The 46750-nt window shown below is 40.2% G+C and carries 37 protein-coding genes (1 of these 37 running past the window's edge); 16 read left to right on the forward strand and 21 right to left on the reverse strand.

The window, feature by feature from the left end:
• The 3 genes in view from HDE70_RS26550 to HDE70_RS26560 are tightly spaced (each overlapping or abutting the next) and all read right to left on the reverse strand, a layout consistent with a single transcriptional unit that may run on beyond the window.
• A protein-coding gene (locus HDE70_RS26550) for a DUF3419 family protein (RefSeq protein ID WP_183892339.1) crosses the window boundary here: on the reverse strand, positions 1-692 show its 5' portion. 418 nt of this gene lie to the left of the window's left edge; 692 of the gene's 1110 nt are visible here — the first part of the coding sequence; it begins with the start codon at positions 690-692; its stop codon lies beyond the left edge, outside the window.
• Complete coding sequence (locus tag HDE70_RS26555) at positions 673-2106, reverse strand: AMP-binding protein (protein WP_183892340.1); 1434 nt, start codon at positions 2104-2106, stop codon at positions 673-675. The genes HDE70_RS26550 and HDE70_RS26555 overlap by 20 nt, the downstream gene beginning before the upstream one ends.
• On the reverse strand, positions 2103-3287 hold the full coding sequence (locus tag HDE70_RS26560; protein WP_183892341.1) for an SDR family oxidoreductase: 1185 nt from the start codon (positions 3285-3287) through the stop codon (positions 2103-2105). The genes HDE70_RS26555 and HDE70_RS26560 overlap by 4 nt, the downstream gene beginning before the upstream one ends.
• 413 nt (positions 3288-3700) lie before the next feature.
• On the opposite strand from HDE70_RS26560, the gene HDE70_RS26565 reads away from it, so the two are divergent.
• The gene (locus HDE70_RS26565; protein ID WP_183867334.1) at positions 3701-4582 is read left to right on the forward strand and encodes a helix-turn-helix domain-containing protein; all 882 of its coding nucleotides are present in this window, start codon (positions 3701-3703) and stop codon (positions 4580-4582) included.
• Here the strand turns inward: HDE70_RS26565 and HDE70_RS26570 are convergent.
• Complete coding sequence (locus tag HDE70_RS26570) at positions 4579-5349, reverse strand: Ku protein (protein ID WP_183867335.1); 771 nt, start codon at positions 5347-5349, stop codon at positions 4579-4581. The two genes, HDE70_RS26565 and HDE70_RS26570, sit on opposite strands and share 4 nt — an antisense overlap.
• A 120-nt stretch (positions 5350-5469) precedes the next feature.
• Between HDE70_RS26570 and ligD the strand changes: the two genes are divergently transcribed.
• The gene (ligD, locus tag HDE70_RS26575) at positions 5470-8073 is read left to right on the forward strand and encodes a DNA ligase D (RefSeq protein WP_183892342.1); all 2604 of its coding nucleotides are present in this window, start codon (positions 5470-5472) and stop codon (positions 8071-8073) included.
• Between the two features lie 35 nt (positions 8074-8108).
• On the opposite strand, the gene HDE70_RS26580 is transcribed toward ligD, so the two are convergent.
• The 3 genes from HDE70_RS26580 to HDE70_RS26590 form a co-directional block, all read right to left on the reverse strand.
• Complete coding sequence (locus HDE70_RS26580) at positions 8109-8684, reverse strand: hypothetical protein (protein ID WP_183892343.1); 576 nt, start codon at positions 8682-8684, stop codon at positions 8109-8111.
• Positions 8685-8847: 163 nt separating this feature from the next.
• Positions 8848-11679: a lantibiotic dehydratase gene (locus tag HDE70_RS26585; RefSeq protein ID WP_183892344.1), complete on the reverse strand. Its 2832-nt coding sequence runs from the start codon at positions 11677-11679 to the stop codon at positions 8848-8850.
• 66 nt (positions 11680-11745) lie between these two features.
• A complete protein-coding gene (locus tag HDE70_RS26590; RefSeq protein ID WP_183892345.1) occupies positions 11746-12507 on the reverse strand; it encodes a sensor histidine kinase in 762 nt (253 codons plus the stop codon).
• A 370-nt stretch (positions 12508-12877) separates the two neighbouring features.
• Here HDE70_RS26590 and HDE70_RS26595 point away from each other — a divergent pair, with 370 nt between their 5' ends.
• Positions 12878-13024: a hypothetical protein gene (locus HDE70_RS26595; protein ID WP_183892346.1), complete on the forward strand. Its 147-nt coding sequence runs from the start codon at positions 12878-12880 to the stop codon at positions 13022-13024.
• Positions 13025-13106: 82 nt separating this feature from the next.
• On the opposite strand, the gene HDE70_RS26600 is transcribed toward HDE70_RS26595, so the two are convergent.
• A complete protein-coding gene (locus tag HDE70_RS26600; protein ID WP_183867340.1) occupies positions 13107-13832 on the reverse strand; it encodes a LytR/AlgR family response regulator transcription factor in 726 nt (241 codons plus the stop codon).
• A 361-nt stretch (positions 13833-14193) separates the two neighbouring features.
• Between HDE70_RS26600 and HDE70_RS26605 the strand changes: the two genes are divergently transcribed.
• Positions 14194-14778 (forward strand): TetR/AcrR family transcriptional regulator, encoded by a 585-nt coding sequence (locus HDE70_RS26605; protein ID WP_183892347.1) that lies wholly within the window; start codon positions 14194-14196, stop codon positions 14776-14778.
• Between the two features lie 93 nt (positions 14779-14871).
• Positions 14872-16245 carry a magnesium transporter gene (gene mgtE, locus HDE70_RS26610; RefSeq protein ID WP_183867342.1) on the forward strand — a complete coding sequence of 458 codons (1374 nt, stop codon included), beginning with the start codon at positions 14872-14874 and terminating at the stop codon, positions 16243-16245.
• Between the two features lie 544 nt (positions 16246-16789).
• Here mgtE and ychF read toward each other — a convergent pair.
• Complete coding sequence (gene ychF / locus HDE70_RS26615; protein ID WP_183867345.1) at positions 16790-17884, reverse strand: redox-regulated ATPase YchF; 1095 nt, start codon at positions 17882-17884, stop codon at positions 16790-16792.
• A 132-nt stretch (positions 17885-18016) separates the two neighbouring features.
• Between ychF and HDE70_RS26620 the strand changes: the two genes are divergently transcribed.
• Entirely contained in the window at positions 18017-18499 is a 483-nt protein-coding gene (locus HDE70_RS26620) for a DUF5362 family protein (RefSeq protein WP_183867346.1), read from the forward strand.
• Positions 18500-18526: 27 nt separating this feature from the next.
• On the opposite strand, the gene HDE70_RS26625 is transcribed toward HDE70_RS26620, so the two are convergent.
• The 8 genes from HDE70_RS26625 to tatA form a co-directional block, all read right to left on the reverse strand.
• Entirely contained in the window at positions 18527-19213 is a 687-nt protein-coding gene (locus HDE70_RS26625; protein ID WP_183892348.1) for a YgaP-like transmembrane domain, read from the reverse strand.
• Positions 19214-19215: 2 nt separating this feature from the next.
• Positions 19216-19461 carry a hypothetical protein gene (locus HDE70_RS26630; RefSeq protein ID WP_183867348.1) on the reverse strand — a complete coding sequence of 82 codons (246 nt, stop codon included), beginning with the start codon at positions 19459-19461 and terminating at the stop codon, positions 19216-19218.
• Between the two features lie 205 nt (positions 19462-19666).
• On the reverse strand, positions 19667-22816 hold the full coding sequence (locus HDE70_RS26635) for an efflux RND transporter permease subunit (RefSeq protein ID WP_183867349.1): 3150 nt from the start codon (positions 22814-22816) through the stop codon (positions 19667-19669).
• A 30-nt stretch (positions 22817-22846) separates the two neighbouring features.
• Positions 22847-23950, reverse strand: a complete 1104-nt coding sequence (locus tag HDE70_RS26640) for an efflux RND transporter periplasmic adaptor subunit (RefSeq protein ID WP_183867350.1) — start codon at positions 23948-23950, stop codon at positions 22847-22849.
• A gap of 7 nt (positions 23951-23957) precedes the next feature.
• The gene (locus HDE70_RS26645; protein ID WP_183892349.1) at positions 23958-25247 is read right to left on the reverse strand and encodes a TolC family protein; all 1290 of its coding nucleotides are present in this window, start codon (positions 25245-25247) and stop codon (positions 23958-23960) included.
• A 69-nt stretch (positions 25248-25316) separates the two neighbouring features.
• A complete protein-coding gene (locus HDE70_RS26650) occupies positions 25317-26681 on the reverse strand; it encodes a sensor histidine kinase (RefSeq protein ID WP_183892350.1) in 1365 nt (454 codons plus the stop codon).
• Between the two features lie 8 nt (positions 26682-26689).
• Positions 26690-27421, reverse strand: coding sequence for a response regulator transcription factor (locus HDE70_RS26655; protein ID WP_311676447.1), 732 nt, complete (start codon positions 27419-27421; stop codon positions 26690-26692).
• Complete coding sequence (gene tatA, locus HDE70_RS26660) at positions 27418-27579, reverse strand: twin-arginine translocase TatA/TatE family subunit (RefSeq protein ID WP_111634333.1); 162 nt, start codon at positions 27577-27579, stop codon at positions 27418-27420. Before tatA ends, HDE70_RS26655 begins: the two co-directional genes overlap by 4 nt.
• Before the next feature lie 219 nt (positions 27580-27798).
• Between tatA and HDE70_RS27380 the strand changes: the two genes are divergently transcribed.
• The 10 genes from HDE70_RS27380 to HDE70_RS26700 all read left to right on the forward strand — a co-directional run bounded on the left by HDE70_RS27380 (position 27799) and on the right by HDE70_RS26700 (position 36538).
• On the forward strand, positions 27799-28137 hold the full coding sequence (locus HDE70_RS27380) for a DUF1016 N-terminal domain-containing protein (protein ID WP_260162106.1): 339 nt from the start codon (positions 27799-27801) through the stop codon (positions 28135-28137).
• Positions 28127-28816 carry a YhcG family protein gene (locus HDE70_RS26665; protein ID WP_260162107.1) on the forward strand — a complete coding sequence of 230 codons (690 nt, stop codon included), beginning with the start codon at positions 28127-28129 and terminating at the stop codon, positions 28814-28816. The genes HDE70_RS27380 and HDE70_RS26665 overlap by 11 nt, the downstream gene beginning before the upstream one ends.
• A gap of 165 nt (positions 28817-28981) precedes the next feature.
• Positions 28982-29428: a KTSC domain-containing protein gene (locus HDE70_RS26670; RefSeq protein ID WP_183867354.1), complete on the forward strand. Its 447-nt coding sequence runs from the start codon at positions 28982-28984 to the stop codon at positions 29426-29428.
• 204 nt (positions 29429-29632) lie between these two features.
• Complete coding sequence (locus HDE70_RS26675) at positions 29633-30259, forward strand: alpha-ketoglutarate-dependent dioxygenase AlkB family protein (RefSeq protein ID WP_183892351.1); 627 nt, start codon at positions 29633-29635, stop codon at positions 30257-30259.
• 129 nt (positions 30260-30388) lie between these two features.
• A complete protein-coding gene (locus HDE70_RS26680; RefSeq protein ID WP_183867356.1) occupies positions 30389-30991 on the forward strand; it encodes a TetR/AcrR family transcriptional regulator in 603 nt (200 codons plus the stop codon).
• Positions 30992-31063: 72 nt separating this feature from the next.
• On the forward strand, positions 31064-31501 hold the full coding sequence (locus HDE70_RS26685; protein ID WP_183867357.1) for a DoxX family protein: 438 nt from the start codon (positions 31064-31066) through the stop codon (positions 31499-31501).
• Between the two features lie 54 nt (positions 31502-31555).
• The gene (locus HDE70_RS26690) at positions 31556-32158 is read left to right on the forward strand and encodes a hypothetical protein (protein ID WP_183867358.1); all 603 of its coding nucleotides are present in this window, start codon (positions 31556-31558) and stop codon (positions 32156-32158) included.
• A gap of 89 nt (positions 32159-32247) precedes the next feature.
• Positions 32248-34677, forward strand: a complete 2430-nt coding sequence (locus HDE70_RS26695; protein ID WP_183892352.1) for a PIG-L family deacetylase — start codon at positions 32248-32250, stop codon at positions 34675-34677.
• A gap of 11 nt (positions 34678-34688) precedes the next feature.
• Positions 34689-34820, forward strand: a complete 132-nt coding sequence (locus HDE70_RS27385) for a hypothetical protein (RefSeq protein ID WP_260162108.1) — start codon at positions 34689-34691, stop codon at positions 34818-34820.
• Complete coding sequence (locus tag HDE70_RS26700; RefSeq protein WP_183867360.1) at positions 34817-36538, forward strand: sodium:solute symporter; 1722 nt, start codon at positions 34817-34819, stop codon at positions 36536-36538. The genes HDE70_RS27385 and HDE70_RS26700 overlap by 4 nt, the downstream gene beginning before the upstream one ends.
• Here the strand turns inward: HDE70_RS26700 and HDE70_RS26705 are convergent.
• The 4 genes from HDE70_RS26705 to HDE70_RS26720 form a co-directional block, all read right to left on the reverse strand.
• The gene (locus tag HDE70_RS26705; protein WP_183892353.1) at positions 36507-38525 is read right to left on the reverse strand and encodes a tetratricopeptide repeat-containing sensor histidine kinase; all 2019 of its coding nucleotides are present in this window, start codon (positions 38523-38525) and stop codon (positions 36507-36509) included. The genes HDE70_RS26700 and HDE70_RS26705 overlap by 32 nt on opposite strands.
• A 151-nt stretch (positions 38526-38676) precedes the next feature.
• Positions 38677-39024, reverse strand: a complete 348-nt coding sequence (locus tag HDE70_RS26710; protein ID WP_183867362.1) for a hypothetical protein — start codon at positions 39022-39024, stop codon at positions 38677-38679.
• Between the two features lie 86 nt (positions 39025-39110).
• Positions 39111-40118 carry a type IX secretion system membrane protein PorP/SprF gene (locus HDE70_RS26715; RefSeq protein WP_260162109.1) on the reverse strand — a complete coding sequence of 336 codons (1008 nt, stop codon included), beginning with the start codon at positions 40116-40118 and terminating at the stop codon, positions 39111-39113.
• Positions 40119-40190: 72 nt separating this feature from the next.
• Positions 40191-46750: gliding motility-associated C-terminal domain-containing protein (locus HDE70_RS26720; RefSeq protein WP_183892354.1), on the reverse strand; the 6560-nt coding region annotated here is incomplete at its 5' end.

Below are 46750 nucleotides of genomic sequence, written 5' to 3' on the forward strand. Positions count from 1 at the left end.
CGGAAATAGAAGTTATCTTTTAATAAGCTTGAACTTGCCTGCAAAAGAAGGCGTTGATAAAAGACTATTCCACCCGATTCATCCACATGTTTTAATAATTTAGGATCTCTGCCATTGCTCAGGTTTTCATCGCTGTAATAAGTGATAAATGTTTGCTTGAAACTGCTTTTATCCAATTTTTCAACGAAGAATTTGTATTGTTCCTCAATTGTATCAAACGTAATTAGTTGATGAATCAGCTCTTGCTGCTCCTGGCTGAGCGACTGATGAAATCCCATCATGAATTTCTCCAGTTTTCCTGAAAGCAGCAGTCCTCCGGGATTTTCTTCCAGAAAAGCTGCCCAGAAAGCCTGATCTGCTGTGGGTAAAGTAGGTAAAATCCGTTGTTTCGCTTCTTTTACAGCTGTTTCTCCTGCTAACCCCAGTAAATCATGGTAAAGCTCATAATCGAAGTTCAGGATGATGTGCTGTTTGAGCAGCAGCAGCTTGTTTTGAACAGGATTTAAATCGGCAGCAGTAACACTTGCCGGATCCTTCAGCAGCATATTTAAAGCATTACAACCTGCCGAAGTAATGACCAGTAAATGATCATTTGTACTGATCTTAAGCGATCTGTAAAGTGTTTGACTATCTTCCCACACCAGCGAATAACGGATGCGGTCAAGGTCCAGGTTATAAAACTCTGAGTTCATTTATTTTGTGGTATAAAATTTTAGAATGATGTCTGTTATCAACCTGAATTTCGGTCTGAAACTGTACACTGTTAATTAACCCGGCAGGGAAGTTTTTGGCTAAAATCCGTTCTGCTTCTTCCTGCGTTATAGTACCCTGAATAAAAATATCAAAGCCATCCTCAGCAGCTATTGCAGCTACCTGGACAATCTGGTGATGCAGGGTAAGTAAATGTTCGATCTGGTAATGTTGTATACCCTGATGTGCTTTTTCATTTCCTATTCTGGCGGTGAGATAAAGTTCTTTATCGGCCGACAGATAACCGATATCACCTGTTCTGAGCCAGCCGTCCTGATGCGAAGTGGCTACATGCGCACCTTTGACCTCTATTTCGCCCGAATTAAATGATCCGGCAGCAGTATGTACCGTTGCAGCTTCATTAATCCTGAGTTCCAATGTTTCTACCGGCTTTCCTACACCATAGCCGTTAATTGGGTTTTTAGCTGTTCCGTTTATTTTTCTTACCGCGATAGGCTCTGCTTCGGAGGAACCATAAATAATATGAAATTCTGCTTCAGGAAAATAAAGACGGAGTTCGGGCAGAAGATTCTCAGGTACGGGAGAGCCTCCGGCACCAATTTGCATCACCTTTGGGAAAGATTGCGGATGTGCTTTCAAATAAGCAAGGATAGTCTTAAAATAAAACACATTGCCCATTAATGTCCCAATATGCTGAGCCGACAGTTGCCGGATGATGTTTTCAGCTTTTAACTGGCTCATTTGAAATCCCGGAATAGCAGGCACTACCGTAGTAATTCCTGCTGCAATATTATGCAGGATCACATTAGGAAATATGGGGAAATCACGCAGGTTTACTTGTGGTGGAAATACTTTTTTGAGAATCTGGTGTTGCGCAGCAATTACGCGGTGACTTCTGAGCACACTCTTTGGTTCTCCGGTTGTACCTGAACTAAAAGTAACCAGTGCAGGCTGATCCGGGTTTACTAAAACAGCTTCCCAATCAGTTTCTCTGTTGCTTTTCTGTTTTAGAAAAAGGCATTGAATACCCGCTGCTGCTAATTCAGTTCCCAATTGCTGGTGCATTTGCTCTTCCGCAATGATCACATTTATTTTTTGTGATTTCAATAGTTTAAACAGCGCAGGCAGATCTGATCTGGCAGGAGGCAGCACCGGGATTGCGCCAATACTTTGTATAGCCAGCAATGCGCTGATAGAAACAGGACTTACAGCGATAGCCAGTAAAACAGAATCACCGGGCAGCACATGCTGCTGTAGTAAATACCGGTAATTGGAGATATTTTGCAATAGCTCCTGATTGGTAATTGGCGGCTCCTGTGGATTAGCAGGGATAATTAGCTCCCGGTTTCCTGGTCTGGTGAGCGCGGTATGGATAACGTTGTAGAAATTGATCACAGGGCAGAGGTACTTAGTGAAAGTTCAGGGTTTTCGAAATTGTGCTGTAAAGCATAATCATACAGTTCTTCGAAAGTGTTTTGAATATCCGGTTCAGGAATATGCAGAATGAGCTTTCGCAGCGGAGCAGCATCAAAGTTATAAGAGGTCGTATTCAGATAACGTGAAAGCCATTTTCCGGCTCTTTTATAATACCATTCTTCCAGCAGGTTCATGTTTTCGGGAGTTGAATCCACGAGTTCACATTCAAGGCCCAGTCTGTGGATAGAATGTTTGATCAGATAGGCATTGCTCAGTGGTGCTGAATTTACAATACTGAGCTGTTTAACATCATCCCGGCGGAATACCGCTAAAATCGTTTTGGCAACATAATCAACCGGAACAATATTCAAAGTGCTTTTATGGTCACCCATGATCCGGATTTTTTTAATATCATGCTCTTTGTGGCGTTGTATGCCCTTATTGATAATTCTGCCTACTTCGTAAAATACATTGAACAGGGGCAGGTAGTATAAAGGTGCATCTAACAATCTGCCGCAAATCACCGAAGGACGCAGAATCTGCCAGGTGATCTGATTGTCTTCACAATGTTTAATAACCTGGTACTCGGCCATTGCCTTGTAAAACTCATAATGATTCCGGTAAGCGGACAGGCTGCTGAAAGGTAATAGCTCTCCGCCTGACCCAAAGCGACGGTAATTACTATCAATTAATCCAGTTTGTATACCACATGAAAATGCAGAACTGATAAAGATGAATTTGTGCGGTATATGTTTCAGCTGTTCCATTAACTCCAGCGTAGTTAAGTAGTTGAAATCATGGACGTCTTGTAAAGCTGAGTCGGCCGTATTTAAGTTGGTGATCGCTGCAATATGGATCACATGAAGATAGTCACCCAATTTTGACTTCAATAGCGGACTTTTCTTCAGGTCTCTTAAATCAGAATCAATAACCTCAATAAATGATAGCAACTCTTCTACAGGATAAACATCCAGATAGGCTGGTTTAAACGGATTTGATAATAAAGAACTGATCCGCTCACTGGCACTTTCTTTGGCACCAGACCTGACAACGAGAAATAACCTGCCATTTCTTGTCCCGCTGGCATATTCGGCTAATAATTCATACAGTACATGACGGCCAAGTATGCCGGTAACGCCAGTAATCAGTAAATTTTCCATAGATGATATTTGATAGATAGGTTGTAATTGTTCAATCGCTATTCAGTTAACTAGCTGCTATCCAAATTTATTTATCTAATACTGCTGGTAAATAGATGATTTGATATTTACTATGTACTTTTTGATTTTATTATGGGTGTAACACTTTCTTTAAAGAGATATTTTGTGTGATTTATATTCTTTTTCAGTTGAAATATGTAATCACATGCGGGTATGAGATTTATAGTGAAATTAGTTCTGTGATGATGAATTAAAGGAGTTAGAACATCTAATTCGATTTTACAGAAAAAATCTATTTTTTAGTAAAGATAACAGCGCATCCATTTTTGTTTAATTTAATATTTTTAATAAAACTTTCTAATCATAACCTAGTCCGTGGCCTTCATCAGGTACGTGCTGAATATCAAAGCCGCATGAAAAACGAATATTACAAATATTTGTGTGTGAGTGAGGAGGATGCTAACTGGGGCCTGTATGTTTTATACGTTGGCTATACCAGTGTCGCTGCCCATGCTCAATATCCACAGGAATATTATCCATCGCACCATTATTTTACCTGGAAATCAGGTCGTATACTCGATGAGTATCAAATTTTGTACATTACCCGTGGTGAGGGTTATTTTGAATCGGACAGCCATAAGCAAAAGGTAACCGCCGGCACAATAATAATTCTGTTCCCTGGCGAGAAACACCGGTATATACCTGATCCGGATATTGGATGGGATGAATACTGGATTGGGATCAGGGGCAGTATTATTGATAACCATGTACATCACAAGTTTTTTAACCGGGAGAACCCCTGTATCAATATAGGGGTCAATGAAAAGGTGGTCGATCTTTTTAATCTGATCATCGATAAAACCAGGGGTAAAAATAAAGAAGACCAGCCCATGATGTCGGGTGTTGCTTTACATCTGCTGGGAATACTTTATTATATGGTCAAACAGAAAAGTCAGGAAAGTGAACAGAAAGATTTGATTATTAACCAGGCGAGGGACTTGTTCAGTTCTAATATCTCCAAAGATTTTTCTCCTAAAATGGCTGCGGACCAATTGAAAATTGGGTACTCTTTATTCCGCAAACTCTTTAAGAATTATACCGGTTTATCACCTGGACAGTATTTTATCCAGGTAAAAATAGAAAAAGCTAAAAACCTGCTGGAAGATCAAAGTTTATCTATCAAAGAAATTGCCTATGACCTGAAATTCGACTCTTGTTTTTACTTCTCCAAATTATTCAAGCAGAAAACCGGCATGAGCCCAACCATCTATAGAAAGAAGGCAGATACCTGCTAAGCTCCTTTTCTGCCTTCCAGGCTTTGCATTAGCTGGCTGTACAGATCATCATTCGTATCTTCCCGGGGTTTCAATTTTTTTACAGTAGCTCTTTTGCCCCTGGCTTTCGCCTTGATAATTTTCAAAAGTTCTTTACTGTATTCATCTTTGAAACCCCTGATGTCGAATGCTGAACTATACTGTTTAATCAGTGCCATGCCCACTTCCAGCTCCTTTTTAGTGATAGTATCGGTTTCGGGGATCTTAAGTTCTTCGCCAGACCTGATTTCTTCAGCGAACCTGATTTTTGTGACTACCAGAATATCATTTAAAGGATGGATGATACATAAATTCTCCGTATTCCTCAATACAAACCGGGCCACGCCGGCTTTTTTAGATTTCACTAAAGCTTTCAATAATAAAGCATAAGCTTTTTTACCCTGTTTCTCTGGCTGGGCATAATAAGAAGTCTCATAATAGATAGGATTGATTTCCTGTAAATCCACAAAATTCTCCAGTGAGATCATCTTGCTTTTATCCGGAGCCGCATCTTCAAAATCCTGTTCATCGAGTACTACATAATTATCATTCAGCAGATAACCTTTTACAATTTTATCAAAAGGGACTTCTTTTCTTGTTTTTTCATTGATGCGCTGAAACTTGATCCTGGAATGATCTTTACTGTCCAGCATATCTAAATCAAGATGACTCTGCTGTACAGCAGAGAAAAGTTTAACCGGGATATTTACCAATCCAAATCCAATAGCTCCATTCCAAAGTGATCTCATCCTAAATGCTTTAATTGTTAATCTAACAACGCGCCATTTCTTTTGTTTTCTGTTCCTGAAAACTTTGAAACTTTCTTATTGTTATCATCCGGAATCAGGTCATCATTTAAAATTTTAGCGATGAGTTTAACAGCCTATAAAAAGAAACGGTCTTTCAAGCAGACACCCGAACCCAAAGGTGGTAAAGGAAGTGGAAAAGAATTGCGCTTTGTCATTCAGAAACATGATGCTTCACATCTTCATTATGATTTCAGATTGGAAATGGGCGGAGTATTGAAAAGCTGGGCTGTTCCCAAAGGGCCTTCCACTGATCCTGAAGTTAAACGGCTTGCGATGATGGTTGAAGATCATCCTTACGATTACAAAGATTTTGAAGGTAGTATTCCTAAAGGAGAGTACGGTGGGGGGACAGTTATTGTTTGGGATGAGGGGACTTATGAGCCTGAAGAGCCGGTAAATGGCACTATAGAAGACCAGGATAGAAACCTCAGACATCAGCTGCATAGCGGTAAAATCAGTTTTATTTTGCATGGCAAAAAGCTGAAAGGATCTTTTGCACTGGTCAAAACTCATGGAATGGGTGAAAATAGCTGGCTTTTGATCAAGCATAAAGATAAATATGCCAAAAGCGAAAATATCTTGCTGAAAGATAAATCGGTGATTTCCAGAAAGACGATTGAACAAATGGAAAAGAAACCAGTTCAGGTTTATGGAAAAAAGACGATTAAACCTAAAAAGCCTGAAACGGTTGAACCCAAGAAGATTAGAACTGTAAAAACTCCTTTTTACGATCAGGTAAAACCTATGCTGGCGACGTTGGTAAATAAGCCATTCGATGAAGAAGGATGGTTATATGAAGTTAAATGGGATGGTTACCGGGCGGTTGCCTTTATGAATAAAGGGACTGTAGCATTCCAGTCCCGGAACAATAAATCTTTTCAGGAGAAGTTTTATCCGATTTACCAGGCATTGGAAGAATGGAATATTAATGCAATTGTAGATGGTGAGGTTGTTGTCGTAGATCAAAAAGGAACAGCTAGTTTCGGAGCTTTACAGAATTGGCATAGTAACCAGGGCGGGGAGTTGTTGTACTATGTTTTTGATATTTTGTGGTATGATGGGTATGACCTTACAGTTTTACCTCTAACACAAAGAAAGGCGATACTGACTCAGCTGATCCCGGAAAACTCCCCGGTAAGGCTCAGTAAAGATTTTGAAACTTCAGGAATAGAATTTCTGGCAGCTGCAAAAAAAGCAGGGCTGGAAGGGATCGTTGCTAAAAGAAAAGACAGTTTGTACGTGGTTGGTGAACGCACCAGTGATTGGCTCAAAATTAAAGCTGCCAGACGTCAGGAAGTCGTGATTGGCGGGTATACAAAGAATGCGGATACCAGCAAACCATTCAGTTCCTTGCTGGTTGGTGTGTTTGATGACGGGAAATTTATTTATACCGGAAAGATTGGGACGGGATTTAGTGTGGAGATGCAGCAGCAATTGTTAACCCGGTTTGAACCTTTGCTGATTGCTAAACCAGCTTTTACAGACAAGCCCGATTTTAATAAAGCTAACCCGTTCAGAGCTGGTTCGGCAAAGGCGAAGGCATTCTGGTTAAAACCGGAGCTGATCTGTGAAGTCAATTTTACAGAAATGACCGCAGATGGTTTGATGCGGCACCCATCTTTTGCAGGCATGCGGGAAGATAAAAACGCTGAAGAAGTTGTTCTTGAAAAAGAAGCAGATACGCCGGCTGTTTTGACTGAAACTGATAAAGGTTTGACTAAGCTCAAAGGAATGAAAGAATTACTGAATCCAAAAGAAGAAACTCAGGTGAAAAAAGTAAACGGGCATGCACTGGAATTTACTAACCTGAATAAGTTATACTGGCCTGTTGAAAAAATAACGAAACGTGAGCTGATCAATTATTATGAGCAGATGGCGTCATTTATATTACCTTATATGAAAGACCGGCCTTTGTCTTTAAACCGTTATCCAAACGGAATTACAGCACAGAGTTTCTATCAGAAAGATGTGACCGGAAAAGTTCCTGACTGGATCAAAACTTATCTTTATCATGCCGAAGGAGATGATTCAGATAAGCATTTCATGGTAGGGGATGATAAAGCAACCTTATTGTACACGGCCGGGCTTGGGTGTATTGAAGTTCATCCCTGGAGCAGTACTATTAAAAAACCTAATTATCCCACCTGGTGTATTATTGATCTTGATCCGGGTAAAAATTCTTTTCAGCAGGTAATCGAAGCGGCGCAGGTCACTAAAACTATTCTGGATGATATGGGTGTCCCTTGTTATTGTAAAACCAGCGGTTCTACAGGTTTACATATCTATATTCCCTTAGGAAACAAATATACTTATGAACAGAGCAAGGAGTTTGCGCGGATTATTGTAACGCTGGTTAATCGCGAAATACCGTCATATACAAGTCTGGAACGTGCGGTTTCTAAACGGAGAGGAAAAATGTACCTGGATTTTTTACAGAACCGCCCTCAGGCTACCATAGCCGCTCCGTATTCGCTGCGTCCAAAGCCTGGCGCTACGGTTTCTATGCCATTACACTGGGAAGAAGTGAAAAAGGGATTGGAAATGAAAGATTTTACAATTTACAATGCGCTGTCAAGGGTTAAAGAAACCGGTGATATTTTTAAACCCGTACTAGGTAAAGGGATCGATCTTAAGAAAGTTATAACAGGAATGCAATTGAAATAACCAGGATATTCTTATGGAATATCCTGGTATTGTTTTTAAGATTGTTTACCCAGATTTCCTGTGATAGATAGAATCTCAAAAGTATAAGTAAGCTGTGTTTTATTTTTCTCGTAACATTGCAAAGCATCCCATAAGCTTTTAAACTTTATTGGCTTCAGATTATTCTTCACATCCCTGCAAAAAGCAATTACACCATGGTCTTTCCATTCGTTATTACTTGTCGAAAGTTCTACAAACGGATAAGATTCCCCTTTTGATAATAATGATATTTTGAAGCTATCCAGAATATCTTTAAGCAGCCTGAAAGAAGACTCGCTGTCTCTGTATAAATCAGGGTACAAACCATCTTTATGGATCTCATCAATGTTTTGTTCAAGGGCCATGACCTGTTTTAAAAAAGCTACCCTGATGTCGTCAGCAGATTCATCAGGAGCAGACAATTCATCTTGCAGTTCCTTTACTGTTTGCAGTGATTGCGCCATTGATTTTCTGGAGTCCTCCGTATTTTTTTTAAGAAAAACCTTGTGGGCGGATTGAAAGCTTTCGATTGCTTCGAGGCTTTTGATCAATACTGAAGGAGCGTTATAATAATTTTTAATTGAAGGTTTCATAGATTATCTATTAATAGAGCTTCATTTGAATTTTTATAGAGAAAATACTCATGTTACCACTTACGTAAAAATAGTAATTTTGTTCAATGCATAGCTTGTTTTTTAAATTATTTTTTAACAGAACTTATTGTTTTTGAGTCGTCTAACGTAAAAGATGCGGAAACTAAATAGGTTGAGGCAAATTTTGATTCTGTAACCTCCCAATTTTCATCTTGATCCGTTTAGTCAGGAAATTATAAATGATCATTTCATGCATGCGCTGGTCATTGTGAAAAATTCTGTTGGCATGCATATGGAACAGGTCTGAAAGCATATTATTTTTCTCAGTTTCCGGGCAGGCATTTAGACTATTCAAAAATGCATGCACTGTTTGCTCAGCTTTTTTCTGCTGTAATTTAGTCGGTACTATAGTCAGCGCGTCAATGTTAAAATCTTTATAACTCTGATTAATCTTTTTGGTCGAATCAGACTGGACATTAAATTCAGCAGCAAAACTGGTGTGCATCCTTTCTGCAAATTGTAATTGTTGCTCCATTGTATACAGGGCTCTGTACATTACATTTTCGATCAAGCTAATAGATAAGATATAGAGATCATTAATCTCAACCGGTCTGGCAATAATCGTTACTACATAATCACTATCTGCTGCGAAACATTTTTCTGCCAGATCCATCCTTTCCAGTCCATATCTTTCAGTTTCCTGCCGGTAAGTTTTAAGTTGCAAATCTGCAACGACTCCCGAGGTGATGTAAGGTGCAACAATTTGGGAGAGACTTGAAATCAGCTCATATCCGTCTTTAATTTCCTTTAATTGAAATCTTAAACGGATATGATCGGCGGGATCATTGTATCGGATAAAGAACCATTTTTTTATTTTCTTTCTCCAGGGACGAATAAAATACCTGTTAATTTCAAGAAGAATGGCATTGGATTTAGAAGGATGACAGTAGATTTCGAAATAAAGCCACTCCTCTCCCGGTAAATATAAATTAGAAAAATACTGCATGTTGTTCCAGGTGCCTCTGAACGGATAAGGCAGGTAAAGCTGTTCTGTATGTTCCAGGTTGATAATGAATTCCGGTAAATAAGGTGCATTATTTTCATCAGTTACCTGGGGCAGGGCAGAGATAAAAGCCTCTTCAATATATAAGTCTGTTTTATTCTTACAGAAAAGCGCAAATGAGTGCATGTCTTCTTGTATTTCGGGGTTAAAAACCAAGGTTTGATCTCCGTCTCCACCTTTAAAAGGCTTTTGTAAATTGATTGTGTTCAGCCAATCGTACAATTTATTTAACAACTGGTTGCTATTAACTTCCTGACAGATGGATTTGGGAACCAGCCATTTTTCCGGACATAGAATCACATTTTTATACTGTACTCTTGGATAATGTAACAACCCTGGGAAAATGTTAGAGAGGTTGATACCTAAACTGGAATGCAGACCCTGATGTTGTAAGTCCGAAAGGAACCGGTAAACTGCGAGATCCGAACGCGCATAATTATAGGCTGAAGCTAGTTTTGGAATAAGCCTTTTACCATACTTTTCAGAATGAAGTATCAATTCTTCACCTCGCACGCTAACCATAATATCATTGAGGGCTAAAATATGTTTACTTTCGGGCCAGCTTAAAATGGGTAATTCATAATTGTAAATTGCTTTTCTCCGGTTAATATTGTCTGCATGTTTTTCAATCTGATAGCCAATATCAAAGAATAAGATATCGGGATTAGCTTCCTGTTCAATCTGAACAAACCGGTGACCTATTGCCGTAACTTCTTCACTTGCTAAAGAAAACCTTCCTAAAAGCGAATTTGCTGTACTTCCGCCAATATTTTCTATGATGATGTTATCTTCTGTGCATTGCAGCAATACGCTGATCGTATTGGCGACGGGGTGCTGTGAATTTGTTCCCTGCTCCTTAAAATCATACAACTGGATAGTTTGATGTTGTATCATTTGGTTCAGAATGAACTGATGTAAAGGGGTATAAGCTATCTGGTGTATTTGTTTGTATGCCCTGTTCTTTTTCAAATCCTGAATTAACAGGCCTTCGTCTTTATTGAGGCTCATAGACCGGTAGCCGATACCAATTTCGGGATCCATGGCAATCTGGAGCGGAACTTCTTTGTGTTCAAACTTCTTCACGAATTTGTGCCTGAAATCATCCAGCGAAGCACTTTTACTAACCTCTGTATGCTTAGAAAGGAAGTCGGTCAGTTCTGCCAGCACCTGGAGCCTTCTCTCTGATAACTGGCCTTTTATTCTTTTTCTTTCCGAAATAATGTAATCGTTTTTCTTTTCTGGTTGTGAATACCCAATCCGTCCATAGTAATCAGGGCCGATAATATTCGGTTGAAAATTGGTAATTAAAAGCTGAAAGGTGACAAGCTGCTCCAAAAAGTAGGCGGTCATTGCTTTGCTCAAACTATATTCATTGCGCAGAAAATCTTGTATTTCTTCTACAGTTCGTTTGGTGCGGCAAAAATCCAGGGTAAGCTGGGTGGTTTCTTCTGCATCAATCGCTGACAGTTCAAAGGAGCCATCTTCGGTATTTAAGTAGCGTAATTCCCCGCCTCCGATATAGGCAGTGGTGTTGGTTGTGAGGAAGCGTGCATGGTTGATTAACCATTTCGGATCAGTGTTGAAGTGTTCCTTTTCCTGCCAGTTGATAAAACGATGGACAATGTGTTTTTTTGACAGGGTGACTGGCTCAGTACTGTTTTGATTTTCAATAGGAATGATTGAAAATGCAGCGAAATTCCCATAGGGTGTAGCCCGGAATTTTGCCCGGTTGAAATACTTCCAGATGGTAAATTTGATTTTGGGATCAAGCGCTTTTAAGTCGGAATATTCATAGGCGCTGATCATTTCGAAAAAGGAAGGGGAAGACTCATGGATATAATCTTTGAGTTCATCCCAGACGTTACAGAGTTCTTCTGTGTGGGAAAATACTGGCGTACGGGTGATACTGACGGGGGAGATCGTTAATTTCATACAATAATGTTTAGATATTTAATAAATAATTAAACAATAAGATACTGGTTTAACGCAAAGGTTTAGCTAGTCTTTCAGCTTCAGCACGAGCTCCACTTTAAATAATTTACCTGCCATTTCGTGACTGAATTTGTAGTTGTTTTTATAGAACTGATCTAACCTGGAGGTGATATTTGCCAATCCTGTTTTACCACTTTCTACATTGCTGTCATAATTTGGAAGATTGCTGGTTTGAATGGTTAAATATTCAGCTGTGGATTCTACCCTGATTTCTGCCGGGTAATCCTTGTCGAGCAGGTTTCCGTGTTTAAAAACGTTCTCTACCAGAGTTAGTAAAATGATGGGAATGATTGTAACCTGAGCGTTATTGAGTTGGGTAATGTAATTGATATGCAAGGTATGATTGAACCGCAATTGGTTCAGCTTGATTATGTTGTCAACTTGTTCCAGCTCTTTGGCAACGAGAATGGTTTGGCTATTGTTTTCCAGAGCAAACCCCATGATGCTTGATAATCTCATAATAGCTTCGTTCGCTTCTTCCGGTTTTTTCTTAGCCGCGTATTTGATAAAACTTAAGGTATTGAATAATAAGTGAGGGTTGATTTGTGCACGCAGGAAATCTTGTTCCGCACGCAGAAGTTCGTTTTGCAGTTGCTCGTTTTCTATGGTTTTGGTTAGTGCCGCTTGTCTTTTTCTGTGGTAGCGAAGAAAAATATAATACGCAGAGGCATAGAGTATAAAATAGATGCCGCGCCAAAGTGTAATCCCGAAAAATTTACTGTTGAAATATTCAATTTTTATGGCATCACCAGAGAATGCCATTATCATACAGCTTATCGCTACGGCAATTGTACAATAAACTACAAGCTCCAGAGCTGTTAATAAAGGAATGAGCCATAGATAAGATATTGACTTGGTTGATATGCGTGGTAGTACTAGCTGTGAATGAACATAAAACAGGATAATGTTCAATAAATAGTATAATACTGTGTGCAGTAAGGGACGCGGATTTCCGTATATAATTTCTAAAAGACTTATTTCATACAAGATGAATATAAACCAGCATAACACATGTATACGGATGGTTTTTGTCGGTTTTAACAGGTCTTTATATAATAATTTTAGCATGTAATATAATAAAGGTGTGTAGGGTTTTTTGACGGGATAACATTGGCTATAAACTAAAAAAAATATAGCCATGAGTTTGACCAAAAAGAAACTAACACTGACAAAAAAAACCTTGTTTTTATATCAAAAACAATCTGATCGTCGCCCTACAGTTGCACCAGCTGATCCGACCGGGACATTTGCAGGAACTAGTATGTCAGGATTCGTACAAGTATAAATCTCCTGAAAAATGAATCTATCTAAGTATAAAAGTGTGTTTCTGAACTTGATGATGAAACACGCTTTTATATTTTAATTTTTTAAGATTTCAAAGTATGTTTCCTTAGAAAATCGAGGAACACACTTTTGTACTTGTCACCTATCTGATAACTTTGTCCCGGTGCCAGTCTTGCAATATTTCCATCCACACGATCCAGGTAATTCAAAGAGATAATAATCGACTTGTTAATCCTGAAAAAGATATCCATGATCTGTAATTTATCTTCCATTGCTTTAAGACCAATATAAGTTATTTCATGACCAGTAGTGGTATGGATCATGATATAATTTAACATCGCCTCGATATATACAATATCACTATATTTTATCTTTATAAAACTGCTCTTCTGACCGCCTTTAATAAACAAAAATTGTTGTTCGTCCCTTTGCAGTTTAATAATATCCTGATGCTTAAGTGTCAGGTCTTCCACTTTCTGTGTAAAGGAAATATAACTGACTGGTTTAAGCAGGTAGCCATCGGCTTTCGCTTGAAAAGCTTCCGGAGCATAACCCCTGTGCGCAGTTACATAAATCAGGAAATGGCAATAGTTATTATATATTTCAGCAGCATCTATTCCGTTAAGGACAGCCATACTGATATCTGAAAAGATAATATCAACATGTTCTGCTTCCTGCAAATAGGCAATCGCCTGCCTGGCATCCGGAAAACTCTGTACTAAGTTCAGATGAGGCACCTGTGCAATCAACTCACTTAACTCATCAATAGCATGAGGTTCGTCGTCAATAACAATACAGCTCATTATCATACGCTATTATTTTTATTGTTTAAGTTCTAATCAAAGCACATAAATATACAAGCATTAATGTAATGATAGATGCTTTTTAGTGAAATATGACCCTTTTATATAAAATTATACCCGCTTAATATAAAATTTTCCCCTTCCATAGGTCTGACACATACCTTGGGTTTAAACAACTAAATTAATTGTAAGACGCTATTGCGACATATCTTTTTTTTTACATATCACATCAATTATAACTTGCCTGGTTATATAGATAAATACTGATGAAGAACAATAAATGGAACTGCATGAGTATGCAAATTGCTACGCTCATGCACATTTCATTTATAAGGAAGCAACATCGACCATGAAAAATATCCGACCTATGAAAAACAAGGAAAATACAAAAAGAAAGTTATTAGATGCAGTAGGTGTGATCCTTAAAAAGGATGGCTTTGGCGGATTGGGTGTTAATAAAGTAGCTAAATTAGCAGGGGTTTCAAAAATCCTTATTTACCGTTATTTTGGAGATTTCAATGAACTCGTGAAATCTTGCGTAGTGGAAAATAACTTTTGGACAAACAATCTGACAGAGCCAGCTGCGTCTAAAGATCCTTCGCTTTCGATGCAGCAATCAATCAATGTGCTGCTCAAAGAGAGGTTTAATTATTTTTATGACCATTGTCAAATGCAGGCAGCATTATTAAATGATACTTCTGATTACAATATCATAATTAAGAAAAGAGCTGGCAGCAACCGGTCACTCAAAAGAAAATTACAGCCAGCAAAGGAGCAGGGGTTTGATAATTGTATTACTTATTTTAATATAGTTTCTACGCTGCTTGTTGCAGGTACTAACCATCTTGTTTTAGGAAGTCCTGTTGAAACTAAAAATGAATTGCAGCATTCTATGGAAAAGATTGTAGAATGGACATTCGGAGATGTTATAAACGATAAGGATTACAATTAATTATAGTTTACGTAATGCGTTTTTAAAAATAAAACATCACTTTTGCAATCTTGGTAAAGCAAAAGAAACATGTAAATAATAAAAGCGCTATTTATGGAAGAAAAGGTTGTTGAAGAAGTTGTTGAACTAATTGAGCGTGAAGGCGATGAACAGTTAAGGGAATATTTAGACGCGCTTAATATCTCGGACGTTGAACATCTTATAGACGAACTTCCTCAATATGCGGTTAAATTCATAGATACACTGTCTATTAAAAGGGCAGTTAACGTTTTTAGAATTCTGGATTTTCCTACTCAGGAAAAAATCATAAAAAAACTTCCCGGAGAAAAGCTTGCGCAGCTTATTAATTTACTGCCTCCTGATGACAGAACTTCGTTGTTCTCTGAACTCAAAGGAGATGCGGTAAAGAAATTAATCATTTTATTACCAGCTAAAGACAGGGTAGAAGCCTTATCTCTGCTTGGTTATAAGGAAGATAGTGTCGGGCGGTTAATGACGCCTGATTATATAGCTGTGAAAACTGACTGGACTGTTAAAAGGGTTCTGGAACACATCAGGAAATACGGAAAGGATTCGGAAACGATTGATGTGATTTACGTCATAGACGAAAATGGTATTTTACTGGATGATATCAGGATCAGGGAGATTTTACTCGCTAATCCTGAGGTTCCGGTCGGAGAACTTACCGATAACAGATCTATCGCGCTGAATGCAAATGACCCGCAGGAAGAAGCTATTAATGTCTTCAGAATGAATAACAGAGTGGCTTTGCCGGTAACAGATGATAATCATGTGTTGCTTGGTATTGTAACTGTTGATGATATTTTGTGGATTGCGAATGAAGAGTATACAGAAGATATGCACAAAATAGGGGGTACCCAGGCACTGGATGAACCTTATCTTGATATGCCTATTTTCGGGCTGTTTAAAAGACGGATTGGCTGGCTGGTTGTACTTTTCCTTGGAGAGATGCTGACTGCGACAGCAATGGCTCATTTTGAGGCTGATATCGCTAAAGCGGTTGTGCTTGCAATGTTTGTTCCATTGATTATCTCCAGTGGTGGTAACAGTGGTTCTCAGGCTTCAACGCTGATTATTCAGGCAATGGCACTGGGAGAAATCACGATAGGAGACTGGTGGCGTGTAATGCGCAGGGAGATTATTTCGGGATTAATGCTGGGACTGGTGTTAGGTTCAATAGGTTTCCTGAGGATTTTTATCTGGACATTGTTCTCTAATTTATATGGACCACATTGGGCATTGATTGGTGTTACCGTAGGTGTAGCCCTTGTAGGTGTTGTCTTATGGGGTTCTCTTGCAGGTTCTATGTTACCGTTATTGCTTAAAAAGCTGGGCGCTGACCCTGCAACTTCATCGGCTCCTTTTGTAGCTACGCTGGTTGACGTTACCGGACTGATTATTTATTTCTCAGTAGCGGTTATGTTCCTGACCGGGGTCTTATTGTAAATAAAGACTGATTTTAATAAAAAATACTTTTCTGATAACCGCATCAATTCCTTTGATGCGGTTATTTTTTTTCTTTGGAAGCTCTCCTTCCATTCTGTATAATACAGAAAGCATTTTATTCCTGAGTATGAGCAAAAATATCTATGATTTAAGCCTTTCTAAATGTTGGTTTAACTGTGTTTTTGCATAAATAACAAATTCCTACACTCGCAAGACAGACGTTCAGTTCGATTGTAAGACGATTATATTTCAACAAGGTATTTGACGGGTTCTGGTTGCAGTTTGAAGCGGGTTTGATACGGGTTTGAAACGCCTCGACCCGTATCAAACTGCTGGAGAACATAGCCAGTAACTAGCTTCTGATATTCGTTAAAGGTATGGAGGTTGATTAGAAAATAACAAATGATTTGCAAATAGCCGGATTGCTATTAAAGGAAATTTGCAATACCCACAAAGGACTATGGATAAATCTGCCTCAGGAGACCGCAGCTACAATAACTCCGGCCTGCCTGAACAACAGGGCCGGAGCTCATTTATAAATTAATTATACGTTGAAACGGAAGTGCATAATATCACCATCCTCAACTACGTAAGTTTTACCTTCAACACCAAGTTTTCCGGCATCCTTACAAGCATTTTCTGACCCTAAAGTAATGAAGTCATTATATTTAATTACCTCAGCACGGATAAATCCTTTTTCAAAATCTGTGTGGATTACACCGGCAGCCTGAGGCGCAGTAAAACCTTTAGTAATTGTCCATGCTCTTACTTCCTGAACACCTGAAGTGAAATAAGTATATAAGTTTAACAAACGGTAAGCCGCAAGGATCAGTTTATTTACACCAGATTCAGTTAATCCTAAATCAGATAAAAACTCCTGACGTTCTTCATAGCTTTCTAGTTCAGCAATTTCAGATTCAATTTTAGCAGAAATAATCAATACTTCTGCGTTTTCGCCTTTTACATTTTCCTTTACCAGGTCAACATAAGCGTTTCCGTTAATTACAGAATTCTCATCTACATTACAAACGTACATAACAGGTTTCTGTGTTAACAGTCCTAAATCCTGGATAAAGTCGAAATCTTCTTCAGTCAAAGCTGCCGAACGAACAGATTGTCCGCTTTCCAGATGAGGTTTGATCACACTTAGAATTTCGAAAGTCTTTTTAGCTTCTTTATCTGTTTTAGCCAGTTTCTCCACTTTCTGGATACGTTTTTCTACCGTATCCAAATCCTTAAGCTGTAATTCAGTATCGATAATCTCTTTATCACGGATAGGATCAACAGAACCATCCACATGGATTACATTTCCATCGTCAAAACAACGAAGAACGTGAATGATTGCATTAGTAGCTCTGATGTTTCCTAAGAACTGGTTTCCCAACCCTTCACCTTTGGATGCACCTTTTACCAAACCAGCGATGTCAACAATTTCGATTGTATTCGGAACTACGCGATTTGGTTTTACCAGCTCAGCAAGCTTGGTTAAACGCTCATCAGGAACCGTAATGATACCAATATTAGGTTCGATTGTACAGAAAGGAAAATTTGCAGCCTGAGCTTTTGCGTTTGATAAACAGTTAAATAAGGTGGATTTTCCAACATTTGGTAAACCAACTATCCCACATTGTAATGCCATGAATGATTTTTTTCTTGATTTGGCGCAAAGGTATCAAATTTTTTAAATCCATCCCGCAATAAACTTGTGGTACACCCAAATATTCTTTATGTTTAAAAAATTAAAATAGATTTTTCAATACAATACAAGATCATGGACAACTTTGAAGAAATAAAACCAGAATTGCAGGAAGATGCGGAGGTTGATGCATTATGGATTACCGAAGATATACGCAGTTATATCTATCAGGCGGCGAAGTGGACAAGATTTCTATCAATTGTAGGCTTTGTATTCGCAGCTATGTTTGTGATGTCTGCGTTTAGCGTAGGGGCGATCTATTCGACTTTAAGCTCAACTATGCCGGGTAACCCCTTACTAAAATTAGGGCCAACTGTACTCACTGTCTTTTATCTGTTAATCGGACTTTTACAGTTTTACCCTAGCTTTTTACTTTATAAATTCTCTACTTCGGCTAATAAAGCTGTTTTATTTGCTGATCAGCCAAGCTTAGGCGAAGCCATAAGCAAATTGAAATCATTCTTTAAATTCTGGGGAGTACTGACTATCGTACTTATCGCAATGTATATTCTGATGATTATCATGGTAGTCGCTTTTGCAGGACAAGCACCAGCTTAATCATTTATAAAATTACCTGTATAAATATTATACAGGTAATTCTACCTGGTGTTTGAAAGTTTTAATTTCCTTAGTCAGCAAATGCTCTAAATAAGGGTTTAATAACCTGGCGACACCTATTCCAAGACCTCCAGCGGGTGGATGATAAGAAATAACAATCTTAAGAACAGTACCCAATCCATCCGGAGTCTCTTCAAATTCTACTCTTCCAACATGACGCAGTACAGAATCAGCAGTTGATTTCCAGCCGATCAAATGTCCCGGTTCATCTTTTACAATCTCTGCCTTCCAGTCAACCGGGATTAAATTTCCCAGCACCTTACTCTTCCAGAGTGATAAATGTTCATCGATCATCTTCACGTCCATCAGGTAATTCAAACTTCCTGGCAGGTTTTTCAGATTTCTCCAGTAACTGTATACTTCGGCAGCAGGTCTGTCGATCACAAACTCTCCACGCACATTAATTGCCTGTGGTCTTCTGGCATCAATACCTAATTGCTCGTAGAACAGACAATGTCCGGTAAACCCCCGATAGGTAAGGTAGGCGCCGTATAAAAACCTTGGTCTGAAAGGATTGCTCAAACTTCTGCTTAATAAAACAGCCCCGGCAAATACAGAAACAAACCGTTCTGTTAAACCCACATTAGAATATTCATGTTTTTCAATAGAGAACCTACCTGAACGTAATTTAAGATGTGTCTTTGGCGCTTCCATAGTTATGATTTATTTTCAATTTTATATCCAATACTGTCAACATCTTCCTGACTCAGTTCGCCCCACATTTGCTCCCATTTACTATCCTCGTCTTTTCTGATCTGGGTAAGCTGCTGACCTTCCGATTTACAGATAAAATACTCCACCCCATCGCTTGTTTCATCTGGTTGTACCTGGATGGTTTGATTTGCTCCATTTATTGCTGCTGTAATTTCAAATTCCGGATTGTGTAATTCTAAATCTGCCATAGTTTAATTGCTTATTCTAATTACTTAACACCTCAACCGCGGTACTGTTTCACAAAAGATGCATAAAAATTAAAAAGGGGTAGCCGCTTTCGCGGTACCCCTTTAAAGTGTTTGCACAATTGAGCTTCAAAAATCTGCCAATCCTTTGGCTCAATGCAAACACAACCCTAACCAACTGAAAAAAAAGTTTTTAGGATTGCGCACCTTAATGATGCGCTACTCCTGCCGTATCCCTGGTTTCTGTCAGGTGTCTGGCTTTTTTATGATAAGCCCAATAAAATACAATCGGGTAGACAAACAAACTGAATAAAGTATTCGTAATTAAACCTCCGATTACTACAATCGCTAAAGGTTTTGAAGCCTCAGAACCAATTCCTGTTGACAATGCAGCAGGCATAAGGCCGATTGCGGCCATCATGGCGGTCATAATTACCGGACGCAGCCTGGTGGCAATACCATCCTTCAAGGCATCAGGAAATGACCAGGTGGGGTGGTACTTCAGCTCCGCTATATTTGACTTGAACTTCGTCAGTAAAATCACCCCGTTCTGTACGCAGATCCCAAATAAGGCTATAAAACCGATACCTGCCGAGATGTTAAAGTTGACGCCAGAGGCAAGCAGGGCTAAAACCCCTCCAACCATTGCAAAAGGAACATTGTTCAGTACCAGCAATGAATCTTTAATATTCCCGAATAAAACAAACAGGATAAAGAAGATCAGCAATAAACTGATTGGAACTGCCTGAGACAATCTTGCAGTTGCACGCTGCTGATTTTCAAAATCTCCTGCCCATTGTAATTTATATTCTTTAGGCAATTTGATTGCTGCGTTTACTTTTGCCTGTGCTTCTGCAATAGTACTTCCCATATCTCTTCCTCTGATCGAGAATTTAATCGCGCCATACCGCTGGTGTTTATCACGGTATATAATACTCGGGCCAGTTACTTTTTTAATCGTGGAAATTTCACTCAATGGTACTTTTGCACCCGAAAGACTTTGTATTCTCAGGTTACCAATAGATTCCTCATTTTGTCTGAAGGAATCCGGATACCTGATCCTCAGGTCAAACTTACGTTCACCTTCATAGATCTGGGTCGCTGCTTTTCCACCGATTGCCATTTCAATAACCGCGTTCGCATCTTCAGTTCTTACCCCATAAAGTGCCATTTTAGTCTGATCAAGATTGATCTGCAATTCAGGCTGTCCTAAGTTTCTTAAGATCCCTAAATCTTCAATTCCTTTCACTGTTTTCAGGATATTTTCGATCTTCTCTTCCTGTTTCTCAATGAAATGGAAGTCATTACCAAACATCTTCACTACGATTGATCCTTTTACACCAGAGACCGCTTCTTCTACGTTGTCAGAGATTGGCTGAGAAAAGTTAAGACTAATCCCCGGATAACCTTTTAACCGCTCTTGCATGCGCTCAATCAGCTGCTCTTTACTCTCTTTACGCTTCCATTCATCCTTCGGATAAATATCAACCAGGAATTCCATATTGTAAAAACCAGTAGCATCTGTACCATCATTAGGTCTTCCGGTTTGAGAGACCACTTGTTTGACCTCATCAAAGTGAAGGAAGATCTTGCGGATCTCATTAGATAGTTTTTTAGTTTCATCTAAGGATATACTCAGCGGCGCACTTGCACGAACATAAATAGAGCCTTCATCAAGCGATGGTAAAAACTCTGTACCCAGGAATTTGAAGCTGAATAAACCTAAGACCAGAATAACCAGTGAAATTCCGAATACCAGTTTTCTCGCTTTGAAACAGGTATTGTAAAACCTGATTGTTCCATTGGTAATTGCACGCAGAAAGAAATTGTGTTTTTCTTTTACATTTTTATTTAACAGGACACTTGCCAGTGCAGGTACCAGAGTAAAAGTGAGGATCAATGCACCCAGTAAGGCAAAACTTAATGTCCATGCCAATGGTGAGAACATTTTCCCCTCAACTTTCTCAAAGGTAAAAATAGGTAGTAACCCTGTAATGATAATTAGTTTGGCAAAGAATATACCTTTACCATTCTCCAAACAAGCTCTTTTAATGATCCCGAGTTTACTCAGGCCATTGAATCTTTGCATTCCGGTAGCCTGTGCACGGTGGTCCAGGGCAACAAAAATCCCCTCGACCATCACCACGGCCCCATCTATAATAATACCGAAGTCAATCGCCCCCATCGACAATAAGTTGGCAGACATTCCCTTTAATTTCAAACAAATAAAGGCGAACAGTAAAGCCAGGGGAATGATAATCGACACAATCAGCGTAGTCCGCCAGTCTGCCATAAATAAGAACACAATAACGGTAACGAAGATAATCCCCTCCATCATATTGTGCATTACTGTATGGATTGCAAAGTTAACCAGGTTCTCTCTGTCATAGAAAGTACTGATCTTCACATCCGGCGGCAGGATATTATCATTGATATCTTTAATCTTCTCTTTTAACCGGGTCAGTACTTCGCTCGGGTTTTCGCCTTTACGCATAACTACAATCCCCTCAACGACATCGGGGTCATTATCGCGGCCTACTTGTCCTAATCTTGGTAAAGCGCTCTCTGTGACGTCGGCAATAGTTTTTACATAAACTGGTGTTCCGTTTACATTGTCTACAATCACATTATTGATCTCATCAATGTTATTGAGTACGCCAATTCCACGGACTACATAAGCCTGACCACCCTGGTTGATCACATCACCACCTACGTTGATATTACTTTTTGATACCGCGTCGAAAAGTTCAGAAGCAGTTACGCCATATTGTATAGATTTCTGTGGGTCTACGGTGATCTGGTAGGTTTTAACCTCTCCACCAAAGCTCACTACATCGGCGATGCCAGGTACAGAAAGCAACTCTCTCTGAACTACCCAATCCTGCAATGTTTTTAATTCCCGGATTGATTTCTTGTCACTTTTTAAAGTGTAACGGAAAATTTCTCCCGTTGGCCCGTATGGCGGTTCAACCTCAGGATTTACACCTGCGGGGATATCTGCTTCAGCAATGTGATTGTTTACCTGAACTCTCGCAAAGGCATAATCTACATCATCTTCAAAGGTTATTTTAACGATAGATAAACCGAATAGTGAAGAAGAACGGATACTGGTTCTTTTCTCAGTCGGGTTCATCGCTATTTCAAGCGGCCTGGTCACAAACTTTTCTACCTCTTCGGCACTACGGCCCGGCCATTGTGTAATGATCGTAACATTCGTATTGGTTACGTCTGGAAAAGCCTCGATGGTGGTGTGCTTAAAGCTCAGGTAACCAGCCACGATCATCACCAGGGTAGCAAAGAAAATGAAGATCTTGTTTTTTAGGGAAAAACCTATGATCGTCTTAATGAATTTATTCATTATAGTGGATTTTTATCTGGTGTAAGAAAATTAGTCTTTAAGGCTTTCATAAAGGAATACTTGTTTAGAGGCAACAATACGGTCACCTGGTTGAAGTCCTTTGCTGATATAAGCCTTATCGCCTGATTTTCTCCCTATTTCTATTTCTTGTATACGTACTTTTTTTACTTTATCCAGTACCAGTACATAATTTTTATTTTCGTCAAAAATGATGTTGTTCGCATTGATAGACGGCAGGTTCACATCAGATTTTGAAGCAATCTGTACCGTGGCCATCATGCCTGGTTTTAATAAATAACCAGGATTCGGAATGCTTACTCTGGCATGCATTACTTTACTGTCTTCGTCAAGGATATTGTAAATCTTATCAATCTTTCCTGTGAAAACTTTGTCAGGGTAGGAGAGGATAGAAATTTTTACCTCATCACCTTGTTTAACACTGGAAATATCAGATTCATAGATATTGATCAGTCCCCATACAGTCGATAAATCGGCTACGGTAAACAAACTCTGGCTATTGTCTGGTCTGAGCTGCATATTGCTGTTTACATTTTTCTCAATGACGAATCCCGAAATCGGTGATTTCAAAGTATAAGTTCCATTGGTGCTGCCACCGTTCAGGTTCAGCACTGCTTTACTGCGTTTTTCCTCTGCTTGTTTAACCAGGTAATTGTTTTTAGCTTCTTCCAGATCTCTGGCAGATGATAAGCCGCTTTTATATAAATCTTCAGCAAGTTTCATGCTTCTTGCTGCGTTTCTCAGCTCGGCAGAAGAGCTGATCGCTTCTTTATCAAATCCGGCCATTTCAGCGCTTCCCATAGTAGCTAATACTTGTCCTTTAGACACGCGGTCACCCAGTTTAACTGGAACTGAACGTACATTACCACTTACCATCGGAAATATTTTCGCTGTGGTTTCTTCATTTGGAGCTATCTTGGCAGAGAAGCTTAAATCGGTTTCACTATTCGGGTTTCTGACCGTGTCAATCAGTAATCTGTGGATCAGGGAATCAGTAACGACGAATTGTTCATCTTTAGGCGGTTCTTTAACGTGTTCTGTACAACTTTGTAAAAATACCAAAGCGGCTATTACGCCAATGGTCAGCCTGGTAAATTGTTTGGTTTGGGTTTGCATGTTTGTATTATTTGAAAATTGTAGTACCGGTTACATAATTGATTTCTTCCTTGGCATTCATTCGCTGGTATTTCAGGTCATTCATTTGCAGCGTGCTTTCTTTGTAGGAGTCATAGAAGTCCATAAACTCCAGCAGGCTCAGGTTTCTGCTTTTGAAGTTCTTAATCACTTCGCCGATCAGTTTATCAAAGTCACTGCTAAAGCTTTTATCGAAACCTTTATACAGGCCCTCTGTTCTTAAAGCTGATTTATAGCTGTTGAAGACTTCATTTTGTAAGGCAGATTCTTGCTGGTTCAATTGGTTTTTTCCAGCATCAATAGCAATTTTCGCTTTTTTAATCTCTCCCTGGTTTCTGTTAAATAAAGGCAGTGGGATATGCATGCCTAGTCCGGTATAATTATTCGGATAACTTCCTTGCAAATCGTAGGTTAAAGAAAATTGTACATCAGGTACGGCATTCGCTTTTTGTACGCTGAGTGCTTTTTGTGCGTAATCAATTCCGGTTTGTGTCATTTTCAAATCCGCACGGTTAGTACGGGCTGAATCCAGCAGGTTGGTATAAACTGCTTTATCTAATTGATAAGCTTGTTCTTCTGAAGGATCCATAACCAGTTCAAGATTTGCATCTGGTTTAAGGTTGGTCATCAGTTTAAGGTCTGTTTCCATATCCTCAATACTGTTTTCCAGGTTATTGTACTCTGTTTGCAGGCTGTATACCAGCGATTTGATCCTGATAATATCTTTCATCGCCAGATTTCCCATTTTCAATTGCTGTTCTGAAGCAGAAAGCAGTTTTTGCAAAGAGCCTATTTGTTGTTGATAAAGCTTTGCAGATTGTTGTGCGAAATAAGTTTTATAGAAGTTAGAGCGCAGGTTAAATCTTAAAGTGCGCATCAGATCGAAATATTGGTATTCTGCTAATTTTACACCTGATTTAGCGAGCTGAATATTTTTATTTCTTTTTCCTGCGAGTTTAACCAGCTGAGAAATAGAGGCCTGATATTCTCCGTTTGTTTTAGAAGTCTCGAAGAACCTTTTAGTTTTAGAGTTATATAACTGGGTTTCTACATTTAATTCAGGATTATCAAAAAGTTTGGCAGTAATGATTTCTGCCCTGGCCTGATCTGTCTGATAGTTTTGGGCAATTAATTGATAATTGTTCTGTATAAATAGCTTTTCTGCTTTGGGCAGACTGATTTTGAGCGTGTCAGTTGCCTGAGCTGCTGCATTTTCGGAGAAGCCTAGCAGAGCGAAGCCGAAGATTAACAGTTGATATTTCAGGAAGTTAGAGGTCATTTGCTTAATATTTTAAACAAATCTAATTTCGAGAAATTAAAGGTGAATTAAAGGGGTATTAAAAACTGATTAAAATGAATGAAATTCAATGCGGAAAGTAGTGCCGATAGCATTAGATGACGTTACTGTGATTTTTCCGTTAAACAGCGTAATGATTTTATGTGCCATATATAAGCCCATGCCATTACCCGCATGTTCTACTTTATGTGAAGAACTGTAAAATGGTTTGAAGATTTCCTTCAATTTAGCTTCAGGTATGCCTACGCCATGGTCACTGATGGTTACAGTCATTCCAGCAGGAGAAATATCCAGATTGCAGCTTACTTGCTGGTCATCTGAAAATTTAAAAGCATTGCTGATGATATTGTCCAGGGCGATTTGTAGTAAAGTAGGATTTGCAGTAATGATTAACGGGGCATCGTCTGTCATCGGCAGATTTGTCATTTCTACCAGCAGTTTGTTTGGGCCTTTATGCTTGTTCCATTCTGCCTGCAACTGCCAGATCAGTTCATCCATACGGATCTGCTCAGCGAGTGAAGAACTATATTCGAGATCAGCTTGTGCGAGATTAAAAAGCGCAGTAATTATATTTTCTAATTTTTCCGCATCTTCCAGTACCGAGTGAAGTGCTTTTTCATAATCTTGTTTCTGGCGTTCTTTGGAAAGTGCAATTTCAGCTCCGATAATCATCCTGGTAACTGGTGTCCGCAGTTCATGAGAAGCGTTGGCAACAAATGTCTTCTGCAAAATAAAAGAGTGTTCCAGATGCTCCATCAGGTTATTGAAATTCTGTGCGAGTAAAGTAATTTCGTCTTTATTCGTTCCTTCTTCTACTCTGAAATGAAGATTATTCGACTTGATTAATTTGACCTGGTCAATGAATACATCAAGCGGAGATAATATTCTTTTAGCGATCCATCTGCCAGAAAGCAGCAGGCCAAGAAAGATGATGATGAATACACCAATCATCACTTTCAATAATTTATGGATTCTTAGCGTTGTACCTTGATCTATCGCAGAGGCGAGGATCACAAAATCACCCTGATTGTCTTTATAGAAAATTCCGACTACCTGTCTTTCTCCTTCTTTGAAACGTAACTTTCCTAATTCTCTTACCTTATCAATAGTCTGGCTGCTCCAGAATTGCTGGTCATCGCCAATAAAAGCGGCACTGTTGCGCTCATTGTAAATGCGGATAACTTCTCCGTTCAGCTTTTCCAGATATTGTGTCCTTACTTTATTTAAAGCTTCATCCGAAATTTCATCTGCTTCGAGGTAGAGTTTGGCCGTAACCATAGTCCGGTCAGTCAGGCGGTCAAAAAACTCAGACTCCATCACTTTTTTGAAGGTGAAATAGGTAACTGATAATACACATAACAGTGTAATTGTACTGATCAGCGTGAAATATAAAGCCAGGCGGTCTTTGATTTTCATGGAATTGTTTACTTCATGATATAGCCCATACCAATTTTCGTATGGATTATTTTCTTGTCAAATCCTTTTTCGATCTTATTGCGCAGGAAGTTTACATAAACATCAATCACATTGGTGCCGGTATCAAAACTGATATCCCAGGCATTTTCTGCAATGTACTGTCTGGATAAAAGACGGTTTGGGTTTTTAAGGAAGAGTTCAAGCAGCGTGAATTCTTTTGCGGTAAGTGTAATGTCTTTACCTGCACGCTGAACAGTTTTGGAATAGGTATCCATCAGGATATCTTCAAAACTAAGGGTGTGTTTAAGCTGGCTTTGTACGGTTTGCTGTCTTCTGAGCATCGCCTCAATACGGGCCAGTAATTCTTTGAAGTGGAAAGGTTTGACCAGGTAATCATCCGCACCGGAATTGAGTCCCAGTACTTTATCATCAATGGAACCTAATGCAGTTAACATCAGGATCGGAACTTCTTTATTGGTTTGTCTGATCTGACGGCAAACTTCAATCCCGTTCATTCCGGGCATCATGACATCGAGGATCAACAGATCGAATTGCTCTTCCTGAAAGGTATAAAGGGCCATTATGCCATCAGGGATAGTAGTGACATTATAATTATGTTCTTCCAGTCCGGTCTTAACCAGGCTGGCTATTTTTACATCATCTTCTGCTAATCCGATATTAAACATTTGCTGCTCAGGGTTTGTTGAGCCACAAAGGTAACTATCTAAATCCAAACTCATTCATTCCCTTTTTGACCGTCTTTAAACTCTTTAACGCCCTGGCCCAGGCCTTTCATTAGTTCAGGAATTTTTTTACCTCCAAAAAGGAGTAATACAACGACCAGGATAACAAGGATTTCTGGTGTGCCCAATGCGGCTAAAATAGGGTGCTGAAGCATATTATTTTGGTTAGTGGTTTAATTTAAAGCCTGTCCGGGTTTTATAAATATGGCCCGGACAGGCTTATGGTGTGTTTTGTTTGAGCAAAAGTAAAATGGGGTAATTAAAGTCTTGTTAAAACTGGATTAAAATGGGGTTAAAATATTATAAATTAAGGGGTTTGTTTGTTTTGTGAAATTAAATTAACTCCAGTTAAGGGATGTGGGGTAAATTGAATTATGAGTAATTACATAGAAGAAATCAAGTTAATCTTAAGTAAGGCAAGGCAGAAAGCTTATACAGCTGTAAATACAGCGATGGTTGATGCATATTGGCTAATAGGTAAACGTATTGTAGAACAAGAGCAACACGGAGAAGAAAAAGCAGTTTATGGAGAAGCGATATTGAAAGAACTTTCTAAGGCTTTGACTTTTGAATTTGGGAAAGGGTTTTCATATGCGAACCTTCGTAATTTCCGGCAATTTTATCTTATTTATCCTGAAAATGAGATTTGCTACACACTGTGTAGCAATTTGACATGGAGTCATGACAGGCTTATTATGAGGATTGAAAATTAGGGATGCAAGAACTTATTATTTAAATGAAGCGTCAGCGCAAGGTTGGAGTGTTCGTACTCTTGAACGCAATATTAATACATTCTATTATCAAAGACTTTTGTCGTCGGATAATAAGCCTGGGAAATTAGGAAAAAGCCAACAGTTAAAACAAAGTCCGGAAGATTTTATTAAGGATCCATTTATCTTTGAGTTTTTAAATATTCAACAGTCAACTGCTGTCAATGAGTCAGAAATTGAAGCTGCTTTAATTGAAAATCTTCAGCAATTTTTATTGGAATTAGGAAAAGGCTTTACTTTTGCTGGACGACAATTTAGGATTGGTACAGAAACCGAACATTTTTATGTTGACCTGGTTTTTTATAATTATCTGCTGAAGTGTTTTGTTTTGATTGATTTGAAAACTTGTAAACTTACGCACCAGCACGTTGGTCAAATGGATATGTATCGTCGTATGTTTGAGGATTTAAAGAAGCCAGAAGGCGATAATCCAACAATTGGTATCATTCTTTGCACGGAAAAAAGTGAGACGGTGGTTAAATATTCAGTAATTAATGATAACCCGCGGCTTTTTGCAACCAAGTATATGAGGTATCTCCCTACAGAAGAAGAGCTGATTGCAGAAGTTGAGCGTGAAAAAGTAAAATTAAATCTGTTTAACAGTGACAAAGAAGTGGATTAAAAGCCTGATCAAACCACATTAAAATATTGTTAATCACTATTAATCAAACCTTAATCTTTCTTTCCCATATAAAATTGTACCTTTGCAAAATTGTTAGCCATTATTATGGGTTGATCCTGAATTTCAGCCTGTTAAATGTCGACAATAATTGCATTAAATATATTTATGAAGAAGATTGTCGATTACAGAAAATTGTTAGGTGTTCAAAAAGATGCCGAGCTAAAAGAGCTTAAAACTGTTTACAGAAATTTAATGAAGGAATATCATCCTGATAAATTTCAGGAAAGTGATGAGGCTAAATTAGCTGCTGAAACAAAAAGTAAAGAAATTATTGAAGCCTATCATTTCCTGGTTAGCATTGCTCCTGAAACACTTGCTGGCTCAATTGAAGAATATACAAGTACAATCACTTCATGTGGTATTGCTGATTATAACTGGGCTGGCCTGGTACTTACAGTTCATTTCCTTGATGGAAGCGGATATGAGTATTTTGAAGTTCCAAAAGCAATTTATGTGAAATTGGTCAATGCAGATTCTCCAGGAAGATTTGCACGTCGCCATATCTTTAATTCTTTTCCTTACAGAAACATAGTAAAATTAGAAACAGCTTAATCCCTGTTCTGATTTAACGAATAGATTCACTTATCCTGTTTGAACAGGGTAAGCTATACCCATCGGTCAGCGTGCTTTTTGTAGCCTCCTATAAAGAACATACTGGCCGATAATTTTAGTATTTTCCCTCAACAATATGATCTGGATGATTGTTCAGCATAAAATACGTTATTTGATGGTGCAAAGTATCTCAATTCGTACCTTATGCAACATCTGATTGACGCAGATCACCACAATATCCTTCCATCACATGGAGAGGCAGTGTTATTCCCCGATTTCTTTACCACACAAGAAAGCGATACTTATTTTGACCACTTTAAGAATGATGTTTCCTGGATACAGGAACCTGCTCTTCAATTTGGTAAAAAGAGAGTACAACCCCGTTTGACTGCTTTTTTGGGAGATGAACATGCCGAATATCATGCTGAAGGCTTAACCCTGAAAGCCCAATACTGGACAGTGCCTTTGTTAAGTATCAAAGCGAAGCTTGAAGCTAAATTTGAGACTTCATTTAACGAATGTTTACTGAATTATTATCGGGACGGAAAAGATTACATGGGGTGGCACCGGGATAATGCACACGCATTAGGTGAATATCCTGTTATTGTTATGGTGAGTTTTGGAGCAACGAGAATTTTTCAGTTCAGAGATTATAAAGAAAAGGTGCCTGTGATTTCTTTAGAACTGGATCATGGCAGCGCTCTGCTTGTGAAAAAACAAACTCAGGAGTTTTGGGAACAACGTTCGCCAAAAACAACACGCGCTTTAACCCCAAGAATTAATTTAACTTTCAGATTGGTGCTGAAAAAGGGATTTTCTGATCATCTCTAATCATTCCTTCACAAACTATCAGGTTCATCAATCTGCGATTGTTGCAGCTAAGTCAAAATTCCCCGTCCTTTTCAAAATGATAAAATAATAGGCTTATATTTGCTAACGGTGTTAACTTAGGTAGATTAAATGGGAATAGTGGAGCGCAAAATGCGTCATAAAGAAGAAATCCGTACTGGAATTCTGGGTGCCGCATGGCATATGGTAGTAACTGATGGCTGGCAATCACTTTCCATCCGGAAGATCGCTGATGCGATAGAATACAGTATTCCGGTGATCTACAATCATTTTGAAAATAAAGAAGCAATACTGCTTGAATTCTCCAAAGAAGGCTATCAGAAATTGGCTTTAGCCTTACAGGAAGCGAAAAAATCGGTGGCTTTACCAGCAGATCAGCTCGAAGTGATGGCAATTGCCTATTGGGATTTTGCTTTTGAAAACAAAGAGTACTATCAATTGATGTTTGGTCTGGGAATTCCAGCCTGTGAAATGGTCAATCAGATCACAGAAATCAAGGAAATGACTAGTATCCTGGTTTCTACTATACGGGAAGCTTTAATTCAGAACAAGAATGAAGAAGCTGATTATTTCCTGAAATATCATGGCTACTGGTCTATTCTGCATGGCCTTGTTTCTATACAAATGATTGAAAACAGTGGTAAAACTGATGCTTTTAAAAAGATGATTTTAAAGGATGCCATCAGCGGGTTCTGTAAATCCCTGGCACTATAAGAAGCGGCAGGATTGTTGTTGGTTCAGAGAAAAATATTAAGTTTACGCTTAAATTAAAACTCATACAGACCAATGAACAGATTATTTAACACCAATTACAATCACAGAGGCCTTGATTTTGTTTTACTGATCTTAAGGATTGGTATCGCAGGCCTGATGCTTTCTCATGGAATACCTAAACTTGAAATGCTCCTTGCTGGTGGTGAAATCAAATTTATGGATCCTATTGGTCTTGGTAATACTGCAACATTAGCTTTAGCTGTTTTTGCAGAAGTAATCTGTTCTGTATTGATTCTTTTGGGGCTTGCAGTACGTTTAGCTGTTTTGCCGTTAATGGTCACTATGCTGATCGCTATCTTTATTGCCCATGGGAATGATGGACTAGCAGAAAAAGAGCTGGCTATTCATTATCTGCTCACTTACATTGTATTACTATTTGCCGGTGGCGGAAGATTGAGCATCGATAGTTTAATCAGTCAGAAGTCTGCCAGATCAAGAAGAGGTTACTAGCTGGACAATAATTTCAGGTTAAACCGTTATTAGTAGAATATTAAAGACATACATATGAAAAGGATAGTATTGATTTGCCTGACGGTAATGACAGTGATGGGATGCGGCGTGAATAAACAAGCACAGCAAATCAAAGCACTTGAAAATTGTAAATACAGAATCGTTTCGGCTGAGAATCTTTCAGTGGCCGGAGCAGATGTGAAAAAAATAGTGAATGGTCAGGATATCAATCTGGCGAGTCTGCCAGGTTTGGCATTTGGCCTTTTAAGAAGAGATGTCCCTTTTCGTGCAAGACTAAATATGGAAATTTCTAATCCATCGGGTAACCTTGCTGCAATCAATCAGTTTGAATATAAAGTACTGATCAATAAACAAGAACTGGCTAATGGTTTTGTGAATCAGCAGGTAAGTATTCCCGCAGGTCAGTCTGTAGTAGTACCAGTAGATTTAAATGTGAACGTTTACCAATTTATCTCTAATCAGAAAGTGATGTCCGAAATCTCAGATTTTCTGCGTGGCGGTGCAAATGGCGGTTCAGAAAGAAAAGGATTGGTAACACTTAAAATCAGACCTAGTATTATGGTAGGAGGGGTTTTAGTGAAATATCCTGGTTTTATCAGCATTGATAAAGAAGTGAGCAGTAAAATCCTGCTATAATTTGACAACATTGTTACCAATATTTATTTCCAAATAAACGGATAGACAGGGTTATTTTAATTATTTTCGACAATTGATCTAACCCTGTTATGCGGAATCGTCTGTTTTTTCTTTGTTTACTATCCTATGCCCCATTTTTTGGAAAAGCCCAGCAAGTTGAATTAAATGCTGCGGAAATCAGGCAGGGATTAGCCAGTTTAAACGTTACTGGAAGTGTTTTATACATTGCTGCACATCCTGATGACGAAAATACCCGGCTATTGGCTTATCTCGCTAAGGAGAGAAAAGTAAGAACAGGTTATTTATCATTGACCAGGGGCGATGGCGGACAAAATCTGATTGGTACCGAACAAGGAGAACTATTAGGATTGATTCGTACACAGGAACTCTTAGCTGCAAGGCGGATGGATGGTGCAGAACAGTTTTTTACCCGGGCAAACGACTTCGGTTTCTCTAAAAATTCAGCAGAAAGCTTTAAGATATGGAATAAAGAACAGATCCTTTCGGATGTGGTCTGGGTAATCCGTAAATTTCAGCCAGACGTGATTATTACCCGTTTCCCGGAAGATGCACGTGCAGGTCATGGGCATCATGCCGCTTCGGCAATTCTTGCCAGAGAAGCTTTTACCGCCGCCGCAGATCCCGGACGTTTTCCTGAACAGCTTAAACAAGTTAAAGTCTGGCAAGCGAAACGGATTTTATGGAATACCTTTAATTTTGGGTCTACCAATACTACTGCTGATGATCAGCTGAAAATCGACGTTGGTGTTTTTAATCCTTTATTAGGTAAAGGTTATGGTGAAATTGCAGCCGAAAGTCGCTCTAATCATAAAAGCCAGGGCTTTGGATCTGCAAAACAGCGTGGCTCAGCTATAGAGTTTTTTAGCCCGGTAGGTGGTCAGGCAGCCAAAACAGATCTTTTTGACGGAGTGGACCTGAACCTCGATAGAAATAAGGGAACAGAAAAAGCACAGCAAATACTTAATGGAGTGATTGCTGACTATGATTCTTCAGATCCTTCAAAATCCATCAATGCGTTATTGCAATTAAAAAAAGAGGTCAAAGATTTGCCTTTTAAACATCAGCAGCTGGATGAACTGATTTTGGCCTGTGCAGGCATCTGGATAGAAACTACGGTTCCAGAGCCGTCTTATGCCATTAATGATTCAATCCCTGTCACGATCAATGCAATATCAAGAGTACGGAAATATTTTCCGATCAGGATCTCTTTACAAGAATTAAATCCGGACCATACGGCAGAACTGACCCCTGATCGTATGCTAACTGAAGAAACTAAGATTGCAGCTCGTCAAATCGGTTTGACACAGCCTTACTGGTTGGAGAAAAAGCATCCTATAGGTAGCTATATCATTGATTCTTTAAAAAATCTGAGTTTACCCGAAGCTGTGGCCCCATCTGCCGGAGTGTTCAGGGTATTGTTTGGCAATCAGGCTATTGAAGTTACACGGCCACTGGTCTATAAACATACGGATCCGGTAAAAGGAGAACTCTATCAGCCTTTGGTGGTTGCACCTCCTGCTACAGCTACGCTGGCCGAACATTCTTTTGTATTTACCAATAATTCTCCTAAAACAGTTACTGTACAGCTAAAGAGCTTTGAAGCAAATGCTAAAGGTGTGCTTCAGCCGGCTATTCCTTCCGGATGGAAAGTTACTCCGGAAAATGTTGATTTTGAACTTCGTGAAAAAGGGGAGGAGAGAAACGTTGAATTCACAGTTACACCTGCTGGTCAGATTTCTGGTGGTCAATTTTCTTTATCCGTAAAGGTGGATGGAGAAACCTATCAAAAGGGGTTGAAGGTGATCGGATATGATCATATTCCTGTACAGACTTTGTTTCCTGTAGCAGAAGCCCGTGTAGAAAGAGTTGACTTGAAGTTTGCCGGCAAAAAAATAGGATATATCGCAGGAGCCGGAGATTTAATCCCCGAGTCACTGACACAAATCGGCTACCAGGTGACCAGGCTAACTGAAAATCAGGTGATCAACGGTAATCTTGCTGGCTATGATGCGATTATTACTGGTGTACGTTTATATAACATCAATGAAAAAATAGCACTCATGCAACCAAAGCTGATGAGTTATGTTAAAGATGGTGGCGTTTTACTGGTTCAGTACAATGTGAATACGCCGTTGAAAATTACAGATCTGGGCCCTTATCCTTTTCAGCTTAGCCGTGACAGGGTTACTGAAGAAGATGCAAAAGTTACTTTCCTGAAACCTGCTCATCCGGCATTAAACTTCCCTAATCAAATTACAGCGAAAGATTTTGACGGCTGGATTCAGGAACGCGGTTTATATTTTGCCACTGGTATTGATGCACATTATACCCCGATTTTGCAGATGAATGATACTGGAGAACAGGCAAGCAATGGTTCATTACTAGTTACTGATTTTGGAAAAGGTAAATTTGTATATACTTCTCTGGCCTTTTTCAGAGAACTGCCAGCTGGTGTTCCCGGGGCATACAGATTATTCGTAAACCTGATCTCTAAATAATACAGCACAAAATGAAAACTGAAAAACGCAGCACTGAATTGCCACCTTTTGTGAAAAGCTGGAAACAGTTTTACTGGTTGCTTGCAGGCTGGCTGGTTTTCCTGATCCTGTGCTTTTACCTATTTACCCGATACTTTGAATGAGTTATATTGACTGGGCAGTTTTATGCTGTACACTGATTGCAATTGTCGCTTATGGCGTTTACAAAAGCAGGGGTGCAAAAGACATTGATGGATATTTATTGGGGAACCGGTCTTTGCCATGGTACAGCGTATGCCTGTCTGTGATGGCTACCCAGGCCAGTGCCATTACTTTTTTATCTGCTCCTGGACTGGCTTATTCTTCAGGAATGAGCTTTGTACAATTTTACTTTGGTTTGCCACTGGCCATGATTGTGCTGTGTGTAACCTTTGTTCCTATATTTCACAGGCTAAAAGTTTATACAGCTTACGAATATCTGGAACAGCGGTTTGATTTAAATACCAGGGCATTAACTGCTTTTCTGTTCTTAATACAAAGAGGGCTGTCCACAGGGATTACTATTTATGCACCTTCTATTATCCTGTCTACTATTCTGGATATCAATACAACCTATACCACTTTAGTTATTGGTGGTATTGTGGTCGCCTATACCGTTTATGGAGGTACCAAAGCTGTTTCCTATACACAAATGCTGCAAATGAGTATTATCTTCTGCGGATTATTTGCAGCGGGAATTATGGTTGTTCATTTACTTCCGGGAAATATCGGCTTTGGTAAAGCTATTAGTATCGCCGGAAAGATGGGCAGAACCAATGCGATAGATTTTAAGTTTGACTGGAATAATCCTTATACCGTCTGGAGTGGATTAATAGGTGGTTTTTTCCTCCAGCTATCTTACTTCGGAACAGATCAGAGCCAGGTTGGCCGGTACTTAACCGGTGCATCGGTCAGCGAAAGCCGGCTGGGGTTACTGATGAACGGACTGGTGAAAATACCAATGCAGTTTCTGATCCTTTTGATCGGGGTATTGGTTTTTACTTTTTATCAGTATAATAAACCGCCGGTATTCTTTAATAGTTTTGAGCTGAATAAACTGGAGAAAAGTAAATATAATCCGCAGCTGAACCAGCTGAAAAAGGATTATGAGAAAGCCTTTGAAGAGAAACAAACCGAGGTTAATAAATTGGATGCTGCTTTAGACCAGCAGAATAAACCAGTAATTGATCAGCAAAGAATTGCATTAAAGAAAGCTGATGAACAAACCAAGGTTGTTCGTAAGCAAGTCACCGATCTGATGCTGCAAAATGATCCCGGTGCTGATGTTAATGATAACAATTATATCTTTCTAAGCTTCGTGACCAAGTATCTGCCTAAGGGGCTGATAGGGCTGCTCATTGCAATTATATTCCTGGCTTCTATGGGTTCTACTGCAAGTGCGCTGAATTCACTGGCCTCTACCAGTGTAATTGATATTTATAAAAGATTGATCAATAAGAATGCGACCGAACAAAACTACTTGAAAGCATCAAGGTGGTCAACGGTCATCTGGGGGCTGGTTTGTATTGCAATGGCCTTATATGCCAGTAAAATAGGGAACCTGATTGAAGCTGTTAATATCCTGGGTTCTTATATCTATGGAACTATCCTTGGGGTATTCTTAGTAGCTTTTTATTTAAAACATGTCAATGGCAGAGCCGTGTTTTACGCCGCTATTGCAACTGAAGTTGTGGTTTGTATTTGTGGTTATCAGAAAGTTGTCGCTTATTTATGGCTGAACGTGATCGGCTGTTTACTTGTCGTATTGCTTTCTTTGTTGTTTCAGGTGTTCGTAAAGAAAAAAGTGGAAACTAGTAAAGGGGAAGTTCCACATAAAATATAGAACCTTTGCCCGCCTCGCTTTCTACCCATATCTTTCCACCATGTGTCTCAATAATTTGTTTAGAGATAGCCAGCCCCAGTCCAAAGGGCTGTTCGCCCGCTGTACCAGATCTTTTGGCCTGACCAAACATGTCAAAGATCTTGTCTTGAATAGCGGTTGGCACGCCTATGCCATGATCCGCTACAGCAATTAATACGGAGTCCTGCTTTTCTTTCATACGCACAGTAATCGTAGCTGATTCGGGACTGAACTTAATCGCATTACCAATCAGATTGCTCATTACCCGCCACATTTTCTCCATATTCAGTGGAATAGTGACCTGTTCTGCATGCAGAACCAATTGCTGGTTTTTCTCCTTTGCTTTGTGGCGGAGCAAGTTCACACAGTAATTTAGCAGCACATATAAATCAACAGGTTCTTTCTGAAGATTTTCTATTTTGCTGTTTGATTTTAACAAGTCATTCACCAAAAAGAGAGAGTTTTGTCCTGAAGTCTTAATCATACCCAGCATTTCCAGATCATCTTCAGAACGCCCTTGTTCTGTGAGCATTAAATTAGCGATGGAAGTGATGTTCCCAATCGGGTTCCGAAGATCATGCGCCACGATCATCATTACCCTGACATTTTCTTCCTGACTTTGTTCCAGTGAATCCAATGTCTGCTGCATATTTATATTTTGTTCACTGATTTGTTTATTCAATTTCCTCGAACGTTTCAGGTTATGCCAGATAAAAAAGAGAATAATCATAACCATCAGCATACAAATAATTGCAGCTGAGAGATAGGCTGTTTTTAACTGATTGTCCTTATTTAACAGAGTCATCCGGTACTTTTGTGCAGTATCTTTAAAAGCCTGGTCTATATCTATATTCTTTTGATGTTTATCAATCTTATAAATGGAATCGCGGCCTTTATGATACTTTTTCAGATAAGGATAAGCTGTTAAAGGTTCTTTTCTTTTATCATGATATTCATACCTCAGTCTGAACCAGTTTAAACGGGTATCAAAGTTCAGTTGATTCGTACCTGCTTTACTGGATAAATAAACCTGCAACTCATTCAAAAGGCGATCTGCTTTTTCAAAATCTGAATGCCTGATATACAATTCTGCTAATTTAAGTTTAGCAGTTTGCGCATCCTGAATATCATAACCCGGATGGTCATTAATTGCAATACTCTGTGTCAGGTATTTTTCGGCCTGGTCATAATTGTTGTTTTTGGAATAGATCCCCCCGAGATTGCCATAGATTACCCCGCTGGCAGAAGAGATGAAAGTTTCCCTTTTGGGAAAATGACCCTTTTTTTCTGCGATAAATGTTAAGGCTTTCTGGTAATAAAAAATGGCACTATCAGGATGACCCGACCTTTCAAAACACATAGCTATGGTATTCATGTAGGCTTGCGGAGAAATAAAGAGGTAATCAAATCCCATGTTCGGTTTGCAGTCTTTATTTTCCTCGATAGCTTCTTTAAAATAGGGAATAGCCTTGTGATATTGTTCCTGTGAAAATCTCACTAAGCCCATCTTATTGCTGAAAATAGAGAGCGAACAATCTTCCAGGTTCTTTAGTGCAAAAGACCTTCCATCATAATAGCTTTTAAATGCTTCAGTATACCTTTTTTCTGCCATGAACACTTCCCCAAGAAAGAAAAGACCATTTGCGTATTCTTCTTTATATAGTGTCTCCCGGCCTTTTAAAATATGAAATATACTATCGGTATAGAGCCGGGCTTTATCTGTATCGAAATCATAATGCAAGTAAATGTTAATCAGGTTTTCATATTTTCTATAAGTGTCTTTAACGCCCGGATTTGCGAAGGAATGGTAAGCAGAATCCAGATATACCGCAGCTTGTTTAGGCTGGCCATTGCCAATGAAGGTGGACGCCTGGTTGATTACTGTATCAAAATGTGCTTTATGATTCTGAGGCGGCTCAGGTACAGGATTGCAGGATACAGCGATTAGGGTATAGGCTAAACACAGCAATAAAATTAGGCTTTTACATATTCCTTGAGTACGGCGGGTAGATTGGAAGAACATGATATAGGTAGGGTAGTTAATGTAATGGGAAGTTATACATTAATCATTCCATTTGATAGGAATCTCTGAAAGAGTTTATCTCTTTCAGAGATTCGGGTTAATTAAAATCTAATAATGGTTGTTCATAAATATTCAGCGTTGTGGGTGTCCCATTGTCCGAATACGTAATCTTAAGTGTTGCCAAACCTGAAGAAATAAAGCCATTGGTAACTGTTGCAGGAAGAGATTTCTGCTGAATGTTATCATACAGTTGAATTACTTCGATTTTGCCAGTGCGCCTTTCTCCGAAGAGAGCAATTCTAAATTGCCCGTATTCTATATCGCCGAAATAAACCCTTTCTCTTTTTGATTCTGCAAAGGATCTGGTTTTAGCATTTGCAGTTTGTATGGAAAGAGATCCAAGCATACTGCAAACTAATACTGATGTTAAAATTAATCTTTTCATATATTCTTCTTTATCTATATTGAAGATAATGAATTTTAATTATTGTTAAAGTAGTTGTTGATTGATTATTTTAAAATTCACTTTAATTAAAAATAGCGGGGGTTGCTTGTTCTTTCTCCTCTTCTTTTGTTAAACAACAAGTATCCAATAGAGATTTCATGTGTACCGCTTTGATAGTTGGCCAGTTTACTTGTTGTAAAGTCATAAGCATAGCCTAAACGTAATCTGTCGGTTGCCATAACTTCTGCCATTATACTAAAAGCATCTGCATTTTCTAAATTACTCTGCAAGGCGCTTTTGCTCCATAAGTTAACTCCTGTACGGTAAGAGCCGCCTAACCAGAAGCGATCAGCATATAAAAAGAAAACATTGAAATCAAGATTGGTTGGCCCTTTAAAATCGTCTTTGATCATAATTGAAGGTTTCATTTTGATATCTTCTTTTAAGGTCAGCATAGTACCCGCTGTAAAATAATAATGGCGGGTTTTCTTAATGGAAAGGTTGCCGTAGTCATTGCTTCCTATAAATATATTGTCATACATATTGTTTGGAAACAGATCCAGTACCGATAAACCGGCATAGAATGTTGGATTATAATAGTAGATACCAAAGTTGGCATTAGGTTTCAGTGTACTCACTTTACCAATCGGGATATTCGGATCATTCTGGTCAATAGGTGAGAATTTGTTCCCATCAATGGAATATTGATTAACCCCGATACCCAGTCCCAGAGATAACCTGCTATCATCTTCATCATTCAATCTTATTCTATAAGCATAGGAGCCATAGAATGATAAAGATTGCTGAGGCCCTAATTTATCATATAATACCTGGGCACCCAGTCCTACAGTTTTACTACCGGATAAGTTTGCCACTCCGTCTATCGAAGCCGTTCCTGTTTCCGGGGCCCCGGGGAAACTGACCCACTGTTTCCGGTAGGTGGTATTCAGATACATGTCTTCTTTGTAACCCGCATAAGCAGGGTTGACGCTTAAACCATTAAATATATACTGGCTGAACTGTATGTCCTGTTGCGCAGTAGCTACCAGACTGGAAGTTGTCAAGAACAACAGCAAAAATAGTTTCGATCTCATTAATCTAACCTTTCTCATAATATAAGTCTTTATAAGAGTCCCGGTAACCCCGGGACTCAATCTATCGTTCTGTTATTTTAATAATTCAATCCAACCTTTATAGCTTTTGGTATTCTGGCCTGTTTTCAACTGAAGTACATAGTAGTAAGTACCTCCGCTTAAGCCTTCGCCCGTCCAGCTGTTATCGTAATTTGTGGCCCTGTAAACCTGGTTACCCCATCTGTTATAAATCAGCAGTACAGATCCTGGATAATGTTCAATTCCAGGAATGACAAGCCTGTCATTTTTACCATCACCGTCTGGTGTGATTACGTTTGGAATGATGATATCAGGCAGAACTGAACTCAATGGGTTAGTAGTACAGTTAGGACAATCAGAAGAATTAGGATTATTCGTTCTGCTATTGACTACTACTGTATTGATTAAACTACCTGTAAAGGTTACCGGTGTCTGAACAGTTACCTCATAAACTGCTGTTAATCCGTTTGGCAGCACAGCTATAGTTTCATTGAGATCAGTTGTTCCGCCAATGTTAGGGTAGGTTAATCCGGTTACTGGTATGGCTGCCCATTTGGTAATCCTGGTTCCTGCCGGAGCCACATCTTTGATGTTCACATCAAGTGCGTCATTTGGCCCGTTATTGGTCACCTTGATGGTATAAATCACTGCATCTCCTGTAACAAAGTTTTGCTGTGCAGGATCTTTCAGTGTTTTAACCACCACCAGTGATGCTTGCGGACTAGAGCTGATCGGTGCAGTAGTGCAAGTGGTACAAGGTCCTGGAGTAGGGTCAGGTGTTGTACTGGTTGCAGTTACCGAGTTACTCAGGTTACCTGTAAAGGTTGCCGGTGTCTGAACAGTAACTTCATAAGTAGCAGTTTTTCCGTTCGCTAAAGTAGCCAGTGTCTCATTCAGATTTCCGTTACCCGATGTATTCGGATAAGTTACACCCGCAGCAGTTATTGCTGTCCAGCTGCTGATTGTCGTTCCTGCCGGAGCGGTATCCGTAATAGTTACCGCAGCAGCATCACTTGGGCCGTTGTTGGTCACATTGATTCTGTAAACAACTGCCTGACCCGGAACAAAGCTTGTTTGTGCTGGGTCTTTCAGTGTTTTGACAGTATTCAGATGTGCCATTGCACTGGCAGCAGCAGGGAGTGGGGCCGTGGTACAAGTTGTACAAGGGCCCGGAGTAGGATCAGTTGTTGTACTGGTAGCTGTTACCGAGTTACTCAGGTTACCAGTGAAGCTGGCCGGTGTCTGAACAGTTACTTCATAAGTTGCAATCTGGCCATTGCCTAAGGTTGCAATTGTCTCGTTCAGATTACCTGTGCCCGATGCATTCGGATAAGTAACTCCCGCAGAAGCTATAGCAGTCCAGCTGCTGATTGTCGTTCCTGCCGGAGCGGTATCCGTAATAGTTACCGCAGCAGCATCACTTGGGCCGTTGTTGGTCACATTGATTCTGTAAACAACTGCCTGACCAGGAACAAAGCTGGTTTGCGCTGGGTCTTTCAGTGTTTTGACAGTATTCAGATGTGCCATTGCACTGGCAGCAGCAGGGAGTGGAGCCGTGGTACAAGTTGTACAAGGGCCCGGAGTAGGATCAGTTGTTGTACTGGTAGCTGTTACCGAGTTACTCAGGTTACCAGTGAAGCTGGCCGGTGTCTGAACAGTTACTTCGTAAGTCGCAGTGAGGCCGTTGCCTAAAGTTGCAATTGTTTCGTTCAAATTACCTGTACCAGAAGTATTCGGATAAGTAACTCCCGCAGAAGCTATAGCAGTCCAGCTGCTGATTGTCGTTCCTGCCGGAGCAGTATCAGTAATGGTTACCGCAGCAGCATCACTCGGGCCGTTGTTGGTTACGTTGATTCTGTATACGACTGCCTGACCAGGAACAAAGCTGGTTTGCGCTGGGTCTTTCAGTGTTTTGACAGTATTCAGATGAGCCATTGCACTGGCAGCAGCAGGGAGTGGAGCCGTGGTACAAGTTGTACAAGGGCCCGGAGTAGGGTCGGTTGTTGTACTTGTAGCCGTTACTGAGTTACTCAGGTTACCAGTGAAGCTGGCCGGTGTCTGAACAGTTACTTCGTAAGTCGCAGTGAGGCCGTTGCCTAAAGTTGCAATTATTTCGTTCAGATTACCTGTGCCGGATGCATTCGGATAAGTAACTCCCGCAGAAGCTATAGCAGTCCAGCTGCTGATTGTCGTTCCTGTCGGAGCAGTATCCGTAATGGTTACCGCAGCAGCATCACTCGGGCCGTTATTAGTCACGTTGATTCTGTAAACAACTGACTGACCAGGGACAAAACTGGTTTGCGCTGGGTCTTTCAGTGTTTTGACAGTATTCAGATGAGCCTGGCCGCTTGCAGGTAGTGGAGTCGTGGTACAAGTTGTACAAGGGCCCGGAGTAGGGTCGGTTGTTGTGCTTGTAGCCGTTACTGAATTGCTCAGGTTACCTGTAAAGCTGGTTGGTGTCTGAACAGTTACTTCGTAAGTTGCAGTCAATCCGTTGGCTAAGGTAGTCAGCGTTTCAGTCAGGTTACCAGTACCCGAAGCATTCGGATAAGTTACCCCTGGTGAAGTGATGGCAGTCCAGCTGCTGATTGTCGTTCCTACCGGAGCAGTATCAGCAATGTTTACCGCAGCAGCATCACTTGGGCCGTTGTTGGTTACGTTAATAGTATAAACGACTGCCTGACCAGGAACAAAGTTAGCTTGCGCTGGATTTTTCAACGCTTTCACGATGTTCAGATGCGCTCTTGTTCCCGGTGTTGTTGTTGCTGTAGAAGTGTTATTACCTGAAGCCGGATCGTTTTCGTTACCGGTAATGGTTGCTGTATTGGCATAAGAACCAATTGCATTTACGGTAGCGGTAATGGTTAGCGTAGAGGTAGCAGCATTATTTAATGTACCAATTGTCCACAGTCCTGTCGCAGGAACATAAGTTGTACCCGCTGGCGGAGTTGAACTTACGTAAGTGTAACCAGAAGGAAGCAGATCTGTTACGACGATACCTGTACCATTACTCGGGCCATTGTTAGTGGCAACCAGTGTAAACACGACGTTACTTCCAACTGCCGGGTTGGCATTGTCTACGGTTTTCACCAGGTCTAAGTTGGTGGTTGCTGTAGGCGTTGTTATTGCTGTTGAGGTATTGTTACCTGGCGTCGGATCATTCTCATTACCTGTAATTGTTGCTGTATTGGCATAAGAACCAGTTCCATTTACGGTAGCGGTAATGGTTAACGTCGAAGTTGCAGCATTTGTTAAAGTACCGATTGTCCACAGACCAGTGGCAGGAACATAAGTGGTGCCCGCTGGTGGCGTAGAACTTACGTAAGTGTAACCAGAAGGAAGCAGGTCTGTTACGACGATACCTGTACCATTACTTGGGCCATTGTTAGTGGCAACCAGTGTAAACACGACGTTGCTGCCTACTGTAGGTGTAGGGTTATCTACCGTTTTCACCAAGTCTAAGTTAGTGGTTGCTGTAGGCGTTGTTGTTGCCGTTGAGGTATTGTTGCCCGGCGTCGGATCATTCTCGTTACCTGTGATTGTTGCCGTATTGGTATAAGTACCAGTTGCATTCACGGTAGCGGTAATAGTCAGTGTCGATGTAGCGGCATTTGTTAAAGTACCGATTGTCCACAGTCCGGTTGCAGGAACATAAGTGGTGCCCGCTGGTGGCGTAGAGCCCACGTAAGTGTAACCAGAAGGAAGCAGGTCTGTTACCACGATTCCTGTACCGTTACTTGGGCCATTATTGGTGGCAACTAAGGTGAAGATTACGTCTGTGCCTACTACAGGAGTGGCGTTGTTTACAGTTTTCACCAGGTCTAAATTGGTAGTTGCTGTAGGAACTGGCGTTGCCGTAGAGGTATTGTTACCCGGTGTCGGATCATTCTCGTTACCGTTAATCGTTGCCGTATTGGCATAAGAACCAGCTGCATTTACCGTGGCGGTAATGGTCAGCGTAGAGGTTGCAGCATTTGTTAAAGTACCGATTGTCCACAGACCTGTTGCAGGAACATAAGTGGTACCCGCTGGCGGCGTAGAACTTACGTAAGTGTAACCAGAAGGAAGCAGGTCTGTTACCACGATTCCTGTACCATTACTTGGGCCATTGTTGGTGGCAACCAGTGTAAACACGACGTTGCTGCCTACTGTAGGTGTAGGATTATCTACCGTTTTCACCAGGTCTAAATTGGTGGTTGCTATAGGAGCCGGTGTTGCCGTAGAGGTATTGTTACCCGGCGTCGGATCATTTTCGTTACCTGTGATCGTTGCTGTATTGGCATAAGAACCAGTTGCATTTACCGTAGCAGTAATGGTCAGTGTCGAGGTAGCGGCATTTGTTAAAGTACCGATTGTCCACAGTCCGGTTACAGGAGCATAAGTAGTACCAGCCGGAGGCGTAGAACTTACATAGGTGTAACCAGCAGGAAGCAGATCTGTTACGACTATGCTTGTACCATCACTTGGGCCATTGTTAGTGGCAACAAGTGTAAAGACTACGTTGTTTCCAACCGCAGGCGTAAGGTTATCTACCGTTTTTACCAGGTCTAAATTGGTGGTTGCTGTAGGAACCGGAGTCGCTGTCGAGGTATTGTTACCCGGAGTCGGATCATTCTCGTTACCGGTAATCGTTGCCGTATTGGCATAAGAACCAGTTGCATTCACGGTAGCGGTAATGGTCAGTGTCGAGGTAGCGGCATTTGTTAAAGTACCGATTGTCCACAGACCAGTTGCAGGAACATAAGTCGTACCCGCTGGCGGCGTAGAACTTACGTAAGTGTAACCAGCAGGAAGCAGATCAGTAACTACTATACCTGTACCATCACTTGGGCCATTGTTGGTGGCAACCAGTGTAAACACGACGTTGCTGCCTACTGTAGGTGTAAGGTTATTAACCGTTTTCACCAGGTCTAAGTTGGTGGTTGCTGTAGGAACTGGTGTTGCCGTAGAGGTATTGTTACCCGGTGTCGGATCATTCTCGTTACCGGTAATACTAGCAGTATTGGCATAAGAACCAGCTGCATTTACGGTGGCGGTAATGGTTAGTGTCGAGGTAGTGCCATTAGCCAGTGTACCGATTGTCCACAGACCGGTTGCAGGAACATAAGTCGTACCAGCCGGAGGCGTAGAACTTACATAAGTGTAACCAGCAGGAAGCAGATCTGTTACAGCTATTCCTGTACCATCACTCGGGCCATTGTTAGTAGCAACCAGTGTAAAGACTACGTTATTTCCAATAGCAGGGGTAGGATTATCTACCGTTTTCACCAGTGCTAAATTGGTGGTTGCTGTAGGAGTACTAGTAGCTGTTGAAGTATTATTGCCCGGAATCGGATCATTCTCGTTACCTGTGATCGTTGCTGTATTGGCATAAGTACCAGTTGCATTTACGGTAGCGGTAATGGTCAGTGTTGAGGTCGCAGCATTTGTTAAAGTACCGATTGTCCACAGTCCGGTTGCAGGAGCATAAGTCGTACCCGCTGGTGGCGTAGAGCTCACGTAGGTGTAACCTGCCGGAAGCAGATCAGTAACTACGATACCTGTACCATCACTTGGGCCATTGTTGGTGGCAACCAGTGTAAACACGACATTATTCCCAACAGCAGGAGTGGGGTTGTCTACCGTTTTCACCAGTGCTAAATTCGTAGTTGCTATAGGAACCGGTGTTGCTGTTGAGGTATTGTTACCCGGAGTCGGATCATTCTCGTTACCAGTAATATTAGCAGTATTGGCATAAGTACCAGCTGCATTTACGGTAGCGGTAATGGTCATTGTTGAGGTCGCAGCATTTGTTAAAGTACCGATTGTCCATAATCCGGTTGCAGGAACATAAGTCGTACCAGCCGGAGGCGTAGAACTTACATAAGTGTAACCAGCAGGAAGCAGATCTGTAACCACGATACCCGTACCATCACTTGGGCCATTGTTGGTCGCAACGAGTGTAAACACGACGTTATTTCCAACAGCAGGTGTAGGATTATCTACTGTTTTCACCAGTGCTAAATTGGTGGTTGCTGTAGGAGTGCTAGTAGCTGTTGAAGTATTATTACCCGGAATCGGATCATTCTCGTTACCAGTAATACTAGCAGTATTGGCATAAGAACCAGCTGCATTTACGGTAGCGGTAATGGTCAGTGTAGAGGTTGCAGCATTTGTTAAAGTACCGATTGTCCACAGACCGCTTGCAGGAACATAAGTCGTACCCGCTGGTGGCGTAGAGCTCACGTAGGTGTAACCAGCCGGAAGCAGATCAGTAACTACGATACCCGTACCATCACTCGGGCCATTATTAGTAGCCACCAGGGTAAACACGACGTTATTTCCAACAGCAGGGGTAGGATTATCCACGGTTTTTACCAGTGCTAAATTGGTGGTTGCTGTAGGAGCTGGTGTGGCTGTCGAGGTATTGTTACCCGGTGTCGGATCATTCTCGTTACCGGTAATCGTTGCCGTATTGGCATAAGAACCAGCTGCATTTACGGTAGCGGTAATGGTCAGTGTCGAGGCCGTACCATTAGTCAGTGTACCGATTGTCCACAGACCGGTTGCAGGAACATAAACCGTACCCGCTGGTGGCGTAGAACTTACGTAAGTGTAACCAGAAGGAAGCAGAT

This window comes from Pedobacter cryoconitis, from assembly GCF_014200595.1.
GTDB classification, from domain to species: Bacteria; Bacteroidota; Bacteroidia; order Sphingobacteriales; family Sphingobacteriaceae; genus Pedobacter; species Pedobacter cryoconitis_C.

What these genes read in the sequence shown, in the direction of transcription:
- HDE70_RS26560 (WP_183892341.1), bottom strand. Translation starts at nt 3,287, where the DNA reads ATGGAAAATTTACTGATTACTGGCGTTACCGGCATACTTGGCCGTCAT.
- HDE70_RS26565 (WP_183867334.1), top strand. Translation starts at nt 3,701, where the DNA reads ATGAAAAACGAATATTACAAATATTTGTGTGTGAGTGAGGAGGATGCT.
- HDE70_RS26570 (WP_183867335.1), bottom strand. Translation starts at nt 5,349, where the DNA reads ATGAGATCACTTTGGAATGGAGCTATTGGATTTGGATTGGTAAATATC.
- ligD (WP_183892342.1), top strand. Translation starts at nt 5,470, where the DNA reads ATGAGTTTAACAGCCTATAAAAAGAAACGGTCTTTCAAGCAGACACCC.
- HDE70_RS26580 (WP_183892343.1), bottom strand. Translation starts at nt 8,684, where the DNA reads ATGAAACCTTCAATTAAAAATTATTATAACGCTCCTTCAGTATTGATC.
- HDE70_RS26585 (WP_183892344.1), bottom strand. Translation starts at nt 11,679, where the DNA reads ATGAAATTAACGATCTCCCCCGTCAGTATCACCCGTACGCCAGTATTT.
- HDE70_RS26590 (WP_183892345.1), bottom strand. Translation starts at nt 12,507, where the DNA reads ATGATAATGGCATTCTCTGGTGATGCCATAAAAATTGAATATTTCAAC.
- HDE70_RS26595 (WP_183892346.1), top strand. Translation starts at nt 12,878, where the DNA reads ATGAGTTTGACCAAAAAGAAACTAACACTGACAAAAAAAACCTTGTTT.
- HDE70_RS26600 (WP_183867340.1), bottom strand. Translation starts at nt 13,832, where the DNA reads ATGATAATGAGCTGTATTGTTATTGACGACGAACCTCATGCTATTGAT.
- HDE70_RS26605 (WP_183892347.1), top strand. Translation starts at nt 14,194, where the DNA reads ATGAAAAACAAGGAAAATACAAAAAGAAAGTTATTAGATGCAGTAGGT.
- mgtE (WP_183867342.1), top strand. Translation starts at nt 14,872, where the DNA reads ATGGAAGAAAAGGTTGTTGAAGAAGTTGTTGAACTAATTGAGCGTGAA.
- ychF (WP_183867345.1), bottom strand. Translation starts at nt 17,884, where the DNA reads ATGGCATTACAATGTGGGATAGTTGGTTTACCAAATGTTGGAAAATCC.
- HDE70_RS26620 (WP_183867346.1), top strand. Translation starts at nt 18,017, where the DNA reads ATGGACAACTTTGAAGAAATAAAACCAGAATTGCAGGAAGATGCGGAG.
- HDE70_RS26625 (WP_183892348.1), bottom strand. Translation starts at nt 19,213, where the DNA reads ATGGAAGCGCCAAAGACACATCTTAAATTACGTTCAGGTAGGTTCTCT.
- HDE70_RS26630 (WP_183867348.1), bottom strand. Translation starts at nt 19,461, where the DNA reads ATGGCAGATTTAGAATTACACAATCCGGAATTTGAAATTACAGCAGCA.
- HDE70_RS26635 (WP_183867349.1), bottom strand. Translation starts at nt 22,816, where the DNA reads ATGAATAAATTCATTAAGACGATCATAGGTTTTTCCCTAAAAAACAAG.
- HDE70_RS26640 (WP_183867350.1), bottom strand. Translation starts at nt 23,950, where the DNA reads ATGCAAACCCAAACCAAACAATTTACCAGGCTGACCATTGGCGTAATA.
- HDE70_RS26645 (WP_183892349.1), bottom strand. Translation starts at nt 25,247, where the DNA reads ATGACCTCTAACTTCCTGAAATATCAACTGTTAATCTTCGGCTTCGCT.
- HDE70_RS26650 (WP_183892350.1), bottom strand. Translation starts at nt 26,681, where the DNA reads ATGAAAATCAAAGACCGCCTGGCTTTATATTTCACGCTGATCAGTACA.
- HDE70_RS26655 (WP_311676447.1), bottom strand. Translation starts at nt 27,421, where the DNA reads ATGAGTTTGGATTTAGATAGTTACCTTTGTGGCTCAACAAACCCTGAG.
- tatA (WP_111634333.1), bottom strand. Translation starts at nt 27,579, where the DNA reads ATGCTTCAGCACCCTATTTTAGCCGCATTGGGCACACCAGAAATCCTT.
- HDE70_RS27380 (WP_260162106.1), top strand. Translation starts at nt 27,799, where the DNA reads ATGAGTAATTACATAGAAGAAATCAAGTTAATCTTAAGTAAGGCAAGG.
- HDE70_RS26670 (WP_183867354.1), top strand. Translation starts at nt 28,982, where the DNA reads ATGAAGAAGATTGTCGATTACAGAAAATTGTTAGGTGTTCAAAAAGAT.
- HDE70_RS26675 (WP_183892351.1), top strand. Translation starts at nt 29,633, where the DNA reads ATGCAACATCTGATTGACGCAGATCACCACAATATCCTTCCATCACAT.
- HDE70_RS26680 (WP_183867356.1), top strand. Translation starts at nt 30,389, where the DNA reads ATGGGAATAGTGGAGCGCAAAATGCGTCATAAAGAAGAAATCCGTACT.
- HDE70_RS26685 (WP_183867357.1), top strand. Translation starts at nt 31,064, where the DNA reads ATGAACAGATTATTTAACACCAATTACAATCACAGAGGCCTTGATTTT.
- HDE70_RS26690 (WP_183867358.1), top strand. Translation starts at nt 31,556, where the DNA reads ATGAAAAGGATAGTATTGATTTGCCTGACGGTAATGACAGTGATGGGA.
- HDE70_RS26695 (WP_183892352.1), top strand. Translation starts at nt 32,248, where the DNA reads ATGCGGAATCGTCTGTTTTTTCTTTGTTTACTATCCTATGCCCCATTT.
- HDE70_RS27385 (WP_260162108.1), top strand. Translation starts at nt 34,689, where the DNA reads ATGAAAACTGAAAAACGCAGCACTGAATTGCCACCTTTTGTGAAAAGC.
- HDE70_RS26700 (WP_183867360.1), top strand. Translation starts at nt 34,817, where the DNA reads ATGAGTTATATTGACTGGGCAGTTTTATGCTGTACACTGATTGCAATT.
- HDE70_RS26710 (WP_183867362.1), bottom strand. Translation starts at nt 39,024, where the DNA reads ATGAAAAGATTAATTTTAACATCAGTATTAGTTTGCAGTATGCTTGGA.
- HDE70_RS26715 (WP_260162109.1), bottom strand. Translation starts at nt 40,118, where the DNA reads ATGAGATCGAAACTATTTTTGCTGTTGTTCTTGACAACTTCCAGTCTG.